Source organism: Streptomyces sp. NRRL S-340 (assembly GCF_000720185.1).
In the GTDB taxonomy this organism is placed as follows: Bacteria; Actinomycetota; Actinomycetes; order Streptomycetales; family Streptomycetaceae; genus Streptomyces.
The window spans coordinates 57342-103679 of the sequence record NZ_JOIY01000057.1 but is presented as its reverse complement, the minus strand read 5'-3'; the positions used below and the strand labels follow the sequence as shown (position 1 = coordinate 103679).

Annotated in this window: 37 protein-coding genes and 1 pseudogene (1 of these 38 cut by a window edge); 19 read left to right on the top strand and 19 right to left on the bottom strand. The window is 73.0% G+C overall.

All coding sequences use genetic code 11. The annotated features are described in order from the left end of the window. From IG64_RS33415 to IG64_RS33390, 6 genes and pseudogenes are all read right to left on the bottom strand, one after another. Window positions 1–555: NADP-dependent phosphogluconate dehydrogenase (locus IG64_RS33415; RefSeq protein WP_037863268.1), on the bottom strand; the 555-nt coding region annotated here is incomplete at its 3' end. A gap of 10 nt (window positions 556–565) precedes the next feature. Next, a complete protein-coding gene (pgi, locus tag IG64_RS33410) occupies window positions 566–2209 on the bottom strand; it encodes a glucose-6-phosphate isomerase (protein WP_037863248.1) in 1644 nt (547 codons plus the stop codon). Window position 2210: 1 nt separating this feature from the next. Beyond that, complete coding sequence (gene opcA, locus IG64_RS33405; RefSeq protein WP_037863246.1) at window positions 2211–3137, bottom strand: glucose-6-phosphate dehydrogenase assembly protein OpcA; 927 nt, start codon at window positions 3135–3137, stop codon at window positions 2211–2213. Then, window positions 3134–4828: a glucose-6-phosphate dehydrogenase gene (gene zwf, locus IG64_RS33400; RefSeq protein ID WP_037863243.1), complete on the bottom strand. Its 1695-nt coding sequence runs from the start codon at window positions 4826–4828 to the stop codon at window positions 3134–3136. The genes opcA and zwf overlap by 4 nt, the downstream gene beginning before the upstream one ends. Beyond that, window positions 4825–5994 carry a transaldolase gene (gene tal / locus IG64_RS33395; protein WP_037863241.1) on the bottom strand — a complete coding sequence of 390 codons (1170 nt, stop codon included), beginning with the start codon at window positions 5992–5994 and terminating at the stop codon, window positions 4825–4827. The genes zwf and tal overlap by 4 nt, the downstream gene beginning before the upstream one ends. A 19-nt stretch (window positions 5995–6013) precedes the next feature. Then, window positions 6014–7907: pseudogene (locus tag IG64_RS33390) on the bottom strand (transketolase family protein). A 165-nt stretch (window positions 7908–8072) separates the two neighbouring features. Here IG64_RS33390 and IG64_RS33385 point away from each other — a divergent pair. After that, window positions 8073–9071, top strand: coding sequence for a helix-turn-helix domain-containing protein (locus tag IG64_RS33385; RefSeq protein WP_234438691.1), 999 nt, complete (start codon window positions 8073–8075; stop codon window positions 9069–9071). A gap of 85 nt (window positions 9072–9156) precedes the next feature. On the opposite strand, the gene IG64_RS33380 is transcribed toward IG64_RS33385, so the two are convergent. Both IG64_RS33380 and IG64_RS33375 read right to left on the bottom strand, forming a co-directional pair. Beyond that, complete coding sequence (locus tag IG64_RS33380) at window positions 9157–10587, bottom strand: glycoside hydrolase family 16 protein (protein ID WP_037863240.1); 1431 nt, start codon at window positions 10585–10587, stop codon at window positions 9157–9159. Between the two features lie 394 nt (window positions 10588–10981). Then, entirely contained in the window at window positions 10982–11824 is an 843-nt protein-coding gene (locus IG64_RS33375) for a hypothetical protein (protein ID WP_037863238.1), read from the bottom strand. Window positions 11825–12072: 248 nt separating this feature from the next. On the opposite strand from IG64_RS33375, the gene IG64_RS33370 reads away from it, so the two are divergent. The 3 genes from IG64_RS33370 (at window position 12073) to IG64_RS33360 (ending at window position 15280) form a co-directional block, all read left to right on the top strand. Beyond that, entirely contained in the window at window positions 12073–13410 is a 1338-nt protein-coding gene (locus IG64_RS33370; protein WP_037863236.1) for a 6-phospho-beta-glucosidase, read from the top strand. Between the two features lie 333 nt (window positions 13411–13743). Next, window positions 13744–14610 (top strand): metallophosphoesterase family protein, encoded by an 867-nt coding sequence (locus IG64_RS33365; RefSeq protein ID WP_037863234.1) that lies wholly within the window; start codon window positions 13744–13746, stop codon window positions 14608–14610. Further along, a complete protein-coding gene (locus tag IG64_RS33360; protein WP_037863232.1) occupies window positions 14600–15280 on the top strand; it encodes a 4'-phosphopantetheinyl transferase family protein in 681 nt (226 codons plus the stop codon). The genes IG64_RS33365 and IG64_RS33360 overlap by 11 nt, the downstream gene beginning before the upstream one ends. 605 nt (window positions 15281–15885) lie before the next feature. Here the strand turns inward: IG64_RS33360 and IG64_RS33350 are convergent. Both IG64_RS33350 and IG64_RS33345 read right to left on the bottom strand, forming a co-directional pair. After that, window positions 15886–16116: a hypothetical protein gene (locus IG64_RS33350; protein WP_037863228.1), complete on the bottom strand. Its 231-nt coding sequence runs from the start codon at window positions 16114–16116 to the stop codon at window positions 15886–15888. A 271-nt stretch (window positions 16117–16387) separates the two neighbouring features. Further along, the gene (locus IG64_RS33345) at window positions 16388–17044 is read right to left on the bottom strand and encodes a helix-turn-helix domain-containing protein (protein ID WP_037863226.1); all 657 of its coding nucleotides are present in this window, start codon (window positions 17042–17044) and stop codon (window positions 16388–16390) included. A 225-nt stretch (window positions 17045–17269) separates the two neighbouring features. Between IG64_RS33345 and IG64_RS33340 the strand changes: the two genes are divergently transcribed. After that, window positions 17270–17941, top strand: a complete 672-nt coding sequence (locus IG64_RS33340) for a hypothetical protein (RefSeq protein WP_037863265.1) — start codon at window positions 17270–17272, stop codon at window positions 17939–17941. 17 nt (window positions 17942–17958) lie between these two features. Here IG64_RS33340 and IG64_RS33335 read toward each other — a convergent pair whose 3' ends face one another. Together IG64_RS33335 and IG64_RS33330 are read right to left on the bottom strand one after the other, a co-directional pair. After that, window positions 17959–18798, bottom strand: a complete 840-nt coding sequence (locus tag IG64_RS33335) for a hypothetical protein (protein ID WP_234438690.1) — start codon at window positions 18796–18798, stop codon at window positions 17959–17961. 48 nt (window positions 18799–18846) lie between these two features. Continuing rightward, complete coding sequence (locus tag IG64_RS33330) at window positions 18847–19587, bottom strand: FadR/GntR family transcriptional regulator (protein WP_078884368.1); 741 nt, start codon at window positions 19585–19587, stop codon at window positions 18847–18849. 102 nt (window positions 19588–19689) lie between these two features. On the opposite strand from IG64_RS33330, the gene IG64_RS33325 reads away from it, so the two are divergent. The 12 genes from IG64_RS33325 to IG64_RS33270 all read left to right on the top strand — a co-directional run bounded on the left by IG64_RS33325 (window position 19690) and on the right by IG64_RS33270 (window position 35296). Further along, window positions 19690–20727, top strand: a complete 1038-nt coding sequence (locus IG64_RS33325) for an ABC transporter ATP-binding protein (protein ID WP_037863222.1) — start codon at window positions 19690–19692, stop codon at window positions 20725–20727. A gap of 28 nt (window positions 20728–20755) precedes the next feature. Further along, window positions 20756–21952: an ABC transporter substrate-binding protein gene (locus IG64_RS33320; RefSeq protein WP_037863219.1), complete on the top strand. Its 1197-nt coding sequence runs from the start codon at window positions 20756–20758 to the stop codon at window positions 21950–21952. Between the two features lie 3 nt (window positions 21953–21955). Beyond that, window positions 21956–22858 carry an ABC transporter permease gene (locus IG64_RS33315; RefSeq protein WP_037863218.1) on the top strand — a complete coding sequence of 301 codons (903 nt, stop codon included), beginning with the start codon at window positions 21956–21958 and terminating at the stop codon, window positions 22856–22858. A gap of 29 nt (window positions 22859–22887) precedes the next feature. Then, on the top strand, window positions 22888–23703 hold the full coding sequence (locus IG64_RS33310; RefSeq protein ID WP_037863216.1) for an ABC transporter permease: 816 nt from the start codon (window positions 22888–22890) through the stop codon (window positions 23701–23703). Between the two features lie 137 nt (window positions 23704–23840). Beyond that, entirely contained in the window at window positions 23841–24839 is a 999-nt protein-coding gene (locus IG64_RS33305) for a LacI family DNA-binding transcriptional regulator (protein ID WP_199811701.1), read from the top strand. A 140-nt stretch (window positions 24840–24979) separates the two neighbouring features. Further along, entirely contained in the window at window positions 24980–26329 is a 1350-nt protein-coding gene (locus IG64_RS33300) for an ABC transporter substrate-binding protein (RefSeq protein WP_037863212.1), read from the top strand. 6 nt (window positions 26330–26335) lie between these two features. Further along, on the top strand, window positions 26336–27298 hold the full coding sequence (locus tag IG64_RS33295) for a carbohydrate ABC transporter permease (protein WP_037863210.1): 963 nt from the start codon (window positions 26336–26338) through the stop codon (window positions 27296–27298). Next, entirely contained in the window at window positions 27295–28173 is an 879-nt protein-coding gene (locus IG64_RS33290) for a carbohydrate ABC transporter permease (protein ID WP_037863209.1), read from the top strand. Before IG64_RS33295 ends, IG64_RS33290 begins: the two co-directional genes overlap by 4 nt. A 48-nt stretch (window positions 28174–28221) precedes the next feature. Next, window positions 28222–29826, top strand: coding sequence for a glycoside hydrolase family 13 protein (locus IG64_RS33285; protein WP_037863206.1), 1605 nt, complete (start codon window positions 28222–28224; stop codon window positions 29824–29826). Between the two features lie 106 nt (window positions 29827–29932). After that, on the top strand, window positions 29933–32116 hold the full coding sequence (locus IG64_RS33280) for a discoidin domain-containing protein (protein ID WP_037863205.1): 2184 nt from the start codon (window positions 29933–29935) through the stop codon (window positions 32114–32116). Window positions 32117–32334: 218 nt separating this feature from the next. Beyond that, window positions 32335–34401 carry a phosphocholine-specific phospholipase C gene (locus IG64_RS33275; RefSeq protein ID WP_037863204.1) on the top strand — a complete coding sequence of 689 codons (2067 nt, stop codon included), beginning with the start codon at window positions 32335–32337 and terminating at the stop codon, window positions 34399–34401. A 52-nt stretch (window positions 34402–34453) separates the two neighbouring features. Then, a complete protein-coding gene (locus IG64_RS33270) occupies window positions 34454–35296 on the top strand; it encodes a phospholipid scramblase-related protein (protein WP_037863202.1) in 843 nt (280 codons plus the stop codon). 29 nt (window positions 35297–35325) lie between these two features. Here the strand turns inward: IG64_RS33270 and IG64_RS33265 are convergent, their stop codons facing one another. Together IG64_RS33265 and IG64_RS33260 are read right to left on the bottom strand one after the other, a co-directional pair. Next, entirely contained in the window at window positions 35326–36486 is a 1161-nt protein-coding gene (locus tag IG64_RS33265; protein ID WP_037863201.1) for a hypothetical protein, read from the bottom strand. Continuing rightward, window positions 36483–37283: a phosphatase PAP2 family protein gene (locus IG64_RS33260; RefSeq protein WP_037863200.1), complete on the bottom strand. Its 801-nt coding sequence runs from the start codon at window positions 37281–37283 to the stop codon at window positions 36483–36485. Before IG64_RS33260 ends, IG64_RS33265 begins: the two co-directional genes overlap by 4 nt. Before the next feature lie 240 nt (window positions 37284–37523). Between IG64_RS33260 and IG64_RS33255 the strand changes: the two genes are divergently transcribed. Beyond that, window positions 37524–38165, top strand: coding sequence for a TetR/AcrR family transcriptional regulator (locus IG64_RS33255; RefSeq protein ID WP_037863199.1), 642 nt, complete (start codon window positions 37524–37526; stop codon window positions 38163–38165). A 116-nt stretch (window positions 38166–38281) separates the two neighbouring features. On the opposite strand, the gene IG64_RS33250 is transcribed toward IG64_RS33255, so the two are convergent. Next, window positions 38282–39457 (bottom strand): DUF2510 domain-containing protein, encoded by a 1176-nt coding sequence (locus tag IG64_RS33250; RefSeq protein ID WP_037863198.1) that lies wholly within the window; start codon window positions 39455–39457, stop codon window positions 38282–38284. Between the two features lie 248 nt (window positions 39458–39705). Between IG64_RS33250 and IG64_RS33245 the strand changes: the two genes are divergently transcribed. Beyond that, the gene (locus IG64_RS33245; protein WP_037863197.1) at window positions 39706–42384 is read left to right on the top strand and encodes an ATP-binding protein; all 2679 of its coding nucleotides are present in this window, start codon (window positions 39706–39708) and stop codon (window positions 42382–42384) included. Window positions 42385–42585: 201 nt separating this feature from the next. On the opposite strand, the gene pcaD is transcribed toward IG64_RS33245, so the two are convergent. From pcaD to pcaH, 4 genes are all read right to left on the bottom strand, one after another. Further along, a complete protein-coding gene (gene pcaD / locus IG64_RS33240; protein WP_078884367.1) occupies window positions 42586–43851 on the bottom strand; it encodes a 3-oxoadipate enol-lactonase in 1266 nt (421 codons plus the stop codon). Continuing rightward, window positions 43848–45152 carry a 3-carboxy-cis,cis-muconate cycloisomerase gene (pcaB, locus tag IG64_RS33235; RefSeq protein WP_037863261.1) on the bottom strand — a complete coding sequence of 435 codons (1305 nt, stop codon included), beginning with the start codon at window positions 45150–45152 and terminating at the stop codon, window positions 43848–43850. The genes pcaD and pcaB overlap by 4 nt, the downstream gene beginning before the upstream one ends. Window positions 45153–45262: 110 nt before the next feature. After that, window positions 45263–45880: a protocatechuate 3,4-dioxygenase subunit alpha gene (gene pcaG / locus IG64_RS33230; RefSeq protein WP_037863196.1), complete on the bottom strand. Its 618-nt coding sequence runs from the start codon at window positions 45878–45880 to the stop codon at window positions 45263–45265. Window positions 45881–45886: 6 nt separating this feature from the next. Beyond that, window positions 45887–46338, bottom strand: partial view of a protocatechuate 3,4-dioxygenase subunit beta gene (gene pcaH, locus IG64_RS33225; RefSeq protein ID WP_037863194.1) — the 3' portion only. 322 nt of this gene lie beyond the right edge of the window; the window shows 452 of its 774 coding nt (coding positions 323–774); its start codon lies off the right edge, out of view — the gene reads right to left on this strand; the stop codon is at window positions 45887–45889.

The following is a 46338-nucleotide window of genomic DNA, read 5'->3' as shown; positions in this document are numbered from 1 at the left end:
GAGCAGCTCCCAGCCCTCGGCGTAGGCCTGCATCATCGCGTACTCGATGCCGTTGTGGACCATCTTCGCGAAGTGGCCCGCGCCGACCCTGCCCGCGTGGACGTATCCGTAGGGGCCCTCGGGCTTGAGCGCGTCGAAGATCGGCTTCAGGCGGTCGACGTGCTCCTTGTCGCCGCCGACCATGAGCGCGTAGCCGTTCTTGAGGCCCCACACACCGCCGGAGACGCCCGCGTCGACGAAGCCGATGCCCCGCGCGTGCAGCTGCTTGGCGTGCTTCTCGTCGTCCGTCCAGCGGGAGTTGCCGCCGTCGACGACCACGTCACCGGGCTTGAGCAGGGTCGCCAGCTGGTCGATGACGTGCTGCGTGGCACCGCCGGCCGGGACCATCACCCAGATCACCCGGGGCTGGGCGAGCTGGTCGACGAGGTCGACCATGCTGGGGACGTCGGAGACCTCGGGGTTGCGGTCGTAGCCGATGACCGTGTGGCCGGCGTTGCGGAGGCGTTCCCGCATGTTGCCGCCCATCTTGCCGAGGCCGATGAGGCCCATCTGCATCGATGCCATGTCAGCTCTCCTTGAGTTCGCGGTAGGCGGCCACGAGGGCGGCGGTGGACGGGTCCAGACCGGGCACCTCCGCGCCCTCGGTCAGGGCGGGCTCGACGCGCTTGGCCAGCACCTTGCCGAGTTCGACACCCCACTGGTCGAAGGAGTCGATGTTCCAGACGGCGCCCTGGACGAACACCTTGTGCTCGTAGAGGGCGATCAGCTGGCCGAGGACCGACGGGGTCAGCTCGGCGGCCAGGAGGGTCGTGGTCGGGTGGTTGCCGTGGAAGGTGCGGTGCGCGACCTGCTCCTCGGGCACACCCTCGGCGCGCACCTCGTCGGCGGTCTTGCCGAAGGCCAGCGCCTGGCCCTGGGCGAACAGGTTGGCCATGAGCAGGTCGTGCTGCGCCTTGAGTTCGCCGCTCAGCTCGGCCACCGGGTTGGCGAAGCCGATCAGGTCGGCCGGGATGAGCTTGGTGCCCTGGTGGATCAGCTGGTAGTAGGCGTGCTGCCCGTTGGTGCCGGGGGTGCCCCAGACCACCGGGCCGGTCTGCCACTCGACCGGTTCGCCGTCGCGCTGGACCGACTTGCCGTTGGACTCCATGTCGAGCTGCTGGAGGTAGGCGGTGAACTTCGACAGGTAGTGCGAGTACGGCAGGACGGCGTGCGTCTGCGCGTCGAAGAAGTTGCCGTACCAGATGCCCAGCAGACCCAGGATGAGCGGGGCGTTGGCCTCGGCGGGCGCGTTGCGGAAGTGGTCGTCGACGATGCGGAAGCCGTCCAGCATCTCGCGGAAGCGGTCCGGGCCGATCGCGATCATCAGGGACAGACCGATCGCGGAGTCGTACGAGTACCGGCCGCCGACCCAGTCCCAGAACTCGAACATGTTGTCCACGTCGATACCGAACCCGGCGACCTTCTCCGCGTTCGTCGACAACGCCACGAAGTGCTTGGCGACCGCCTTGTCCTCGCCGCCCAGCCCCCTGAGCAGCCAGTCGCGCGCCGAGGTGGCGTTGGTGATCGTCTCGATCGTCGTGAACGTCTTGGACGCCACGATGAACAGCGTCTCGGCCGGGTCCAGGTCGCGGGTCGCCTCGTGCAGGTCGGCGCCGTCGACGTTGGAGACGAACCGCACCGTCAGGCCGCGGTCGGTGTAGGACCGCAGCACCTCGTACGCCATCGCCGGGCCCAGGTCGGAACCGCCGATGCCGATGTTGACGATGTTGCGGATGCGCTTGCCGGTGTGGCCGGTCCACTCGCCGGAGCGGACCCGCTCGGCGAAGGCGGCCATCTTGTCGAGGACCGCGTGCACCTTCGGCACCACGTTCTCGCCGTCGACCTCGATCACAGCGTCCCGCGGGGCGCGCAGCGCGGTGTGCAGCACGGCCCGGTTCTCGGTGATGTTGATCTTCTCACCGCGGAACATGGCGTCGCGCAGCCCGAACACGTCCGTGGCCTCGGCCAGTTCGCGCAGCAGCCGCAGGGTCTCGTCGGTGACCAGGTGCTTGGAGTAGTCGATGCGCAGATCACCGACGCGCACGGTGTAGCGCTCCGCGCGGGAGGGGTCCTCGGCGAACAGCTCCCGCAGGTGCGGCTGCCACTGGGCGCGGTGGTCCTCCAGGGCGGTCCACTCGGGACGCCGGGTCAGCTTGGGGGTGTCGGACATGTCAGACGGTCTCCTTGATCCCGTCGCCCCGCAGGGCCACGGCGTACATCTCGTCGGCGTCGAGGCGGCGCAGCTCCTCGGCGATGAGTTCGGAGGTGGGACGGACCTTGAGGGCGAGGGTGCGCGAGGGCTGGCCGGGCAGGCTCAGCGTGGCCAGCGGTCCCTCGGGCCGGTCGATGACGATCTCGCCGTCGGCGGTGCCCAGGCGCACGGCCGTCACGAACGGGCCGGCGCTGCCGACCCGGTCCACGGTGACGCCCAGGCGGGCCTCCAGCCAGCGGGCCAGCAGCTCGGCGCTCGGGTTCTCCGCCTCGGCCTCCACGGCCGCCGAGGTCACCCGCACGCGGGCCTGGTCCAGCGCCGCCGCGAGCATCGAACGCCACAGCGTGAGCCGGGTCCAGGCGAGGTCGGTGTCGCCGGGGGCGTAGTGGCGCGCCCGGGTCTCGAGGACCTCCAGCGGCTTCTCGAAGGCGTACAGGTCGGTGATCCGGCGCTGGGCCAGCGCGCCCAGCGGGTCCGCGGAGGGGTTGTCGGGCGCCTCCACCGGCCACCACACCACCACCGGCGCGTCCGGCAGCAGCAGCGGCAGGACCACCGAGTCGGCGTGGTCGGAGACCTCGCCGTAGGTGCGCAGCACCACCGTCTCGCCGGTGCCGGCCTCCGAGCCGACCCGGACCTCGGCGTCCAGCCGCGAGTGGGTGCGGTCGCGCAGGGTGCGCGCGTGCCGCTTGATCACGACCAGGGTGCGCGAGGGGTGCTCGCGCGAGGCGTCCTCGGCCGCCTTGATCGAGTCGTAGGCGTTCTCCTCGTCCGCGACGATCACCATCGTCAGGACCATGCCCACGGCGGGCGTGCCGATGGCGCGGCGGCCCTGCACCAGCGCCTTGTTGATCTTGCTTGCCGTGGTGTCGGTCAGGTCGATCTTCATGGCCTGCGCCAGCTCCGTCCGTCTCGTGCGAGCATCTCGTCGGCTTCCCGCGGACCCCAGGTGCCCGACGGGTACTGGGCGGGCCTGCCGTGCTCGTCCCAGTAGGCCTCGATCGGGTCGAGGATCTTCCAGGACTCTTCCACTTCCTGGTGACGGGGGAACAGGTTCGCGTCACCGAGCAGCACGTCCAGGATGAGGCGTTCGTACGCCTCCGGGCTGGACTCCGTGAAGGACTCGCCGTAGGCGAAGTCCATCGTCACGTCCCGGATCTCCATGGAGGTGCCCGGCACCTTCGAGCCGAACCGGACCGTCATGCCCTCGTCGGGCTGGACGCGGATCACGATGGCGTTCTCGCCCAGCTCCTCGGTGGCCGTGGAGTCGAACGGGGAGTGCGGCGCCCGCTTGAAGACCACCGCGATCTCGGTGACCCGGCGGCCCAGCCGCTTGCCGGTGCGCAGGTAGAACGGCACCCCGGCCCAGCGGCGGTTGTCGATCCCCAGCTTGACCGCCGCATAGGTGTCGGTCTTCGACTGCGGGTCGATGCCCTCCTCCTGGAGGTAGCCGGGCACCTTCGCGCCGCCCTGCCAGCCCTGCGCGTACTGGGCGCGCACGGTGTGGGCGCCCAGGTCCTCGGGCAGCCGCACCGACTTGAGCACCTTCAGCTTCTCGGTGAGCAGCGCCTCGGCGTCGAACGCGATGGGTTCCTCCATCGCGGTGAGCGCCATCAGCTGGAGCAGGTGGTTCTGGATGACGTCACGGGCGGCGCCGATGCCGTCGTAGTACCCGGCCCGGCCGCCGATGCCGATGTCCTCGGCCATGGTGATCTGCACGTGGTCGACGTACGACCGGTTCCAGATCGGCTCGTACATCTGGTTGGCGAAGCGCAGCGCCAGGATGTTCTGGACGGTCTCCTTGCCCAGGTAGTGGTCGATGCGGAAGACCTGCTCCGGGTCGAAGACCTCGTGCACGATCCGGTTCAGCTCGCGGGCGCTGGCCAGGTCGTGGCCGAACGGCTTCTCGATGACCGCGCGCCGCCAGGACCCGTCCGGCCCCTCCGCCAGACCGTGCTTCTTGAGCTGCTGCACGACCTTGGGGAAGAACTTCGGCGGTACCGAGAGGTAGAAGGCGAAGTTGCCGCCGGTGCCCCGGGAGGCGTCCAGCTCCTCCACCGCCCCGCGCAGCTGCTTGAACGCGGTGTCGTCGTCGAAGTCGCCGGGGATGAACCGCATGCCCTCGGCGAGCTGCTGCCAGACCTCCTCGCGGAAGGGGGTGCGCGCGTGCTCCTTGACGGCGTCGTGCACGACCTGCGCGAAGTCCTGGTTCTCCCAGTCCCGGCGGGCGAAGCCGACCAGCGAGAAGCCCGGCGGCAGCAGACCGCGGTTGGCCAGGTCGTAGACGGCCGGCATCAGCTTCTTGCGGGACAGGTCGCCGGTGACGCCGAAGATGACGAGCCCGGAGGGGCCCGCGATCCTGGGCAGCCGGCGGTCCCGCGCGTCGCGCAGCGGGTTCACCCAGTCGGCGGCCGGGACGACCGGGACGCGCACGGCGGCGGACGCCGCCTTCGCCCCGGGTGTCTCCGGCTCGGTGGCCGCGGGGGCCGGTGCGGTGGACTGCATGGCCTTGGGGCTCGGCTCCTCGGCCCCGGCGTCCGGCGACGGGCTCGCCGCCGGCTCGGCGGGCTTCTTGCTCATTCCGCGTCAGCTCCCTTGCTGTTCAAGGACTTCGTGACCGCGTCCAGCAGGTCCTGCCAGGCCGTCTCGAACTTGGCGACACCCTCGTCCTCGAGCTGCTGGACGACCTCGTCGTAGGAGATCCCCAGCCGCCCGACCGCCGCGAGGTCCGCGCGGGCCTGCTCGTAACCGCCGGTCACCGTGTCCCCGGTGATCTCGCCGTGGTCGGCGGTGGCGTTCAGCGTGGCCTCCGGCATGGTGTTCACCGTGCCGGGGGCGACCAGCTCGTCCACGTACAGGGTGTCCTTGTACGCCGGATCCTTCACCCCGGTCGACGCCCACAGGGGACGCTGCGCGTTGGCGCCCGCCTCCGCGAGCGCGGCGAAGCGCTCGCCCGGCCGGGTCGCGCCGTCCACAGAACCGAACACCTGCTCGTACGCCTCGTAGGCCAGCCGGGCGTTCGCCAGCGCGGCCCTGCCCTTGAGCGCCAGCGCCTCGCCGGTGCCCAGCAGGGTCAGCCGCTTGTCGATCTCGGAGTCCACCCGGGAGACGAAGAAGGAGGCGACGGAGTGGATGCGCGACAGGTCCAGGCCCGCGGCACGCGCCTTCTCCAGACCGGCGAGGTAGGCGTCCATGACCTCGCGGTAGCGCTCCAGGGAGAAGATCAGCGTCACATTGACACTGATACCCGCTCCGACGACCTCGGTGATGGCCGGCAGACCCGCACGGGTGGCGGGAATCTTGATCATCACGTTCGGGCGGTCCACCAGCCAGGCCAGCTGGCGGGCCTCGGCGACGGTCGCCGCCGTGTCGTGGGCCAGGCGCGGGTCGACCTCGATGGAGACCCGGCCGTCCCGGCCGCCGGTCGCGTCGTGGACACCGCGCAGCACGTCGGCGGCGGCCCGCACGTCGGCGGTGGTCATCATGCGCACGGCCTCGTCGACCGTGACGCCGCGCACCGCCAGGTCGGCGAGCTGTTCCTCGTAGCCCTCGCCGGAACCGATGGCGGCCTGGAAGATCGACGGGTTCGTGGTGACGCCCACGACGTGCTTGTCCGCCAGCAGCCCGGCCAGATTGCCGGAGTCGATCCGACGCCGCGACAGGTCGTCCAGCCAGATCGACACGCCCTGCTCGGACAGGCGCCCCAGCGCTCCGGCGGTCGCGGTTGCTTCGCTCACAGTGATCATCTTCCTTGTTGCGTGCGGATCATGCGCGCGCGGCGGCCAGCGAGGCGCGGGCCGCAGCGGCGACGTTCTCGGGGGTGAAGCCGTACTCGGCGAACAGGGTCGCGGCGTCGGCGGAGGCACCGAAGTGTTCGAGGGAGACGATGCGCCCTGCGTCACCTGTGAAGCGGTACCACGTCAGATTGATGCCGGCCTCCACGGCGACCCGCGCCCGCACCGACGGCGGCAGCACCCGCTCGCGGTACTCGCGCGGCTGCTCCTCGAACCATTCCACGGACGGCATCGACACCACGCGGGTGGCGGTCCCCTCGGCCTCCAGCGTCTCGCGGGCGGCCACGGCGAGCTGCACCTCGGAGCCTGGCGTCGGCGGGGCGGACCACGTTGAGGCCGGGGATGGCGCGCAGCGAGGCGAGGTGCTCGACCGGCTGGTGGGTGGGGCCGTCCTCGCCCAGGCCGACGGAGTCGTGTGTCCACACGTACGTCACCGGGAGCTGCATCAGCGCGGACAGCCGCACCGCGTTGCGCATGTAGTCGGAGAACACCAGGAAGGTGCCGCCGTAGATGCGGGTGTTGCCGTGCAGGGCGATGCCGTTCATCTCCGCGGCCATGGAGAACTCGCGGATGCCGAAGTGGACGGTGCGGCCGTAGGGGCTCGCTCCCGGCAGCGGGTTGCCCTCGGGCAGGAACGACGACGTCTTGTCGATCGTAGTGTTGTTCGAGCCGGCCAGGTCGGCGGAGCCGCCCCACAGCTCGGGCAGCACCGCGCCGAGAGCCTGGAGCACCTTGCCGGAGGCCGCGCGGGTGGCGAGGGACTTGCCCTCCTCGAACACGGGCAGCGCGTCCTGCCAGCCCTCGGGCAGCTTGCCGGCCACGATCCGGTCGAGCAGCGCGGCCCGCTCCGGCTGGGCGCCGCGCCACTTGTCGAGCTGCTTGTCCCAGGCGGCGTGCGCCTCGGCGCCCCGGTCCAGGGCCCGCCGGGTGTGCGCGAGGACGGCCTCCTCGACCTGGAAGGACTGCTCCGGGTCGAAGCCGAGGACGCGCTTGGTGGCGGCGATCTCGTCGGCGCCGAGCGCCGAGCCGTGCGAGGCCTCGGTGTTCTGCGCGTTCGGGGCGGGCCAGGCGATGATCGTGCGCATCGCCACGATCGAGGGACGGGACGTCTCGGCCCTGGCGGCCGACAGCGCCGCGTACAGGGCGTGGACGTCGATGTCGCCGTTCTCGTCCGGCTCGACGCGCTGGGTGTGCCAGCCGTAGGCCTCGTAGCGCTTCAGCACGTCCTCGGAGAAGGCGGTGGCGGTGTCGCCCTCGATGGAGATGTGGTTGTCGTCGTAGAGGAAGACCAGGTTGCCGAGCTTCTGGTGCCCGGCCAGCGAGGAGGCCTCCGCCGAGACGCCCTCCTCCAGGTCGCCGTCGGAGACGATCGCCCAGACGGTGTGGTCGAAGGGCGAGGTGCCCTCGGGCGCGTCCGGGTCGAACAGGCCGCGTTCGTAGCGGGCGGCCATCGCCATGCCGACCGCCATCGCGGCGCCCTGGCCGAGCGGGCCGGTGGTGGTCTCCACGCCCGCCGTGTGTCCGTACTCAGGGTGACCGGGCGTCTTCGAACCGTAGGTGCGGAACGCCTTCAGGTCGTCCAGGTCCAGCTCGTACCCCGCGAGGAAGAGCTGGGTGTACAGCGTCAGCGAGGTGTGGCCGGGGGAGAGGACGAAGCGGTCACGGCCGGTCCACTCCGGGTCGGACGGATCGTGCCGCATCAGCTTCTGAAAGATCGTGTAGGCGGCCGGGGCCAGCGCCATCGCGGTGCCGGGGTGCCCGTTGCCGACCTTCTGCACGGCATCGGCCGCCAGCAGGCGGGCGGTGTCGACGGCACGCCGGTCGAGGTCGGTCCACTCGAAGGGGACGGTTGTCTGCTCGTTCATCTTCAAGAAGTCCTCGGAAGAAGCTGGATTGCTGCCGGACGTGTTCGAACTTAAAAGTCAGACTTTTTTGCCGGAAGGTCTCTGTGTGTCAGCCTGTGGTGAAAGTGGGACACGGTTGGATCACTCGGTCCGCCCGGTGGGCGGTCAAGGCGGTACGAGAAGGACATGGCGGACGCAATCACCCATGAGGGCGCCGAGGGCGCCGAGGGCGCGGGAAGAGGCGCCGGGAGCGGCGGGGACACCGGCGCGGGCACGGGCGCCGGTGCCGGCGCGGGTGCCGGCGGAGGCGGCGCGGGGGCGGACGAGGGGATCCGGACGTTCCCCTTCCCGGTCGACCTCAGCCTCGGCGGCGTCGGACTGCAGATAGGCCCCATGGGCGCCGGGCACACCTGGCACTCCGAGGCTCCTCTCCACCGTGTCCACCGCATCGACTTCCACGTCGTCATGCTCTTCGACGACGGCCCCGTCCGGCACATGGTCGACTTCGCCGAGTACCAGGCCGCCGCCGGTGACGTGCTGTGGATCCGCCCCGGACAGGCCCATCGCTTCTCCCGCACGGACGAGTACCGCGGAACCGTCCTCACCATGCAGCCCGGCTTCCTGCCCCGTGCCACCGTCGAGGCCACCGGCCTGTACCGCTACGACCTGCCGCCGCTGCTGCACCCGGACGCGGCCCGGCGCGAGGCGCTGAAGGCGGCGCTCGCTCAACTGCGCCGCGAGTACGAGGACACCGCCACCCTGCCGCTGAGCCTGCACACCGCGGTGCTGCGGCACTCGCTGACCGCGTTCCTGCTCCGCCTGGCCCATCTCGCGGCCAGCTCGGCGGAGGCCACGCGGCAGCAGGCCGACACCACCTTCACCCTGTTCCGCGACGCGGTCGAGCAGGGCTTCACCACCAACCACAGCGTCAGCGCCTACGCCGACGCCCTCGGGTACTCCCGCCGCACCCTCGTACGCGCCGTGCGGGCCGCCACCGGGGAGACCCCCAAGGGCTTCATCGACAAGCGGGTGATCCTGGAGGCCAAGCGCCTCCTCGCGCACACCGGGCTGCCCATCGGCCGCGTCGGCGCCGCGGTGGGCTTCCCGGACGCGGCCAACTTCTCGAAGTTCTTCCACCTGCACACGGGCCAGACCCCCGTGGCCTTCCGGGCCGAACTGCGCTGACCCGGCGACGGATCCCGCGCCCGGACAGGCCGGGGCCCCGCACGGCTGTGCGGGGCCCCGGCAAAAGCCGCGGTGCGGACGGCGCTCAGTGGCCGAAGTCGAACCAGTTGACGTTCACGAAGTCGGCCGGCTGGCCACTGGTGAAGGTGAGGTAGACGTCGTGCGTGCCGGTCACCGCGCTGATGTTCGCCGGCACCGTCCGCCACGACTGCCAGCCCCCGGTGTTCGCCAGCGCGAAACTCCCCACCGGCGCGTTGCTCCGGCTGTCCAGGCGTACCTCGACCAGGCCGCTGACGCCGCCCGCGGCCCCGCTCGCGACCCGCGCGTAGAACTGCCTGGCCGCGTTCGAACCGAAGTTGACGCCCTTGTAGAGGGCCCAGTCGCCGTTGGCGATCGACCCGATGTCCTGGCCGCCGCCGGAGTCGGTGGTCGCCTCGGTGTTCACCCCGCTCTGGCCGTCGTACGACTCGGCCTGTACGGGGCTGTAGGCGTCGCGGTTTCCGGTGGGCGGGGGAGTGGTGCCGCCGTCCCCGCCGCCCGAGGAGCGCAGCACCTGCACGTAGTCCACCACCATGGAGTGGCCGGGCTCGGTGCCGCTGTCCGGGCCGCCGCCGAACGCGCCGGGGAAGCCGCCGCCCATGGCCACGTTCAGGATGACGAAGAAGCCGTGGTTCGTGGCGTTCGCCCAGGTCGTCGCGTCGACCTGATCGGCCCTCACGGTGTGGAAGGTGACGTTGTCGACGGAGAAGCGGATCTGCTCCGGGCTGGTGGACCGGTCCCACTCCATCGCGTACGTGTGGAAGCCGGCCTGGCAGGTGGCGCCGGGGCAGGCGGTGGAACCGCCGATGCCGGTCGTCTCGTTGCAGGGGCCGCCCGGGCTGGTGCCGCAGTGCATCGTCGCCCAGTCGGTGTTGAGGCCCTGGACGTTCTCCATGATGTCCAGCTCGCCGATGCCGGGCCAGTTCCAGTAGTTGCCCCGGAAGGGCGAGCCCAGCATCCAGAAGGCCGGCCAGTAGCCCTTGGCGGCCGCGCCGGTGACGTTCGGCAGCTGGATGCGGGACTGCACGCGCAGCTTGCCGCCGGCCGGGGGCTGGAAGTCGGTGCGGGTGGTCTCGATCCGGCCCGAGGTCCAGTGACCCGAGGCGTCCCGGCGCGGGGTGATGAGCAGGTTGCCGCTGCCGTCGAGCGCGACGTTGCTGGTGGAGGAGGTCATCGACTCGACCTCGCCGGTGCCCCAGTTGGCCGCACCGCCCGGGTAGGACGTCCCGGTGTCGTACTGCCAGTCGGCGGTGTTCACACCGGAGCCGGCGGCGCCGTTGAAGTCGTCGAGGAAGACCTGCGTCCAGCCGGAAGGGGGAGCGGGCGCCGAAGCGTCCGCGGGAAGGGTCGCCGCGGTGGCGAGAGCCGCTGCCAGACCGAGCGTGCCGAGGACCGCGACGAGGGCGCGGCGCGCGGAGCGTCGTCTGCGGGGGGTGCCGACGGGGGCGTCGGCGAAGGTGCCGGAAGGATCGCTCATGGGAGCCTCACGGTGGGGAGTCGGGGGGAACGGACGTTCTGAGAGCGCTCTCAAGCGGTGGGTGCGCCGGGGGGGGGGGGGGGGGGGGGGGGGGCCGGGGGGGGGGGGGGGGGGGGGGGGGGGGGGGCGTGACGGGGATCGGGAGGTGGCGGCCGGGTGCGGATCCCGGATGCCGGGTGGGGCGGGAGCGCACGCCCGCGCCCGCAACGAATGAGGGCGCCCGCGCTGGGACGCGCCCGCGTGCGGGTTCGCTCGTGCCCGGACGCGCCCGCGTGCGGGTTCGCCGGCGCCCGCTCTGCGCCCGGGTCCGCTCGCGCCCGGGCACGCCCGCACCGGAAGACGCGGACGGCGGCGGGTCCTGTGCCGCCGCCGTCCGGTCGGTCCGCCGGTCCGCCTATCCGAGGCGGTACGCGTACACCGTCGTCGCCACCTTGCACACGCCCGGCGGGACGACCTCCGTGCGCAGGGTGCCGCGGGAGGCGTCGTAGTCGACGCCCTCCGCCTCGAACGCGCCGGAGCAGACGCTGCGTTGGGGCAGCGCGAACAGGCTGGAGACGTGCCCGGTCACCGGGCCGCCGTCCAGCTTGTGCTCCAGGTCCACCTGGAGCAGCGGCCGGTCCTCGGGGAACAGCGTCCTCGAACCGTCGTCCGACGCGCACAGCAGCCGGGTGTCGTCGACGAAGTCGCAGCCCTGGATGTCCCGTACGGGCTTGTCGAGACTGATCTGCGGGGCCTGCGGCAGTGTGCCGCCGGTGCGCGGGGTGGAGGGGTTGAGCAGCGGGGCGGGGAAGACCTGGAGCCGGTTCTGGTCGCCCCACTCGCCCGACACCAGCCACTGCCCGTCGGGCGAGACGGCGGCGAAGGAGTTGTTCACCTTCTCGCCCGCGTCGAGCGGGTGGACGTACTCGTAGCGCTTGCCGTCCGGGGTGGTGACGGCGAACATCTTGGACGTCGCCGAGTCCGCGCCCTGGTAGGCGTCGAAGACGTCACCCTGCGCGATGTCCGGGTCGCCGACGTGGTTCCAGCCCTTGACGCGAAGGTCCAGCGGGACCGAGGCGAGGCCCCGGTACACCAGCGAGCCGTCCGCGCGGCTGGCGAGTCCCTGACTGCCGCTCAGCGAGTCGACGTGCGAGGTGCCGGTCTCCTGCCAGGCCGGTCCGGCCGCCGCCGCGGAGGTCGCCGCACCGAGCGTGACGGCCGCCGACAGGACGGCCAGGGCGAACAGTTGACGTCTCATCAGGTCCCTGCCGATACGTAGGGGGTGGGGATTCGAATGGAATCACGTATCGGGCGCCGGGTCAGCGGTTTGCGGCCCGCGCACGGCGAGAGACCGGCGCGCGGAGGCTTGGGGGCCGGCCGGGCCGGGGGCGGGGCGGCCGGGGTTCGCGGGCGGGCGGCGGGCGCCGAGTAGGGTGCGTGAGGTGCGGGCACCGGCCGGGTGGTGGACACGGCGGCCGGGCAGGGCCGTGGCGGAGAGGTGCGAGGGTGAGGCTGACGATTCTGGGCGGCGGCGGGTTCAGGGTGCCGCTCGTGTACGGGGCACTGCTCGCGGACCGGGCCGAGGGCCGGGTCACCGAGGTCGTGCTGCACGACCTCGACGCCGGACGGCTGTCCGCGGTCACCCGGGTCCTGGCCGAGCAGGCCGCCGCGGTGCCCGACGCCCCCCGGGTGCGGGCCACCACCGACCTGGACGAGGCGCTGCGCGGCGCCGATTTCGTGTTCTCCGCGATCCGGGTGGGCGGTCTGGAAGGGCGGGCGAACGACGAACGGGTGGCGCTCGCGCAGGGCGTGCTCGGCCAGGAGACCGTCGGCGCGGGCGGGATCGCCTACGGGCTGCGCACCGTGCCCGTCGCCGTCGACATCGCCCGGCGGGTGGCCCGCCTCGCACCCGACGCCTGGGTCATCAACTTCACCAACCCGGCCGGACTGGTCACCGAGGCGATGTCCCGCCACCTCGGCGACCGGGTCATCGGCATCTGCGACTCACCGGTCGGCCTCGGCCGCCGTATCGCCCGGGTGCTCGGCGCGGACCCGCGTGAGGCGTGGATCGACTACGTCGGGCTCAACCACCTCGGCTGGGTGCGCGGTCTGCGGGTCGCGGGCCGGGACGAACTCCCGCGCCTGCTCGCCGATCCCGGCCTGCTCGGCTCCTTCGAGGAGGGCCGGCTCTTCGGCGCCGAATGGCTGCGGTCCCTGGGCGCGATCCCCAACGAGTACCTGCACTACTACTACTTCGGCCGCGAGGCCGTGCACGCCTACCAGCGCGCGGAACGCACGCGCGGGGCCTTCCTGCACGAGCAGCAGGCCCGGTTCTACGAGGAACTGCGCGCCCCGGACGCCCCCGCGCTGGACGCCTGGAACCGTACCCGCGCCGAGCGCGAGGCCACCTACATGGCGGAGAACAGGGAGGCCGCCGGGGCGGGCGAGCGGGAGGCCGACGACCTCTCCGGCGGCTACGAGAAGGTCGCCCTCGCCCTGATGCGGGCCGTCGCCCGCGACGAACGCACCACCCTCATCCTCAACGTCCGCAACCGCGGCACGCTGGCGGCGCTCGACTCCGAGGCGGTGATCGAGGTGCCCTGCCTGGTCGACGCAAACGGCGCGCACCCGGTGGCGGCCGAGCCGCTGCCCGGCCACGCCACCGGGCTGGTGTGCGCGGTCAAGGCGGTCGAGCGCGAGGTGCTCGCCGCGGCCGACTCCGGCTCGCGCGCGACGGCGGTGAAGGCCTTCGCCCTGCACCCGCTGGTCGACTCCGTGACCGTGGCCCGCACCCTGGTCGAGGAGTACGTGCGGGTCCACCCGGGCCTGGCCTACCTGACCTAGTCGGGCGCGGACCACGCGCCGGGGCGGTCGGCCGCTCCCCCGTCCGGCGACCGACCGTCCCGCCCCCCGTTCCCCGCGGCTCCCCCGTGCTCCCCGCGTCCCCCACCCTTGAGAGTCGCTGACGCGGGGCCTGATACACCCCCGGAGAAAGAAATCCGGGAAAAAATCCGGAGGAAGGATCCGGGGCTCACCCGGGGCCGCGAAGGTGACGGTCCGTCGTGCGCGCACCCCGAATCCGGCCACCGCGGTGGCCGGATACCGGACTCCTCCTTGTCCGCACGCGGCCGGGTGTGTTGTGGTGGTGCGCGTCGAGTGGCTGACGGGGGGCACGGGGTGACGGCGACGAGCGGTGGTTCCGGGCGGCTGCTCGCCGTCAGCGACCTGCACATCGGCTACCGCGAGAACCGGGCTCTGGTCGAGCGGACCGTGCCGGACTCGGAGGACGACTGGCTGATCGTCGCGGGAGACGTCGCGGAGACCGTCACCGACATCCGCTGGGCCCTGAAGACGCTCGCGAGCCGCTTTGGCAAGGTGATCTGGGCGCCCGGCAACCACGAACTGTGGACCCACCCGCGCGACACCGTCACCCTGCGCGGAGCCGCCCGCTACGAGCACCTGGTCGACCTGTGCCGCGAACTGGACGTGACGACACCCGAGGACCCCTACCCCCTCTGGACCGGACCCGGCGGCCCGGCGGCCGTGGCACCGCTGTTCCTCCTGTACGACTACTCGTTCCTGCCGGAGGGCTGCGCCACCAAGGAGGAGGGCCTCGCCTACGCGCACGGCACCGGCATCGTCTGCAACGACGAGTACCTGCTGCACCCCGACCCCTACCCGAGCCGGGAGGCCTGGTGCCGGGCGCGGGTCGCCGAGACCGAGCGGCGGCTCGGTGCGCTGCCCGAGGACCTGCCCACCGTGCTCGTCAACCACTATCCGCTGGACCGGCACCCGATGGACGTGCTCCGGTACCCCGAGTTCGCCATGTGGTGCGGCACCCGGCTGACCGCCGACTGGCACCGCAGGTTCCGTGTGACCGCCATGGTCTACGGGCACCTCCACATACCGCGGACCAGCTGGCACGAGGGCGTCCGTTTCGAGGAGGTGTCGGTGGGATACCCCCGCGAGTGGCGCGAGCGCCCCGGACCACCGGGAAGGCTGCGCCGCGTACTGCCGATGGAGGACACGACCGGTGATCGATGAGCTGCTGCCGGACGCGGTGGTGGCGGTGGAGACGTACGGCGCCGAGGAAGCCGGCCGCGCCGCGCTCTACCCCGAGGAGCAGGCGGTCGTGGTGCGCGCGGTCGCCAAGCGGCGCCGCGAGTTCGCCGCCGTGCGGGAGTGCGCGCGCCGCGCCATGGACAAGCTCGGCGTACCGCGACAGCCCGTGCTGCCCGGTGAGCGGGGCGCCCCGCGCTGGCCGGCGGGACTGGTCGGCAGCATGACCCACTGCGACGGCTACTACGCCGCCGCGCTGGCCCGGGCCACCGACGTGGCCTCCCTGGGCATCGACGCCGAGCCCCACGCGGCGCTCCCGGAAGAGGTCCTGCCCGCCGTCACGCTGCCCGACGAGAGGCGCCGGCTGGACCTGCTGGGCGGCCGGCGGCCCGACATCCACTGGCCCAGGCTGCTGTTCAGTGCCAAGGAGTCCGTGTACAAGGCGTGGTTCCCGCTGACCGGCGCGTGGCTGGACTTCAAGGAGGCCGACGTGGACATCCGCACGGACGGCGGCACCCCGCACACCGGCTCCTTCCAGGCCCGGCTCCTGGTCCCCGGCCCGCTGCTGGGCGAGCACCGCCTCACCCGTTTCGACGGCCGCTGGACCGTACGGGCGGGCCTGCTGGCGACGGCGGTGACGGTGCCGGTCTCCTGAAGCCCCGTTCGCCCGCCCCGCCGACCCCACCGGCCCCAACGGCCCCGTCGCGGCCCGGGGGCGGGACGCGCCGACCGGCCACGGCGGCCCTCGCCCGGGCGGCGCCTGGCTGGGCTTGCGCCTTGCCCGGCTTGCGCCCTGCCCGTGATCGGTCCGGCCTGGGCCCGGGCCGGACCCTACGCGGCTTGCGCGCGGCCCGGCTTGTGCACGGCCCGTGCCCGGCCCGGCCCCCTACGCGGCCCGGCGCGCGCCCTGCCTGGCTTGCGCCCGGCCAAGCTCCCGCCCGACCTGCGCCGCGCCCGGCCTGGCCTGTGCCCGGTCCGGCCCTACGCGGCTTGCGCGCCGCCCGGTTGTGCACGGCGCGTGCCCTGCCCGGCCTGCGCCCTGCCCGGCCTGCGCTCAGCCAGGCTCGCGTCCGGCCAGGCTCGCGTCCGGCTCCCGCCCGCCCCGGCTCGCGCCCCGCGCCTGGTTCGCGTCCTGCCCGCACCCGGCGGCCCCCGCCCCGTGACCCGTCCCGCGAGCGCCCGCGCCGTCCCGCGAGCGCCCGCCCGGTCGGGAGCGGGGGCGCCCGTCGAGCGGAACCGGCCAGGGCCCCTCGCGGCCGGTCACGGCACCGGCGGGCACCACTCGTGCAGCAGCCGGAAGAACGCCTCCTCGTTGCCCGCCAGACCGGCGCGGGCCAGGGCCTGTTCCGCCTCGGCGAGGACCGCGGGCGGGACAAGAGGCGGCCGTCCGGCGGCCGGTGGCCCGTCGAAGGCGGCGCGCACGGTGTGCAGCAGCCGCAGGTAGGCCTGGACGGCGGTGCGTTCGTGATCGGTCAGGACGGCGGTCGGCATGGGACGCTCTCCCCGGTTTCGGCGGCACACGGTCACGCACGCCCCCGGTCGCCCGGGCGGCGCGGTACGCCTGCGCACAACGGCGGCGCACCCTCCAGCTTGCCGTCCCCCACTGACAATGCCCCCGTGCCGAGCGCCGGTTCGCCCACTCAGCGCAGCGAGTCCCCTGCTCGCACGGCCGTCGCGGCCGCCCGCCGCAGGGGCGTCGGCCTCGTCGGCAGGAGCCCGGGGCCGTGGCTCCGCGCGGTCCGCTCCCGGACGCCGCGCGGGATCACTCCTCGGGCCGTTTGACGCTCTCCAGGAGCATGTCCAGCCACTCGGCGACCTTGTCCCGGTGCTGGTCCGTGGGCAGTTGGGCGGCGCGCCAGGCGATGCCGCGGACACCGTGGTTCTGCAGCAGCCGCTCCAGCGCGTCCCCGTCGGCCGCCGCCGCCTCCCGTTCGCGGTCGGCCAGGCGTTGCAGCAACTCCTGCTCGGTGCGCTGCAGGGCGCCCGCGAGTGCTTCGGGGTCCTCCGCGGTGAGGAACCCCGCGTGGACGCGGAAGAACCGCTGGAGGGCGTCGCAGTGCTCCATGGTGGGGCGCCGGTCGCCGTTGATGAGGGCGCCCGCCTGCTGGCGGGACATGCCCGCGCCGTCCGCGATCTCCTGCTGCGTGTAGCGCCGGCCGTTCGGTTTGAGCCGGGTGCGGCGCAGCAGGTCGAGCCGTTGCAGGAACCGCGCCTGCACGTCCGGTTCGCCCGCGTCCCGTCCGCTCAGCAGCGCTCTGACCACGTCCGGGGGCACGCCGCAGGCCGTGGAGAGGCGGTCGATGGCGAAGACCTCCGCCTGGGGCACGCCGAGCCGGTCGGCGAGCGCGGTGACACGCGTGACCACCGCCGGCAGTACGACCGACGCCGTGGTGCCCGGATCCTCGATGCCGTCCGTCACCGACAGATCTCCTACGTCTCTCACAGGCTTCTCACGGGGCGGGGTGCCGTGAACTTCCCGGAGAGTAGCCCGTTGCCCGAACCCGCATCCAGGTCTCGCCACAACTGTGGCCAATTCCAGCCGTCAACCGTCATGAAATGCCACGATAGTTGACATGGCATGCCGCTGAGCAGCAGGATCAAGGCGCCGCGTGAAGGCCGCAGAGGCAAGAGGGGTGACCTCCCGATGGCATTTCAGGCAGGAGGGCAGCGGCCGGCGCCGCGGTCCGTTCCCGTCCGTCCCGAGGCGCAGGCCTACCTGCAGGACTACGCCGCGCTCCTGGAGGCCGTCTCCTTCCCGTCCTTCGTCGTCGACCACCGCTGGGACGTGATCCTCACCAACAGCGCCTACACCTCGCTCTTCCGGGGCGTCGGCCCGCACCCGTCCGCCATGCCGGGCGACAACTTCCTGCGTTTCGTCCTGTTCCACCCGGACGCCGGCACGGTCCTCGGCGACCACGAGGCCCGCTGGTGCCTGCCGATGCTCGCGCAGTTCGCGGCCGCCGTGGAGCGCCGCGGCCCCGACCACGGGCTGCAGGCCATCCGCCGGGACATCGCCCAGGACCCCATCATGGAGGCCGCCTACCGGCACGGCCTGCCGCACTGGATCCGCGCGGCCGGCCCCGCGGCCACCCGCTCCGACGGCGCCGTCCGCCCGCTGCTGCACCCCGACCCCCGCTGGGGCACCACCGACTGCCGGGTGGTCGAGGAGACCCCCGAGACCCTGCGGGACCTCGGGTACACCCGGCTCACCCTGGTGCTGCGCGACGCGCGCCGTACCGCTCCGGCCGCGCGCGGGCCGCGCCGCGCCCGCCGTCCGTCCGGTCACCTCAGCGTGGTGCCGGACTCCGAGGCCTGACCCGGCACCGCCGGCGTTCAGGTCGCCGACGGCGCCGGGCGGCCCGGGCCGTCCTCCGCGCACCCGCCCCCGCCCGCCTGCCGTCCGCTCACCACGAGGACGAGCGGCACGCCCCGGCACGGCACCAGCCGCAGGCCGCCGTGGTCGACGCCGTGCGCGTCCTCGATCACCGCCGCGAAGTCGGGGCCCCGGGTGAGGGATCCGGCCAGATGCGCCGGGTCCGCGGAGGCGGCCACCCGCCCGCGCGCGTTCACCAGGTGCGCGGCACGGGGGAGGCGGCGCAGCAGCGGCAGCACCGCCGCCTCGAGGTGCCGCAGGTACACGTCCGCCGCGGCCACCCCGGCGAAGCCGCCCGCCACCCGCACCGGGGCGGACAGCGTCAGGCTGTACTCGTCCGAGCAGAGGTAGTCGACGTAGGGCCCCGCCACGGCCCGCAGGCCGGTGTCGCGCGGGAGCGCGAACCAGTCCCAGTGCGTGTAGTCCGCATACGCCGACCGGCCGGGGTCCAGGTCCACGAGCAGCGGCCGCACCCCGCCCTCGGCGGTGCTCTGCCACCACTCCAGCCACCCCGGCACGTCGGCCAGGAGCCCGGGGGCGGCGATGAAGCCCACGCCGGACACCAGCCCGGCGCGGCCCAGCCGCAGGTGCAGCGCGGGCCGCAGCGCGGCGAGGTCCGCGCTGACCGGCCGCCGACCCCGCTCCCGCAGGCGCTCCAGCAGCCCCGCCGCATCGGCGCGGGTCTCGGCGACCGCCTCGAACACCGCCTCCAGGGCGCGGCCCACCAGTGCGGCGACGCGCTCCTCGGCGCGGCTGCCGTCGGCCGCCGCCGCCACGGCGAGCCCTGGACCCCTGCTCATGGCGCCCTCCAGCGGACAGGACCGGAGACCGGCGGCGCCGGGCGGCGCTCAGCGAGCCAGCCGCAGCGCGATCAGCCGCGCCGCCGACTCCCGGACGCACCGCTCGGCCGACGTACCGGCGGCCTCACCGGCGCCATCCTGCACGGCACGGACCAGACGGCGATGGCGCACCGCGACTTCTTCACGATATTCGTCGTCGTCCAACACGAGACACAGCAGCGCGCCGACCTCCCGCTGGAGCGCGACCTGCTCGCGGGTGAGCCGCGCGGACTGGGCCGCGGCCGCCAGTTCGACGTGGAAACGGCCGTACACCCGGCTGCGTGTCGCCGCCTCGGCCGCGGACATCAGCTCCTCGACCGAGCGGTGCAGGGGCGTCAGGTCCTCCGGCGCCGTGCGCTGGGCGGCGAGCCGGGCCGAGGTGCCCGACAGGGCGGCCCAGTGGTCCCCGAGGTCGCGCAGCTCCTCGGTGCTCCAGCCGCTCAGCCGGGCCCGCAGCCGCTGGGCGCCGGGGAGTTCGGGCCGGGAGACGAAGCTGCCGCCGCCGCGACCGCGCCGGGTGGTCACCAAGCCCTGCTGCCGCAACGCCATCAGCGCCTCCCGCAGCGTCACCGTGGACACCCCGAGCCGGCCCGCCAGGACGCTCTCGCCGGGCAACTGCTCCCCGTCGGCCAGCAGTCCCAGCTCTATGGCGTCGCCTATCCTGCGGACCACCGTCTCCACCCGCGCCCGGCTCTCCACCGGCGCGAACACCGCCGCGTGCGCCCCCACGTGCTGTTCCAAGGCCACCACCTCGCCCGTTGACCCAAGCTTTGCCCGGAGGCGGTCTTGAGCTTTGAACTATGACTTCATATGTTTCCCTGCAACGTTCGTGAGCGCCAGAAAGGTTCCCGCATGGAGGGAAGCGCGATCCGGCTGCAGGGCCTGCGCAAGACGTTCGGCGAGACGACCGCGGTGGCCGGGGTCGATCTGGAAGTGGGGGACGGGGAGTTCTTCTCCCTGCTCGGTCCCTCGGGCTCGGGCAAGACCACCGTCCTGCGCCTGATCGCCGGATTCGAGACGCCCACCGGCGGCAGCGTCGCGCTCGGCGGACGGGACGTCACGGACCTCGCCCCCTTCGAACGCGACGTCCACACCGTCTTCCAGGACTACGCCCTCTTCCCGCACATGACGGCCGAACAGAACGTCGCCTACGGCCTCAAGGTCCGCAAGGTGCCCAAGGCGGAGCGGCTGGTGCGGGCCCGCAAGGCGCTCACCGAGGTCGGTCTGGACGGCTACGGCAAGCGGCGCCCGGCGGCCCTGTCCGGCGGCCAGCGCCAGCGGGTGGCCCTCGCCCGCGCCCTGGCCGGCCGCCCCCGCGTCCTGCTGCTCGACGAACCGCTCGGCGCCCTCGACCTGAAGCTGCGCGAGCGGATGCAGGTCGAACTCAAGACGCTCCAGCGCGACGTCGGCATCACCTTCGTCCTGGTCACCCACGACCAGCAGGAGGCGCTGACCATGAGCGACCGCATCGCCGTCTTCCGCGAGGGCCGCGTCGAACAGGTCGGCACCCCCGCCGAGATCTACGAGCGGCCGGCGACCGCCTTCGTCGCCTCCTTCGTCGGCACCTCCAACCTGCTCCAGGGCGAGTCCGCCCGGCGGATCCTCGGTACCGGCGGCGTCCACAGCATCCGGCCGGAGAAGATCCGCGTGCACAAGGAGGCCGCCCTCGCGGACGACCCCGGACACGCGACCGCCACCGGGACCGTCGCCGAGGTCGTCTACCTCGGCGACTCCACCCGCTTCCTGGTCGACCTCGACGCCGGCGGCCGGCTCACCGCGCTCCAGCAGAACCTGGAGTCCTCCGCCGAGGACGTCGCCGCCTACCGCGGCACCAGGGTCCGCCTGTCCTGGCACCGCCGGCACACCGTCCAGGTGCCCGGCGCCGTCTGAACCGTTCCCGTCCCCTGGGAGGCACGTCATGCGACCCGCCCGAACCCTGCTCGCCACGGCCGCCGCCGCGACCCTGCTGGCCGCGACGGCCTGCGGCTCCTCCGGCGACGGCGGCTCCTCCGGCGGCGGCCTGAACCCGCCCGACCTCAAGGCACCCGCCCACCTGGGCCGCACCGAGGGCCAGGTCGACCTGATCGCCTGGGCCGGGTACGTCGAGGACGGCTCGAACGACCCCAAGGCCGACTGGGTCAGCGGCTTCGAACGGCAGACCGGCTGCCAGGTCCGCTCCAAGGTGGCCGCCAGCTCCGACGAGATGGTCAAACTGATGAAGACGGGCCAGTACGACGCGGTGTCGGCCTCCGGGGACGCCTCCCTGCGCCTGATCGCCTCCGGCGACGCCGCCCCCGTCAACACCGCGCTCGTGCCCAACTACAGCGGCATCTTCCCCGACCTGAAGATGCAGCCCTGGAACTCCGTCAAGGGCAAGGCGTACGGCATCCCGCACGGCCGCGGCGCCAACCTGCTCATGTACAACACGGACAAGGTGAAGCCGGCCCCCACCTCCTGGTCGGCCGTCTTCGACGGCGCGGCGGCGTACAAGGGGCACGTCACCGCCTACGACTCGCCCATCTACATCGCCGACGCCGCCCTCTACCTGAAGGCCACCCGGCCCGAGCTGAAGATCAAGGACCCCTACGCCCTGGACCGCGAGCAGTTCGACGCGGCCGTGGCCCTGCTGAAGAAGCAGAACTCCAGCGTCGGCGAGTACTGGGGCGACTACCTCAAGGAGGTCTCCGCATTCAAGAGCGGCGACTCCGTGATCGGTACCACCTGGCAGGTCATCGCCAACCTCGCCGCCTCCGAGGGCGCCGATGTCAAGGCATTCGTCCCGAAGGAGGGCTCGACCGGCTGGTCCGACACCTGGATGGTCTCCGCCAAGGCCAAGCACCCCAACTGCGCCTACAAATGGCTCGACTGGATCGTCTCCCCGAAGGTCAACGCCCAGGTCGCCGAGTACTTCGGCGAGGCACCGGCCAACGCCGCGGCGTGCCAGCACACCGGTGACCGCAAGTTCTGCACCACGTACCACGCCGCCGACACCGGGTACTGGAAGCGGATCGCCTTCTGGAACACCCCCATCGAGCAGTGCCTGGACGGCCGGACGGACGTGAAGTGCGTGCCCTACGCCCAGTGGGTGCGGGCCTGGACCGAGATCAAGGGCTGAGCCGTGACCGCCACCGCACCGAGCGCGGCGCGCCGGGCCGGGCCGGGGGCCGCCCGGCGGCTGGCCGGGGCGCTGCACCGCCGCCCCCGGCTCAGGCTCTCGCTGCTGCTGGCCGCCCCGCTGCTGTGGCTGACCGTGCTCTACCTCGGCTCCCTGGGCGTGCTGTTCGTCTCCGCCTTCTGGACGACGGACACCTTCACCTCCGCGGTCGTCAAGGTCTGGTCCGCCGACAACTTCCACGCCCTGCTGACCACCCCGGTCTACCGGCAGGTGATCGTGCGCAGCATCGGCGTCGCCCTCGCGGTCACCGCCCTGTGCGCGGTGATCGCCTTCCCGCTCGCGTTCTACACCGCGCGCGTCGCCCGGCCCCGGTGGCGTCCGCTGCTGGTGGTGGCCATCCTCACCCCGCTGTGGGCGAGTTACCTGGTCAAGGTGTACGCCTGGCGGCTGATCCTCTCCCGGGGCGGACTCGCCGACTGGGTGCTGGAGCCGTTCGGTCTGACCGGCCCCGGGTTCGGGCTGCCCGCGACGGTGCTGACCCTGACGTACCTGTGGCTGCCGTACATGATCCTGCCCGTGCACACCGCCCTGGAGCGGCTGCCCGCGGGCCTGCTCGACGCCTCGGCCGACCTCGGCGCCCGGCCCTCCAGGACCTTCCGGTCGGTGGTGCTGCCCATGGTGCTGCCGTCGGTCGCCGCCGGATCGGTCTTCACCTTCTCGCTCAGCCTCGGCGACTACATCACCGTGCAGATCGTCGGCGGCAAGACCCAGCTGATCGGCAATCTCGTCTACTCCGACATCGAACTCGACCTGCCCATGGCGGCCGCGCTGGGCACCGTCCCCGTGGTCGTCATCGTCCTCTACCTGCTCGCGATGCGCCGCACCGGTGCCCTCAGCAGTCTGTGAACCGCCGTCCCAGGGGGTGTTCCCACGTCATGCAGCTCTCCCGCCGGGCGCGCATCGCGCTCCGCGTCGCCGCCGGGCTCGGCTTCGCGGTCATCTACGTCCCGCTGCTGCTGGTCCTCGTCAACTCCCTCAACCCCGACCGCAGCGCGAGCTGGCCGCCCCGGGGACTGACCCTGCACTGGTGGGCGGCGGCGTGGCGCAGCTCCGGGGCCCGCGCGGCCCTGTGGGTTTCGGTGAAGGCGGGCCTCGGCGCGACCGCGATCGCCCTGGTCCTCGGCACGCTCATCGCCTTCGCGGTGGCCCGGCACCGCTTCTTCGGCCGCGGCGCCGTCTCCTTCGTCGTCGTACTGCCGATCGCGCTGCCCGGCATCGTGACCGGCATCGCCCTCAACTCCGCCTTCTCCACGGTGCTCGCCCCGCTCGGCGTGGGACTCGGTCTGTTCACCGTGGTCGTCGGGCACGCCACGTTCTGCGTCGTCGTCGTCTTCAACAACGTCGTCGCCCGGCTGCGGCGCACCACCACCTCCTACGAGGAGGCGGCGACGGACCTGGGCGCGCACACCTTCCGCGTCTTCGCCGACGTCACCTTCCCGCTGGTGCGTTCGGCGCTGCTCGCGGGCGCGCTGCTGTCCTTCGCGCTGTCCTTCGACGAGATCGTGGTGACCACCTTCACCGCCGGGCCCGGTGTCGAGACACTGCCGGTCTGGATCTTCGGCAACATGACCAGGCCGCGCCAGGCCCCCGTGGTCAACGTCGTGGCGGCCGTCCTGGTGCTGCTGTCGGTCCTGCCGATCTACCTCGCCCAGCGGCTGTCGTCGGACACGGCGACGACGAGCCGCGTGTAGCCGCGCACGCCGGTCATCCAGGCCGCGCTCCGGGAGCCCGCACGGCGCAGAGAGGCGCGTACGGCGCGCGTCACGGCCTGCCGGTGGCCGGAACCTTTACGCAAACGCCTTGCGATTCTTGCGCTATTCTTGCGTGCATGACGCGACGACTTGCGGAAGTGGCGAAGAAGGTCGGGGTCAGCGAGGCCACGGTCAGCCGGGTGCTCAACGGCAAACCCGGAGTCTCCGAAGCCACCCGGCAGGCGGTCCTGTCCGCGCTGGACGTGCTCGGCTACGAGCGGCCCACGCAACTGCGCGGCGAGCGCGCCCGGCTGGTCGGCCTGGTCCTGCCCGAGCTGCAGAACCCCATCTTCCCCGCCTTCGCCGAGGTCATCGGCGGCGCCCTGGCCCAGCTCGGCCTGACCCCGGTGCTGTGCACCCAGACCAAGGGCGGGGTGTCCGAGGCCGACTACGTCGAGCTGCTGCTCCAGCAGCAGGTCTCCGGGGTCGTCTTCGCCGGCGGCCTGTACGCCCAGTCGGACGCGCCGCACGACCACTACCGGCTCCTGGCCGACCGCAACATCCCCGTCGTGCTGGTCAACGCGGGCATCGCGGACCTCGGCTTCCCCGCGGTGTCCTGCGACGACGCGGTGGCCGTGGAACAGGCCTGGCGGCACCTGGTCTCCCTGGGGCACGAGCGGATCGGCCTCGTCCTCGGGCCCGGCGACCACGTGCCCTCCGCCCGCAAGCTGGCGGCGGCCCGCGCGTTCGGCGTCGAGCTGCCCGACGAGTTCGTCGGCCGCGCCATCTTCTCCATCGAGGGCGGCCACGCCGCGGCGGCCAAGCTCATCGACCGGGGCGTCACCGGGTTCATCTGCGCCAGCGACCCGCTCGCCCTGGGCGTCGTGCGCGCCGCGCGCCGCCGCGGACTCGACGTCCCCTCCCGGATCTCCGTCGTGGGCTACGACGACTCCGCGCTGATGAACTGCACGGAGCCGCCCCTGACCACCGTCCGCCAGCCCATCGAGTCCATGGGCAAGGCGGCCGTGGAACTGCTCAACGCGCAGATCGGCGGCAGCGCCGTCCCCGCCGACGAGCTTCTGTTCGAGCCGGAACTGGTGGTCCGCGGCTCCACCGCGCAGGCCCCCCGCCCCTGACGGGCCCGGGGCCTGCGCGGTGGTCCCAGGGAGACGGTGCACTGTCAAATAATTTCAGTTTCTGCGCGACATCTTGCGCGCTGCTGCCCCCGGTGCTTGAGTGTGCGACGCCCACCGCTCCTGTCCAGAGGGGTCCACCGATGAGAAGCACCGGGTTCCGCCATGCCGTCGCCGCGATCGGCGTCTGCTCCCTTGCCCTCGCCGTGACGTCGTGCGGTTCGGACGACGACGCGTCCGCGAACGGCAAGACCCGCATCACGGTCAACTGCGAGCCGCCCAAGAGCGCGAGGACCGACCGGAAGTTCTTCGACGAGGACGTGGCGTCCTTCGAGAAGCAGCATCCGGACATCGACGTCGTCACACACGACGCGTTCCCCTGCGAGGACCCCAAGACGTTCGACGCGAAACTGGCCGGCGGGCAGATGGAGGACGTCTTCTACACCTACTTCACCGACGTCAAGCACGTCGTCTCCACCGGCCAGGCCGCCGATCTCACCCCGTACGTCAAGGAGCTGAAGAGCTACGGCACGCTCCAGAAGCAGCTGCGCGACATCTACACCGTGGACGGCAAGATCTACGGCATCCCGCGCACCGGCTACTCGATGGGCCTGATCTACAACAGGAAGCTCTTCCAGAAGGCCGGCCTCGACCCCGACAAGCCGCCGACGACCTGGGAGGAGGTGCGCGCCGACGCCAGGAGGATCGCCGCACTCGGCGGCGGCACCGTCGGCTACGCCGACTACAGCGCCCAGAACCAGGGCGGCTGGCACTTCACCGCCGAGCTGTACTCCCAGGGCGGCGACGTCGTCAGCGCCGACGGCAAGAAGGCGAACGTCGACACCCCCGAAGGGCGTGCCGTCCTGCAGAACCTGCACGACATGCGCTGGAGCGACGACTCCATGGGCAGCAAGCAGCTCCTCGTCATCAACGACGCCCAGCAGATGATGGGTTCCGGCAAGCTCGGCATGTACCTCTCCGCCCCGGACAACATCCCGATCCTGGTCAAGGAGAAGGGCGGCAACTACAAGGACCTCGCCCTCGCCCCCATGCCCGGCGGCAAGGGCACCCTCGTCGGCGGCGACGGCTACATGTTCAACAAGAAGGACACGCCCGCCCAGATCCGGGCCGGCCTGAAGTGGCTCGACCACATGTTCCTCACCCCCGGCAAGGGCTTCCTCGGGGACTACGCCCGCGCCAAGAAGAACGACGCACCCGTCGGCCTGCCCGAACCCCGCCTGTTCACCGGCGCCGCCGACGCCACCGACCAGCAGGTCAAGAAGGCCAACGCCAACGTGCCCGTGGAGAACTACCGCTCCTTCCTGGAAGGCAACCAGAACCTTCGGCTGAAGGTCGAGCCGCCCAACGCACAGCAGATCTACTCCGTCCTGGACGGCGTGGTCTCCGCCGTCCTGACCAAGAAGGACGCCGACGTCGACCAGCTCCTCGAGGACGCCTCCGGCAAGATCGACGGCATCCTGGCACGGAGCTGACCCGCCATGACCAAGACGGCCGAGCGGCGGCCCGCCCGGGCGGTCGCCGTCCACCCCCTGCCGGCGCCGCCCCGCGCCCGGGAGCGCAGGCGGCGCCGCCTCGCCGAACAGGCCCGTGCCTACGCCTTCCTGCTCGGCGGCCTGATCTGCTTCGCCCTGTTCTCCTGGTACCCGGCGATCCGCGCCGTCGTGATCGCCTTCCAGAAGTACACCCCCGGCCAGGCACCCCAGTGGGTCGGCACCGCCAACTTCACCCACGTCCTGCACGACCCGGAATTCGGCGCGGCCTGGCGCAACACCCTCACCTTCACCGCGCTCGCCCTGCTGATCGGCTTCGCCGTCCCCTTCGTCCTGGCCCTCGTCCTGAACGAACTCAGGCACGCCAAGGCCTTCTTCCGGGTCGTCGTCTACCTGCCGGTGATGATCCCGCCCGTGGTCAGCGCCCTGCTGTGGAAGTGGTTCTACGACCCCGGAGCGGGCCTGGCCAACGAGGCGCTGCGCGCCCTGCACCTGCCCACCTCGAACTGGACCAACGGCGCCGACACCGCCCTGGTCTCCCTCGTCCTCGTCGCCACCTGGGCCAACCTCGGCGGCACCGTCCTGATCTACCTGGCCGCCCTGCAGTCCATCCCCGGCGAGCTGTACGAGGCCGCCGAACTGGACGGAGCGGGCCTGCTCCAGCGCATCCGGCACGTCACCGTCCCGCAGACCCGGTTCGTGATCCTGATGCTGATGCTGCTCCAGATCATCGCGACCATGCAGGTCTTCACCGAACCGTTCGTGATCACCGGCGGCGGCCCCGAGAGCGCCACGGTCACCGTCCTCTACCTCATCTACAAGTACGCCTTCCTCTACAACGACTTCGGCGGCGCCTGCGCCCTCAGCGTCATGCTGCTCGTACTGCTCGGCGTGTTCTCCGCCGGCTACCTGCGGCTGACCCGCTCCGGCTCCGGCCAGGAGGACGCATGAGCAGCACCCGTACCCTCCTCTCCCCGGCGGCCCTGGCCCGCCCCCGCGGCAAGGCCCTCTACTGGACCGTCTTCACCGGCGTGGTCCTGCTGTTCACGCTCGCCTTCCTCTTCCCGGTCTACTGGATGGTGACCGGCGCCCTGAAATCACCGGACGAGGTGGCACGGACCCCGCCCACCCTCATGCCGGAGCACTGGCACCTGAGCGCCTACACCGACGCCTGGGACCTCATGCAACTGCCCCGGCACCTGTGGAACACCTTCGTGCAGGCGGCCGGCGCCTGGGCCTGCCAGCTGGTGTTCTGCACGGCCGCCGCCTACGCCCTGTCCCGGCTGCGCCCCGCCTTCGGCAAGGTGATCCTCGGCGGCATCCTCGCCACCCTGATGGTGCCCGCCCAGGCCCTGGTCGTACCGAAGTACCTGACCGTCGCCGACCTGCCGCTGATCCACACCAGCCTGCTCAACGACCCCCTCGCCATCTGGCTCCCGGCCGCCGCCAACGCCTTCAACCTCTACCTGCTCAAGCGGTTCTTCGACCAGATACCGCGCGACGTGCTGGAGGCCGCCGAGATCGACGGTGCCGGAAAGCTGCGCACCCTGTGGTCGATCGTGCTGCCCATGTCACGGCCCGTGCTCGGCGTGGTGTCCATCTTCGCGCTGGTCGCCGTCTGGCAGGACTTCCTGTGGCCGCTGATGGTCTTCTCCGACACCGACGAACAGCCCATCAGCGTGGCCCTCGTCCAGCTCTCGCAGAACATCCAGCTGACCGTGCTCATCGCCGCGATGGTGATCGCCAGCATCCCGATGGTCGCCCTCTTCCTCGTCTTCCAGCGGCACATCATCGCCGGGATCAGCGCGGGCAGCACCAAGGGCTGACCACCGCCCGCCCACCCTCCCCCCGACCGACACAGAAAGGCACGCACCGTGGGACAGCCCACCCCTGCCCGAAACGGCCGTGACGACGACGCCTGGTGGCGCTCCGCCGTGATCTACCAGGTGTACGTCCGCAGCTTCGCCGACGGCGACGGCGACGGCACCGGGGACCTCGCCGGCGTCCGCGCCCGCCTGCCCTACCTCGCCGAACTCGGCGTGGACGCCCTGTGGTTCAACCCCTGGTACCTGTCCCCGATGAAGGACGGCGGCTACGACGTCGCCGACTACCGGGCGATCGACCCCGCCTTCGGCACCCTCGCCGAGGCGGAGAAACTCATCGCCGAGGCCCGGGAACTGGGCATCCGCACCATCGTCGACATCGTGCCCAACCACGTCTCCGACCAGCACCCCTGGTTCCGGGCCGCGCGGGCGGGCGGCGCCGAACGCGAGCTGTTCCACTTCCGTCCCGGCCGGGGCGCCCACGGCGAACTCCCGCCCAACGACTGGACCTCCGAGTTCGGCGGGCCGGCCTGGACCCGGCTGCCCGACGGCGCCTGGTACCTCCACCTGTTCGCGCCCGAGCAGCCCGACCTCAACTGGGCGCACCCGGCCGTCCGCCAGGAACACGAGGACATCCTGCGGTTCTGGTTCGAGCGGGGCGTCGCCGGCGTCCGCATCGACTCGGCCGCCCTGCCCGCCAAGGACCCCCGCCTGCCCGACCTCGCCGAGGGGCGCGACCCGCACCCGTACGTCGACCGGGACGAACTCCACGACATCTACCGCTCCTGGCGCCGCGTCGCCGACGAGTACGGCGGCGTCTTCGTCGGCGAGGTGTGGCTCCCCGACAGCGAACGCTTCGCCCGTTACCTGCGCCCCGACGAACTGCACTCCGCCTTCAACTTCTCCTTCATGGCCTGCCCCTGGGACGCCGCCCGGCTGCGCACCTCCATCGACGAGACGCTGGCCGAACACGCACCCGTGGGAGCCCCCGCCACCTGGGTGCTGTGCAACCACGACGTCACCCGCACCGTCACCCGCTACGGCCGCGCCGACACCGGATTCGACTTCGCCACCAAGGCCTTCGGCACCCCCACCGACCTCGCCCTCGGCACCCGGCGCGCCCGCGCGGCGGCCCTGCTGTCCCTGGCCCTGCCCGGCGCCGTCTACGTCTACCAGGGCGAGGAGCTGGGCCTGCCCGAGGCGGACATTCCCCTGGACCGCATCGAGGACCCGATGCACGAACGCTCCGGCGGCACCGACCCGGGCCGCGACGGCTGCCGGGTCCCGCTGCCCTGGTCGGCCGACGCGCCCCACGCCGGGTTCGGGACCGAAGCTGCCCGGGAGCCGTGGCTGCCGCAGCCGGCCGGCTGGGCCGGCCACGCCGTCGACCTCCAGCAGCGCGACCCCGCCTCCATGCTCGCCCTGTACCGCGAGGCGATCCGGCTGCGCCCGGCCTTCGGCGACGCCCCCCTCACCTGGCTGGACGGCCCCGACGGCGTCCTCGCCTTCACCCGCGCCGACGGGACGGCCTGCGTGGTCAACCTCTCCGGCGCCCCCGCCGAACTCCCCGCCCACACCCGACTCCTGCTGGCCAGCGGCCCCCTCGACGAGGCCGGCCGCCTCCCGCAGGACACGGCGGCCTGGCTGCGCGCCTGAAGGCGCGCGGCACCGGGGCCACCGCGCCCGGACCACTCGACGCCGGGCCCCGGCCGCCGATCCGCACAGCGCTATCCCCGCACCCCCACCACGAAGGGATCAGCACATGCACGGCACCAGCACGCCCAGATCCGTCCGCCGCCTGCCGGCCGTCGCGGCCACCGTCGCCCTCGCCGCCGGCATGCTCGTCACCCTCGGTGCGCCCGCCGCCCATGCCGCCGCGGGCGCCACCCTCCCCTTCACCTCCGTCGAGGCCGAGTCCGCCGCCACCACCGGCACGAAGATCGGCCCCGACTACACGCAGGGCACCCTCGCCTCGGAGGCGTCGGGCCGCCAGGCCGTCCGGCTCAGCACCGGACAGCGCGTGGAGTTCACCGCACCGCGCGCCGCCAACGCCCTGAACGTGGCCTACAACGTGCCCGACGGCCAGTCCGGCACCCTCAACGTCTACGTCAACGGCACCCGGCTCGCCAAGACCCTCACCGTCACCTCCAAGTACTCCTACGTCGACACCGGCTGGATCACCGGAGCCAAGACCCACCACTTCTTCGACAACGCCCGGCTGCTGCTCGGGCAGAACGTCCAGGCCGGTGACAAGATCACCCTGGAGGCGGCGAACGTCCAGGTCACCGTCGACGTGGCCGACTTCGAACAGGTGGCGCCTGCCGCCGTCCAGCCGGCCGGATCGGTCTCCGTGGTCTCCAAGGGCGCCGACCCCAGCGGCCAGGGCGACTCCACCCAGGCCTTCCGCGACGCCGTCAACGCCGCCCAGGGCGGGGTGGTGTGGATCCCGCCGGGCGACTACCGGCTGACCTCCTCGCTCGGCGGCGTGCAGAACGTCACCCTCCAGGGCGCGGGCAGCTGGTACTCCGTCGTGCACACTTCCAGCTTCATCAACCAGGGCAGCTCCTCGGGCGGTGTGCACCTCAAGGACTTCGCGGTCATCGGCGAGGTCACCGAACGCAACGACGGCAGCCCCGACAACTTCGTCAACGGCTCCCTCGGGCCCGGCTCCAGCGTCTCCGGCATGTGGATCCAGCACCTCAAGTGCGGCCTGTGGCTGACCGGGAACAACGACAACCTCGTCGTCGAGGACAACCGCATCCTCGACACCACCGCCGACGGCCTCAACCTCAACGGCAACGCCAGGGGAGTGAGGGTCCGCGACAACTTCCTGCGCAACCAGGGCGACGACGCCCTCGCCATGTGGTCCCTGTACGCACCCGACACGGACAGCAGCTTCGAGCACAACACCATCTCGCAGCCCAACCTCGCCAACGGCATCGCGATCTACGGCGGCACCGACATCACGGTCTCCGACAACCTGGTCTCCGACACCAACGCCCTCGGCAGCGGCATCGCCATCTCCAACCAGAAGTTCATGGACCCCTTCAACCCGCTCGCCGGGACGATCACGGTCGCCGGCAACACCCTGGTGCGCGCGGGCGCCATGAACCCCAACTGGAACCACCCCATGGGCGCGCTGCGCGTCGACTCCTACGACAGTGCGATCAACGCCACCGTGAACATCACGGGCACCACCGTCGTCGACAGCCCTTACAGCGCCTTCGAGTTCGTCTCGGGCGGCGGTCACGGGTACCCGGTGAAGGGCGTCACCGTGGACGGCGCCACGGTGCGCAACACCGGAACGGTCGTCGTCCAGGCCGAGGCGCAGGGCGCGGCGACGTTCCGGGGCGTCACCGCCACCGGTGTGGGCTCCGCCGGCGTCTACAACTGCCCCTTCCCGTCCGGCTCGGGCAGCTTCGCGCTCGCCGACGGCGGCGGAAACTCCGGCTGGACCAGCACCTGGGAGGACTGCTCCACCTGGCCGCAGCCCGGCCAGGGCAACCCGGCTCCCGATCCGAACCGCAACCTCGCCAAGGGCCGTCCGGCCACCGCCACCGGCTCCCAGGACGTCTACACGCCCGGCAAGGCGGTCGACGGGGACGCGAACAGCTACTGGGAGTCGGCCAACAACGCCTTCCCGCAGTCCCTCACCGTCGACCTCGGATCGAGCCAGACCGTGCGCCGGCTGGTGCTGAAGCTCCCGCCGTCCGCCGCCTGGGGCGCCCGGACCCAGACCATCGCGGTCCTGGGCAGCACCGACGGCACGAACTACACCACGGTGGCGGGCGCGCAGGGCTACCGCTTCGACCCGGCGACCGGCAACAGCGTCACCGTCGCCCTGCCGGCCGGGACAGCCCTGCGCTGGCTGCGGCTGACCGTCACCGGCAACACGGGCTGGCCGGCCGGGCAGTTCAGCGAGGTGGAGGCGTACGCGACCTCCTGAGCGGCCCTCCGGGCCCCGGCCGGCGCCCCGCGCGGGGCGCCGGCCGGCAGCCACCCGGGAGCCGGCCACCGGGCCGGCTCCCGCACCGGCACGCCGGTCCCCTGACTTTCACATGGACGTCACCGCACCCTTCCCTCCCGTTCGGTGCTCTTGGAACACTCGCTGCGCGCAGCACTCACCCGTTCCGGCCGTCCGTGCACGAGGATGTGAGGACCTTCATGCCGTCACCCACCCCCGAGGTCAACCGGCGCCGCTTCCTGCAGATAGCGGGCGCGACCACCGCGTTCACCGCGCTGTCCGGCAGCATCCAGCGCGCGGCGGCCCTGCCCGCCCACCGCCGCACCGGATCGATCGAGGACGTCGAGCACATCGTCGTCCTCATGCAGGAGAACCGGTCCTTCGACCACTACTTCGGCACCCTCCGCGGCGTACGGGGCTTCGGCGACCCGCGCCCGGTGCCGCTGCCGAACGGCAAGCCGGTGTGGCACCAGACCAACGGCGCGGGCAAGGAGGTGCTGCCCTTCCGCCCCGACGCCGACGACCTGGGCCTGGCCTTCGTCCAGGACCTCCCGCACGGCTGGAACGACGGGCACGCCGCGCACGACCGGGGCCGCTACGACCAGTGGGTGCCGTCCAAGGGCACGACGACGATGGCGTACCTGACCCGCAAGGACATCCCGTTCCACTACGCGCTCGCCGACGCGTTCACCGTCTGCGACGCCTACCACTGCTCGCTCATCGGCTCCACCGACCCCAACCGCTACTACCTGTGGACGGGTCACACCGGCAACGACGGCAAGGGCGGCGGCCCCGTCCTCGGCAACGAGGAGGCGGGCTACAGCTGGACGACGTACCCCGAGCGCCTGGAGAAGGCGGGCGTCTCCTGGAAGATCTACCAGGACGTCGGTGACGGGCTGGACGCCGCCGGCGGCTGGGGCTGGATCAACGACGCCTACCGCGGCAACTACGGGGACAACTCGCTGCTGTACTTCGACCAGTACCGCGGCGCCAAGCCCGGCGACCCGCTGTACGACAAGGCCCGCACCGGCACCGACGCCCGCACCGGCGAGGGGTTCTTCGACCGGCTCAGGTCCGACGTCAAGGGCGGGAAGCTGCCGCAGATCTCCTGGATCGTCGCCCCCGAGGCCTTCTCCGAGCACCCCAACTGGCCCGCGAACTACGGCGCCTGGTACGTCTCCCAGGTCATCGACGCGCTGACCGCCGACCCGGCGGTGTGGGCGCGGACCGCCCTGTTCCTGACCTACGACGAGAACGACGGCTTCTTCGACCACCTCGTCCCGCCCTTCCCGCCGGCCTCCGCCGCTCAGGGCCTGTCCACGGTCGACGCGGGCCTCGACCTGTTCAAGGGCGACGCCGGCCACGTGGCCGGTCCCTACGGACTCGGCCAGCGCGTGCCGATGCTGGTGATCTCACCGTGGAGCAAGGGCGGTTTCGTCTGCTCCGAGACGTTCGACCACACCTCGGTCATCCGGTTCATGGAGCGCCGCTTCGGGGTGCGGGAGCCGAACATCTCGCCCTGGCGGCGGGCGGTCTGCGGCGACCTGACCGCGGCGTTCGACTTCTCCGGCAAGGACACCGCCCTCGTCTCCCTGCCGGACACCGCCGGATACGCGCCGCGGGACCACGACCGCCACCCCGACTACGTGCCGACCCCGCCGGCCCAGGGCTCCCTGCCCCGCCAGGAGCCCGGACGGCGGCCCACCCGCCCGCTCAGGTACGCGCCCGTGGTGGACGGTTCGGTGGACGCGGCGGCCGGGAAGTACACGCTCACCTTCGCCTCGGGCGCGCAGGCCGGGGCCGCCTTCCTGGTCACCTCGGGCAGCCGCTCCGACGGCCCCTGGACCTACACCACCGAGGCCGGCAAGACCGTCTCGGACACCTGGAACTCGGTCTACTCCGGGGGGTCGTACGACCTGAGCGTGCACGGCCCCAACGGCTTCCTGCGCGTCTTCAAGGGACCCGGCAGGACGGCCGGTCCCGAGGTCACCGCGCGGCCGGCCGGCGACGACATCGAGCTGACCTTCACCAACAGGGGCTCGAAAACGGTGGATCTCGCGGTGGCGGACGGCTACGGCGGGGGCCGGACGACGGTCCAGGTCCAGCCGGGTGCGGCGGTGCGCCGGCGGGTCGTACTGGCGGCCAGCGAGCGCTGGTACGACCTGACCGTCACGTCGGGGGCGGATCCGTCCTTCCTGCGGCGGTTCGCCGGCCACGTCGAGAACGGCCTTCCGGGGGTGAGCGATCCGGCGATCGCGGCCGGCTGACCGGCGGGCGGACAGCGGTTGCTTTCCGGCCGGCTCGCGGTAGTGTGCCCCGGTGACCACGCATTCGAACACACCTGCAGGCTGGTACCCGGACCCCCACGGGGCGGCGCAGACGCTGCGCTACTGGGACGGCGCGCAGTGGACCGAGCACACCCACGCCGCCCAGCAGCAGGCCCCCGCGGCCCAGCAGGCTCCCGCCGCCCAGCAGGTCCCGGGCGGGCCGGCCGGTGCCGACGCGCGCGTGCAGCGTCAGGTGCAGCAGCAGGCCGGCGTCGCCCCCGGCGGCGCCGGCGGCGGCACCCTGTTCAGCGAGCCGGTCCTCGTGGTGAACCAGAAGGCCAAGCTGATCGAGCTGACCAACGAGTACAAGGTCTTCGACCAGAACGGCAACCAGATCGGCGCCGTCACCGAGATCGGCCAGAGCACGCTGCGCAAGGCCCTGCGGTTCGTCTCCAGCCTGGACCAGTTCATGACCCACCGGCTGGAGATCCGCGACGGTCACGGGCAGCCGCAGCTCGTGCTCACCCGGCCCGCGAAGTTCGTCAAGTCGCGGGTGATCGTCTCGCGCCCGGACGGCTCGGAGGTCGGCGAGATCGTCCAGCAGAACGTCTTCGGCAAGATCAACTTCGCGATGAACGCGAACGGGCAGCAGGTCGGCGCCATCAAGGCGGAGAACTGGCGCGCCTGGAACTTCGCGATCGTCGACCACGCCGACAACGAGGTGGCCCGGATCACCAAGACGTGGGAGGGGCTGGCCAAGACGATGTTCACCACGGCCGACAACTACGTCCTGCAGATCCACTACCAGCTGCCCGAGCCGCTGCTGAGCCTGGTGGTGGCGACGGCGCTGACCGTCGACACGGCCCTCAAGCAGGACTCGCGCGGCTGGGGCTGACCCAGCACGGGCCGCGCCGCTGCGGCTCCTCAGAGCGCGGTCAGATGCTCCGGTCCGGAGGGCAGGGGCCCGGGCAGGGGCACGTGCAGCGGCAGCAGCAGCGGTTCCCGGGACGCCCCTTCCGGCTCCAGGGCGAGGACGGCGGCCACGGGATGTGTCTCGTCCTCGCCGTCCTGCGCGGGCACGAGGGCGGGTACGGACGCGGGCCCGGACACGGGCTCGGGTACGGAAGCGGGCCGCGGCCCGGACGCGCGCCCGGGTGCCGGTCCGGTCGCGGACGCGGGCCCCGGCAGGGACACGGACCCGGCCGCGGACGCGGCGTCGGCCGCGTTCTCCGGGTGCGCGGGTGCGCCTTCCCCGGGATGCGGATGCGGGGCCGCCCGCGACAGTTCGACCACGCCCCAGGCGGCGAACGCCGCTCCCGCGAGCGCGAGCAGCACACCCCGTACGCCGCCCTGCAGCCCCTGGCCCAGCAGGGTCAGGCCGATCAGCGCGGCGGCCACCGGGTTCGTCAGCGTCACCACCGCGAGCGGCGCGCCCAGGCCGCCCCGGTAGGCGGTCTGCGAGAGCAGCAGCCCGCCCGTCGCGAACGCCGCGACCAGCAGCGCCACGAGGATCACGCGGGCGCTCAGCAGCGGGCCGGTGTGGTCCGTGGCGGCCACGGTCACGGTCTGGGTGAGCGCGGACGCCACGCCCGAGGCGACACCGGAGGCGGTCGCGTGCCGCAGGCCCGGCCGCGCCCCGGGCCGGGACAGGGCACCGATCAGGACCGCCGTGGCCCCCGCGACCGCCAGTGCCTCGGCCGGACTCAGCACCTGCTTCGGCGCGGGTCCGGACGCGGCCAGCAGCAGCGCGCCCAGCCCGAGCAGCGTGCACGCGGTGCCCCGCCACTCGGCGGCGACGACCCGCCGGCCCGCCAGGCGCGCCCCCATGGGCACGGCGGCCACCAGCGTGAGCGCGCCGAGCGGCTGGACCACGGTCAGCGGCCCGTACTTGAGGGCGACCACGTGCAGCAGGGCCGCCGACCCGTTCAGGGCGACCGACCACCACCAGGCGCCGCGGCGCAGCAGCCCGAGCGCGCCGGTGCCCGCGGCCGCCCGCGAGGCGAGCCGTTCCTGGGCGACGGCCGCGGCGGCGTAGGCGACGGCGGAGAAGAGCGAGAGGACCACGGCGAGCAGCGCGGCGTTCATCGGACCGCTCCGACGAGGGTGCCGTTCTCCTCGGCCGGCGCGGGCCGCTGCCGGCCCAGGGCGGCGGTCAGCGGACGGCGGTGCGGCAGCGGGAGCGCCAGCAGGGCGATGCCGAGCAGAGCGGTCGCCGCGACCGAGTCGAGCCAGTAGTGGTTGGCGGTGCCCACGATCACCAGCAGGGTCAGCAGCGGGTGCAGCAGCCACAGCCAGCGCCAGCGCGAGCGGGTGGCGGCGATCAGTGCGACGGCCACCATCAGGGCCCAGCCGAAGTGCAGCGAGGGCATGGCCGCGAACTGGTTCGACAGGTGGTCCGTCTTCGGGGGCCCGTAGACCGAGGGTCCGTAGACGTGCGCGGTGTCGATCAGGCCGGTGGCGGCGAGCATGCGCGGCGGGGCCAGCGGGAACGTGAGGTGCAGCACCAGGGCGGCGGCGGTCAGCGCGGCCAGGGCGCGGCGGGTCCACACGTAGTGCGCGGGACGGCGCAGGTAGAGCCAGACGAGCAGGCCGACGGTGGCCGGGAAGTGCACGGTGGCGTAGTAGGTGTTCGCGACGCGGACCAGGGTGTCGCCGTGCAGCAGCAGGGACTGCACCGCGCCCTCGCCGGGCAGGTGGAGCGCCCGTTCCAGGTGCCATACGTGGTGCGCGTTGCGGAAGGCCTCGCCGGTGTGGTCGGCGGCCAGTTGGCGGCCCGCCTTGTAGAAGAGGAACAGGCCCGCGACGAGCAGCAGCTCGCGCACGAGTGCGGGCCGTGCGGGCCTCGTGGGCTCCGCGGCGGCGGCCTCGTTTCGGGATGTCATGCCCCGGCCCCTTCGCGTGCGGGTGTTGCGTGTGTGCCGTATGGGTGGTGCCGACCGGTACGCGAGCGGTGACCGCGCCGGGAGCATCGATACGACATCGTACCGATACGCCAGTGTACCGATACGATGGAGTACCGGTACACTGGCGTATCGATTGAGGTCTCTCACACAGGAGACGAAGCGCACCCGAGGGCGGCTGGAGCCGTCCCGGGAGCATGAGCGACAGCGAGGAGAAGAGCGATGACGTCGCAGGCCGCGGACGGACCGGACACGGTTGTCGCCTCGCGCCGCTCCAAGATCACGCCCGAGCGTGAGCAGGAGTTCTTCGACGCCGTCCTCGAACAGATCCGCGAGTGCGGATACGACGCCGTCACCATGGAGGGCGTCGCCGCCAGCACGCGCTGCAGCAAGTCCACGCTCTACCGGCAGTGGAAGAACAAGCCGCAGTTCGTGGTGGCCGCCCTGCGCGCGAACCGGCGCACCCGCTTCGGCGGCATCGACACCGGCTCGCTCGCCGAGGACCTCCGGCAGGCCGCCCGGATCGCGGGGGAGTGGTCCGGCAAGGACACCCGGCTCCTGCAGGCCCTCGGCCACGCGATCATGCAGGACCCGGAGCTGAAGCAGGCGCTGCGCGAGACCGTCGTGGAACCGGAGATCGCCGCGCTGCGGGAGATCCTGCGGCGCGGGGTCGAGCGCGGAGAGGTCGACGCGGACAACCCGGCGCTGGCGTACGTGCCCGCGCAGATGTTCGGCGTCCTGCGCATCCGTCCCGTGCTGGAGGGGACGTACGCGGACGCGGACTACATGGTCCGGTTCGTGGAGGCCGCCGTGCTGCCCGCGCTCGGCCTCACCACAGGACTCAGGCCGCCGTCCACGGGATGACTGGACGGTGACCTGTGCGCGCCGCACCGTGGGGACGGGGGCGGCGCACTCCCGGCCGGGCCGGGTTCCTCCGGAGCGGAGAGGAACCCGGCCCGGCCGACATCCACGGCGGCGCGTCAGACGTTCTGGCCGCTGCCGCCGCCCGAGGACACCTTGATCCCCCGGGTGATCTCGTCGAGCACGGACTGCTGCTGGTCGGCGTCCACGCCGAAGCGCACCACGACCAGCCGCCCGGGGTTCGCCGGGGACGGGAAGGCCAGCGACTCGACCAGCCCGTCGGCGCCCTTGCTGGTGACCGCCTTCCAGCGGACCAGGTAGCCCTTCTGCCCGGCCACCGTGACCGCCTCGGAGGCGAGGACCTGGTGCGAGGTGATCGCGCCGTAGGTCTTGCCGCCGTAGGACTCCTCGGCGTTCGCCGCGATGTCGGCCTTGGCGACCTCCTCGGCGGTGCTGCCCCGGGTTCCCAGCACCATCGCGGGCGCCGAGTACGCGCCGCCCTTCGTGCAGGACTTGGAGGTGTCGCCGGGGCACTTGTAGGCGGCGTCGGAGGTGATCTGGGCGCCCACGCCGATCTGCTGCCCGTACCAGCCGTCCGGCACGGGCAGGCTGATGCCGTTGGCCGGATCGGGCACCGAACCGCTCCTGATCTTCGGCGCCTCGGACCCGCCGGTGCCCCCGGAACCTCCCGACCCCCCGGAACCTCCCGACCCGCCGGGGCCGTCCGGACCGCCGGACCCGTCCGAGCCGCCGCTCCCGCCCGGCGCGCCGAACGGACCGCCCCGGCCGCCGGAGCCCTCCCGGTCGCCGGGCCCGCCCTGCCGGCCCCGGTCCTGCCAGGACCCCGCGCGGTCGCGGCCCCCGCCGTCGTCCTTGCTCAGCGCGTACACGCCCACCCCGATGCTCGCCAGCACCGCGGCGGTCACCGCGACGGCGATGCCCGTGCGCAGCCCGCGGCGCGGACGGGCCGGCGGCTGCCCCGGGTAGCCCGGGTACCCCGGGTACGCCGTATGGCCCGGATACCCGGGAGGGCCGGGCTGTCCGGACTGTCCCGGCTGTTCGTGCTGTCCGTGCTGTCCGTGCTGTCCCAGGGGTATCGCAGCCTGCGGATCACCCTGCGGTGCCGGGTACGCCGCCTGGGCCGGGGGCTGCGCCGGCGGACCCCATGCGGCGGCCGACCCGGCGGGGCGCGTCCGGTCCGTCCACGTCTTGCCGTCCCACCAGCGCTCGGTGGCGGGACCGTCACTTGTCTGCCCGGGGTCGGGGTACCACCCGGGAGGAGTCACCTGCGTCATGCCCCCACCGTATGAGGCGTCCGTGAAAGCGGTATGAGAGGGCTCTGCATCACCGCCACCACCCTTGCCCGGAACGTCTGTTGACATGTCGTGCTTTCCCCCCGCAGGTGGCGGGAGCGCCCCGTCGCCCGGCCGCACCGCACGTCACCCGTCACGGGAAGAGCTGCCCGGTCCGGGCTCCGTCCGGGCGGCCCGGCGGCTAGGCTCGGCACCCGTACGTCGTTCGGGCGACTTGGGGAGGTAGCGGGATGACGGAGGGACGGCCGAAAGCGGCCGCCTCGGCCTCCCTGTGGGAGCGCGACGAGGAAGTCACCACCATCCTGCGCGCGGTGGAGGACCTGCGCGCCGACCGCGCGTCCTGCGGCGGACTGCTGGTCCTGCAGGGCGAGGCCGGACTCGGCAAGACGGCCCTGCTGGCCGAGACCCGCCGCATCGCCGAGGAGCGCGGCTGCACGGTGTGGTCGGCGCGCGGCGGCGAGATCCTGCGCTCCGTCCCGTTCAACGTGGTACGGCAACTGCTGCAGCCCGCGCTGCTGTCGCTGATGCCCGAAGAGGCCCGCGAGTACCTCGGCGAGTGGTACGGCATCGCGGGACCGGCCCTCGGCATAGCGGAGCCCGGCGAGGGGCAGGCCGACCCGCGCAGCGTGTGCGAGGGCCTGGTCGACGCGGTGAGCCGGCTGGCCTCCCGCGACTGGCCGCTCGTGCTCCTGGTCGACGACGCCCACTGGGCCGACGAGGAGAGCCTGCGCTGGCTCGCCGCCTTCGCCGAACGCCTCGACGAGCTGTCCGTCCTCCTCGTGGTGACCCGCCGCCCCGGCGAGGTCAGCGGGGACGGCGCCCGCCTGCTGGAGACCGTCGCCGCCGCCGCGGGCGTCCACACCCTCAGCTCCCTGTCCCCCGACGCCACCGCCCACCTCACCCGCACCACCCTCGGCACGCACGCCGACGCCCCCTTCTGCCGCGAGGTGTGGGCGGTCACCGGCGGCAACCCCTACGACACCGTCGAACTCCTCGCCAAGGTGCGCGACAGCGAACTGGAACCCGTCGAGGCGCACGCCGGGGAACTGCGCGAGCTGAACCGCACCGCCCGCGGCGGCGGACTCGTCGCCCGCCTCGAAGAACTCGGCATCGACGCCACCCGGTTCGCCTGGGCCGCCGCCATCCTGGGCACCGGCATCTCCGTCGACCTCGTCGCCCGGCTCGCGACCATGGACCACCAGGACGCGGTGCGCTGCGCCGGTCTGCTGCGCGGCGCCCGCATCCTCACCGAACCCGACCCGGCGAGCGCGCGGGGCGGCGACAGCGACCTGGAGTTCGTGCACCCGCTCATCGCCACCGCCGTCTACAACTCCATCCCCGACGCCCTGCGCACCGCCATGCACGGCATCGCCGCCCAGGTCGTCGCCGACTGCGGCCTCGGCGCCGCGGCCGCTTCCCGGCACCTGCTCGAAGTCCACCCGGACGACGACGAGGAACTCGTCGAGCAACTGCGCCAGGCCGCCCGCGAACACCTCGCCGTCGGCGCCCCCGAAGCGGCCCGCCGCTGCCTGGAGCGGGCCCTGCTGGAGCCGCCCACCCCCGACGTGCACGCCCGCGTCCTGTACGAACTGGGCTGCGCGACCCTGCTCACCGCCCCCGCCACCACCATCGACCACCTCCAGCTGGCGCTGAGCATGCCCGGCCTGGACGGCGGCATCCGGGTGGACGCGGTCTGGCGGCTCTCCCAGGCGCTGCTGCACAACAACCAGCTGGAGGAGGCCGTCCGCACCATCGAGGCGGAGGCCGCCCGCCACGCCCCGGGCCCCGTCCGGCTGCGGCTGCACGCCGTCCAGTACATGTGGGAGGGCCTGCACACCGGCGAGACCATCACCCCCGACCGCTCCGAACGGCTAGCCGAACTCGCCGCCGGCTGCACCGGGCGGGACAACTCCGAGCGGGCCCTGCTGATCCTGCGCGGCTTCGACGCCATGGCCCGCGGCGAGAACGCCGAGGAGGTCGTCGAACTGTGCGACCGCGCCCTCGTCAACGGCCGCCTCGCACCCGGCCTCGGCTGGACCGACGCCGAGTGGGGCATCGAACTGCTGCTGATGCTCGCCAGCGCCTACGCCTACAGCGACCGCCTGGACCGCGCCGAAACCCTCTACAACGAAGCCCTGCGGGCCTACGAGAGCGCCCACTGGAACGGCGGCCACCTCGCGCTCGCCCACGCCTACGTCGGTCTCGGCCACCGCAGGCGCGGCCGGCTGCGCGAGGCGGAGGCGGCCCTGCGCGAGTCGCTGCGCATCGCCGAGCGGGTCGGCCGCGGGCTTCCCCTGTACTGGACCGCCACCTGCAACCTCGTGGACACCCTGCTCGCCCGCGGCCACGTCGAGGAGGCCTGGGAGATCGCCGAGCGCTACGGGTTCGCCCCGCCCTACCCGGCCACCATCGTGATCCCCGACCCGCGCAGCGTCCGCGGCAGGCTGCTGCTCGCCGCCGGCCGCACCAAGGAGGGCGTGGCCGAACTGGAGGCCGCCGAGAAGGCGGCGGCGGTCCGCGGCCACCACAACCCGGTCATGGTGCCCTGGGCGGCCGACCTGGCCCGCGCCCTCGCCACCGAGGAGCCCGGCCGTGCGGCACGGCTCGCCGCCGACGTCCGGCGCCAGGCCGAGCGGTTCGGCACCGACACCGCCATAGGGGAGGCACTGCGCTGCGCCGCCGCGCTGGAGACCGGGCAGCGCGCGGTCGGTCTGGCAGCCCAGGCCGTCACCTACCTGGAGGCCTCGCCCTGCCAGTACGAGCACGCCGCCGCCCGCGTCGAGTACGGCATCGCCTCGCGTTCCGTCGCCGAGCTGAACAAGGGCCTGGCCCTGGCCCGTTCGTGCGGCGCGGACGGCCTGGCGGCCCAGGCGCGAGAGGTCCTCAAGTCGGGACGCGGGCTGCGGTAGCGCGGCGAGCGGACCCGGCGCACCGGCCGGCACCCCTTCGGCGGCCGCCGCCGCCGGGGCCACGGCCGGCCCGAGCCCCCTCCGACGGCCTCCTCGCCGGGCCCTGCCCGGACCACTGAACGGGCTCCTCACCGGACCCCTGCCCGGACCGCTCGGCAGGCTCCGCCAGGTGCGCTCCGCGCCGGACTTCACGCCGGACCTCTAGGCGGTCTCCTCGCCGGACCGCTGGGCGGGCTGCGCGCCGGTCTCCTCTCCGGGTGTCTGGGCGGGCTTCTCGCCGGACCGCTCTCCGGGCCGCCCGCCGGACTCCTCTGCGGCCGGCGCGGCGGGCTGCGCGCCGGGATCGGGGCGCGACCGCTCGACGGGTTCCTCGGCCAGGACCCGCTGCGCCACCGCGAACGCCGAGTTGGCCGCCGGCACCCCGCAGTACACGGCACTCTGCAGCAGTACCGCGCCGATCTCCTCGGGCGTCAGGCCGTTGCGCCGCGCCGCCCGGACGTGCATCGCCAGCTCGTCGTAGTGGCCGTGCGCCACCAGCGCCGTCATGGTGATCATGCTGCGCTCACGCCGGCTCAGCGTCGGATCGGTCCAGATCTCCCCCCAGGCGTAGCGGGAGATGAAGTCCTGGAACCGGGCGGTGAACGGCGTCTGCCGGTCCTGCGCCCGGTCCACGTGGGCGTCGCCCAGCACCGCCCGCCGCACCCGCATGCCCAGCGGGGCCGGGCCGTCGAGCTGGGTGCGCAGGGCGGTCAGGACGGCCCGCGGGCACTGCGCGGGCGCCAGGTGCGAGGCGCCCGGCACCTCCACCAGGGCCGCGCCGGGCACCGCGTCGGCGATCTCCCGCAGGTGCGCGGGCGGCGTGGCCGGGTCCTGGCGGCCCGCGATCAGCAGCGTGGGCACGGTGATCCCGGACAGCCGGCCGGTCAGGTCGAAGGCGGCCAGCGCGTCGCAACACGCGGCGTAGGCCGCGGGATCGGCGTCCCGGTGGTCGCGGATCAGCCCCGGTACCGTGAAGTCACCCGCGAACCAGCGGGAGTTCGCGCTCTCCACCAGCCACCGAAGACCCTCGCGGCGGACCCGCTCGGCCCGCTCCCGCCACGCCCGCGCACCGCCGAAGTGGGCCGAGGAACAGATCACCGCCAACGACGTCAGACGCTCGGGACGGTGCACGGCCAGGTGGAGTCCCACCGCGCCGCCCAGCGACACCCCCGCGTACGCGAACCGCTCGACGCCCAGCGAATCCGCGAGCGCCAGCACCAAAGAGGCGAGGTCGCCGACGGTCGCCCCGGCCGCGACGAGGTCCGCCGCCGAGCCGCCGTGCCCCGGCAGGTCCCAGCGGACGACCCGGTGCGAGACGGCCAGCTCCGGCGCGACCCCGTCCCACAGGGCGTACGACGTCCCCAGGGACGGACCGAGCAGCAGGGCGGGGGCCGAGGCGGGGCCTTCGAGACGGTGGTGCAGTGTCAACGTCGCTCCAGAGCACGGTCGGTGAGGGCTCCGGCGGAGCCGGTGCAGCGGGTCGGGTCAGTGAGCGCGGCCAGGTCGGCGTCCCGCAACTCGGGTTCGGCGGCGAGGAGTTCACCGAGGTCCCGACCTTCGGCGTAGGCCCGGCGGGCCAGTTCGGTGAGCAGTTTCCTGGCGCGGGCCCGGCCGAGCAGCGGGGCCAGCCCGGCCGACAGCCGCTCGGAGACGATCAGCCCGTGGGTCAGGCCGAGGTGCGCCCGCATGGCGTCCGCGTCCACCCGCAGCCCCCCGGTCAGCTCCGCCGCGTCGCGGGCCGCGCCGCCGACCAGCCGCAGCAGGTCGCGCAGCGGCTCCCACTCGGCGTGCCAGGCGCCCGCGGGCCGCTCGTCCTCGGCCGCCATCGAGGCGTACAGCGTGGCCGCGAGCTGCGGGGCGCGGCGGGCGGCGGCCGCGATCAGGGTGGCGCGTACGGGGTTCGCCTTGTGCGGCATGGCGGAGGAGCCGCCCCCGCTGCCCTCCGCCAGCTCCGCGATCTCGGTACGGCACAGGACCAGCACGTCCGCCGCCGCCTTCCCCAGCGCGCCCGCCGTGAAGGCGAGGCACCCGGCCAGGTCGGCGACCGGGGTGCGCAGGGTGTGCCAGGGCAGCAGCGGCTCACGCAGGCCCAGTTCGCGGGCGTAGGCCGCCGCGAGCGCGGTCGGGTCGGCGGCACCGTACGCCGAGAAGGCCGCCAGGGTCCCCGCCGCACCGCCGAGTTGGGCGGGCAGCGCGGCGCGGACGCCGGCGGCACGGTCCCGGGCGTCGAGGACCAGCGACCGCCAGCCGGCCGCCTTGAGTCCGAAGGTGGTCGGCACGGCGTGCTGGGTGAGGGTCCGGCCGGGCATGACGGTGTCGCGGTGGGCGGCGGCCAGCCGGGCCAGCGCCGCTTCGGTGCGGGCCAGGTCGGCCAGGACCACGTCGAGGGTGCGGGCGGCGACCAGCATCGTCGCCGTGTCCATGATGTCCTGGCTGGTCGCGCCCCGGTGGACGTAGGCGCCGTACTCCTCGCCCACCGCTGCGGTCAGGTCCGCGACCAGGGGGATCACGGGGTTGCCGCCGCCGCGGGCGCGCTCGGCGAGCGCGCGCACGTCGAAGCGGGCGGGGTCCGCGGCCCGGGTCACCGCGTCGGCCGCCGCCCCGGGGGCGAGGCCGAGCGAGGCCTGTGCCCGGGTGAGCGCGGCCTCGGCGTCGAGCAGCGCCCGCAGGAAGGCGGTGTCGCTCGTCCCGCACGCGGCGGCGGAGGCGGCCCACCCGGGCCCGAGCAGGCCGGAGTCCGGATCGGTGCCGGTGCCGTGACCGGTGCTGGTGTCGTGACCGGTGCCGGTGCCGGTGTCGTGGCCGGTGCCGGGGCCGGTGGGCTGTGGTGCGGGTGGTGTCACCGGAACTCCAGGAAGACCGTCTCGCCCTCGCCCTGAAGGCGGATGTCGAAACGGTACGCCCCGCTGTCCTCCCGCGCCGCGATCAGTGTGGCGCGCCGCTCCTCGTCCAGCCGGGCGAGCAGCGGATCGGCGGCCAGGGCGGCGCGGTCGCCGGGCAGGTAGATCCGGGTGAACAGGTGGACCAGCAGGCCGCGCGCGAACAGGCACACACTGATGTACGGGGCGTTTCGCCCGCGCGCGCCCGGCCGCAGGGTCCGTGCGTACCAGTGGCCGTCCGCGTCGGTCTGGATCCGTCCGAAGCCGGTGAACTCCACGCCGTTGCGGCCGAGGAACCCGCCGGAGGCCGCGTCGCGCCGCATGGAGCCGTCGACGGCGGGCAGCTCGCCGGCCGGGTCCGGCCCCCACAGCTCCACCAGCGCGTCGGGCAGCGGACGCCCCTCGCCGTCGTACACGTGGCCGTGCACGGTGACCGTGTCCGGATGTCCGGCGGGCGCGATGTCCTCGCCGCCGCGGAAGGGCAGGGCATAGCCGTAGAAGGGTCCCACGGTCTGCGACGGCGTGGGCGGCAGGCCCTGCGCGACGCCCTCGGGGCCGCTCGTGCCGGTCTTCGTCATGGCAGGTCAGCGTCCTTCTTCGAGCCAGGTGGCGGCCGGGCCGTCCAGCACGATGTCCCAGTGGTAGCCGAGCGAGAACTCCGGTACCGACAGGCTGTGGTCGTAGGCGGCGACCAGCCGCTGCCGGGCGGCGTCGTCCGTCACGGACTGCAGGATCGGGTCGTAGGGGAAGAGCGGGTCGTTCGGGAAGTACATCTGCGTCACGAGCCGCTGGGTGAAGGCCGAGCCGAAGACGGAGAAGTGGATGTGCGCGGGCCGCCAGGCGTTGACGTGATTGCGCCACGGGTAGGGGCCCGGCTGGACGGTGGTGAAGTGGTAGCGGCCCTCGGCGTCGGTCAGGGTGCGGCCGACGCCCGTGAAGTTGGGGTCGAGCGGGGCGTCGTGCTGCTCGCGCCGGTGGGCGTAGCGGCCCGCGGAGTTGGCCTGCCAGATCTCGACGAGCTGGCCGCGCACCGGGC

What these genes read in the sequence shown, in the direction of transcription:
- pgi (WP_037863248.1), bottom strand. Translation starts at nt 2,209, where the DNA reads ATGTCCGACACCCCCAAGCTGACCCGGCGTCCCGAGTGGACCGCCCTG.
- opcA (WP_037863246.1), bottom strand. Translation starts at nt 3,137, where the DNA reads ATGAAGATCGACCTGACCGACACCACGGCAAGCAAGATCAACAAGGCG.
- zwf (WP_037863243.1), bottom strand. Translation starts at nt 4,828, where the DNA reads ATGAGCAAGAAGCCCGCCGAGCCGGCGGCGAGCCCGTCGCCGGACGCC.
- tal (WP_037863241.1), bottom strand. Translation starts at nt 5,994, where the DNA reads ATGATCACTGTGAGCGAAGCAACCGCGACCGCCGGAGCGCTGGGGCGC.
- IG64_RS33385 (WP_234438691.1), top strand. Translation starts at nt 8,073, where the DNA reads ATGGCGGACGCAATCACCCATGAGGGCGCCGAGGGCGCCGAGGGCGCG.
- IG64_RS33380 (WP_037863240.1), bottom strand. Translation starts at nt 10,587, where the DNA reads ATGAGCGATCCTTCCGGCACCTTCGCCGACGCCCCCGTCGGCACCCCC.
- IG64_RS33375 (WP_037863238.1), bottom strand. Translation starts at nt 11,824, where the DNA reads ATGAGACGTCAACTGTTCGCCCTGGCCGTCCTGTCGGCGGCCGTCACG.
- IG64_RS33350 (WP_037863228.1), bottom strand. Translation starts at nt 16,116, where the DNA reads ATGCCGACCGCCGTCCTGACCGATCACGAACGCACCGCCGTCCAGGCC.
- IG64_RS33340 (WP_037863265.1), top strand. Translation starts at nt 17,270, where the DNA reads ATGGCATTTCAGGCAGGAGGGCAGCGGCCGGCGCCGCGGTCCGTTCCC.
- IG64_RS33335 (WP_234438690.1), bottom strand. Translation starts at nt 18,798, where the DNA reads ATGAGCAGGGGTCCAGGGCTCGCCGTGGCGGCGGCGGCCGACGGCAGC.
- IG64_RS33325 (WP_037863222.1), top strand. Translation starts at nt 19,690, where the DNA reads ATGGAGGGAAGCGCGATCCGGCTGCAGGGCCTGCGCAAGACGTTCGGC.
- IG64_RS33320 (WP_037863219.1), top strand. Translation starts at nt 20,756, where the DNA reads ATGCGACCCGCCCGAACCCTGCTCGCCACGGCCGCCGCCGCGACCCTG.
- IG64_RS33310 (WP_037863216.1), top strand. Translation starts at nt 22,888, where the DNA reads ATGCAGCTCTCCCGCCGGGCGCGCATCGCGCTCCGCGTCGCCGCCGGG.
- IG64_RS33305 (WP_199811701.1), top strand. Translation starts at nt 23,841, where the DNA reads ATGACGCGACGACTTGCGGAAGTGGCGAAGAAGGTCGGGGTCAGCGAG.
- IG64_RS33300 (WP_037863212.1), top strand. Translation starts at nt 24,980, where the DNA reads ATGAGAAGCACCGGGTTCCGCCATGCCGTCGCCGCGATCGGCGTCTGC.
- IG64_RS33295 (WP_037863210.1), top strand. Translation starts at nt 26,336, where the DNA reads ATGACCAAGACGGCCGAGCGGCGGCCCGCCCGGGCGGTCGCCGTCCAC.
- IG64_RS33290 (WP_037863209.1), top strand. Translation starts at nt 27,295, where the DNA reads ATGAGCAGCACCCGTACCCTCCTCTCCCCGGCGGCCCTGGCCCGCCCC.
- IG64_RS33280 (WP_037863205.1), top strand. Translation starts at nt 29,933, where the DNA reads ATGCACGGCACCAGCACGCCCAGATCCGTCCGCCGCCTGCCGGCCGTC.
- IG64_RS33275 (WP_037863204.1), top strand. Translation starts at nt 32,335, where the DNA reads ATGCCGTCACCCACCCCCGAGGTCAACCGGCGCCGCTTCCTGCAGATA.
- IG64_RS33265 (WP_037863201.1), bottom strand. Translation starts at nt 36,486, where the DNA reads ATGAACGCCGCGCTGCTCGCCGTGGTCCTCTCGCTCTTCTCCGCCGTC.
- IG64_RS33260 (WP_037863200.1), bottom strand. Translation starts at nt 37,283, where the DNA reads ATGACATCCCGAAACGAGGCCGCCGCCGCGGAGCCCACGAGGCCCGCA.
- IG64_RS33255 (WP_037863199.1), top strand. Translation starts at nt 37,524, where the DNA reads ATGACGTCGCAGGCCGCGGACGGACCGGACACGGTTGTCGCCTCGCGC.
- IG64_RS33250 (WP_037863198.1), bottom strand. Translation starts at nt 39,457, where the DNA reads ATGACGCAGGTGACTCCTCCCGGGTGGTACCCCGACCCCGGGCAGACA.
- IG64_RS33245 (WP_037863197.1), top strand. Translation starts at nt 39,706, where the DNA reads ATGACGGAGGGACGGCCGAAAGCGGCCGCCTCGGCCTCCCTGTGGGAG.
- pcaG (WP_037863196.1), bottom strand. Translation starts at nt 45,880, where the DNA reads ATGACGAAGACCGGCACGAGCGGCCCCGAGGGCGTCGCGCAGGGCCTG.